Source organism: Streptomyces sp. NPDC005863 (assembly GCF_042871345.1).
Classification (GTDB): Bacteria; Actinomycetota; Actinomycetes; order Streptomycetales; family Streptomycetaceae; genus Streptomyces.
Genome location: NZ_JBIAII010000001.1, coordinates 558,657 through 616,327 on the forward strand (window position 1 = coordinate 558,657; position 57,671 = coordinate 616,327).

24 protein-coding genes and 1 pseudogene (2 of these 25 cut by a window edge) are annotated in these 57,671 nt (G+C 71.1%); 8 read left to right on the forward strand and 17 right to left on the reverse strand.

What is annotated here, in order from left to right:
* A protein-coding gene (locus ACFYO9_RS02435) for an aminoglycoside phosphotransferase family protein (RefSeq protein ID WP_358776858.1) crosses the window boundary here: on the reverse strand, positions 1-599 show its 5' portion. It extends 313 nt beyond the left edge of the window; 599 of the gene's 912 nt are visible here — the first part of the coding sequence; it begins with the start codon at positions 597-599; the stop codon falls past the left edge of the window.
* A gap of 82 nt (positions 600-681) precedes the next feature.
* Entirely contained in the window at positions 682-1,434 is a 753-nt protein-coding gene (locus ACFYO9_RS02440) for a hypothetical protein (protein WP_358776872.1), read from the reverse strand.
* Positions 1,435-1,658: 224 nt separating this feature from the next.
* Between ACFYO9_RS02440 and ACFYO9_RS02445 the strand changes: the two genes are divergently transcribed.
* From ACFYO9_RS02445 to ACFYO9_RS02470, 6 genes are all read left to right on the forward strand, one after another.
* A complete protein-coding gene (locus tag ACFYO9_RS02445) occupies positions 1,659-3,014 on the forward strand; it encodes a tetratricopeptide repeat protein (protein WP_358776859.1) in 1,356 nt (451 codons plus the stop codon).
* Positions 3,015-3,049: 35 nt separating this feature from the next.
* Complete coding sequence (locus ACFYO9_RS02450; RefSeq protein WP_358776860.1) at positions 3,050-3,550, forward strand: NUDIX domain-containing protein; 501 nt, start codon at positions 3,050-3,052, stop codon at positions 3,548-3,550.
* A 434-nt stretch (positions 3,551-3,984) separates the two neighbouring features.
* Positions 3,985-6,315: a tetratricopeptide repeat protein gene (locus ACFYO9_RS02455; RefSeq protein WP_358776861.1), complete on the forward strand. Its 2,331-nt coding sequence runs from the start codon at positions 3,985-3,987 to the stop codon at positions 6,313-6,315.
* Between the two features lie 341 nt (positions 6,316-6,656).
* Positions 6,657-7,031: a hypothetical protein gene (locus ACFYO9_RS02460; RefSeq protein ID WP_358776862.1), complete on the forward strand. Its 375-nt coding sequence runs from the start codon at positions 6,657-6,659 to the stop codon at positions 7,029-7,031.
* A complete protein-coding gene (locus ACFYO9_RS02465) occupies positions 7,028-10,816 on the forward strand; it encodes a tetratricopeptide repeat protein (RefSeq protein WP_358776863.1) in 3,789 nt (1,262 codons plus the stop codon). The genes ACFYO9_RS02460 and ACFYO9_RS02465 overlap by 4 nt, the downstream gene beginning before the upstream one ends.
* Before the next feature lie 475 nt (positions 10,817-11,291).
* On the forward strand, positions 11,292-13,340 hold the full coding sequence (locus ACFYO9_RS02470) for a translation factor GTPase family protein (protein WP_358776873.1): 2,049 nt from the start codon (positions 11,292-11,294) through the stop codon (positions 13,338-13,340).
* A gap of 39 nt (positions 13,341-13,379) precedes the next feature.
* Here ACFYO9_RS02470 and ACFYO9_RS02475 read toward each other — a convergent pair whose 3' ends face one another.
* From ACFYO9_RS02475 to ACFYO9_RS02525, 11 genes and pseudogenes are all read right to left on the reverse strand, one after another.
* The gene (locus ACFYO9_RS02475; RefSeq protein ID WP_358776864.1) at positions 13,380-14,324 is read right to left on the reverse strand and encodes a sigma-70 family RNA polymerase sigma factor; all 945 of its coding nucleotides are present in this window, start codon (positions 14,322-14,324) and stop codon (positions 13,380-13,382) included.
* A 76-nt stretch (positions 14,325-14,400) separates the two neighbouring features.
* Positions 14,401-15,840, reverse strand: coding sequence for an MFS transporter (locus ACFYO9_RS02480; protein ID WP_355802898.1), 1,440 nt, complete (start codon positions 15,838-15,840; stop codon positions 14,401-14,403).
* The gene (locus ACFYO9_RS02485) at positions 15,824-16,933 is read right to left on the reverse strand and encodes an alpha/beta fold hydrolase (RefSeq protein ID WP_355802900.1); all 1,110 of its coding nucleotides are present in this window, start codon (positions 16,931-16,933) and stop codon (positions 15,824-15,826) included. The genes ACFYO9_RS02480 and ACFYO9_RS02485 overlap by 17 nt, the downstream gene beginning before the upstream one ends.
* Positions 16,930-19,791 carry a thioester reductase domain-containing protein gene (locus ACFYO9_RS02490; RefSeq protein WP_358776865.1) on the reverse strand — a complete coding sequence of 954 codons (2,862 nt, stop codon included), beginning with the start codon at positions 19,789-19,791 and terminating at the stop codon, positions 16,930-16,932. Before ACFYO9_RS02490 ends, ACFYO9_RS02485 begins: the two co-directional genes overlap by 4 nt.
* Positions 19,784-27,988 (reverse strand): annotated as a pseudogene (locus ACFYO9_RS02495) (HAD-IIIC family phosphatase); the annotation flags it as partial. The gene ACFYO9_RS02490 and the pseudogene ACFYO9_RS02495, both read right to left, overlap by 8 nt.
* Positions 27,989-28,097: 109 nt before the next feature.
* Positions 28,098-48,377, reverse strand: coding sequence for an SDR family NAD(P)-dependent oxidoreductase (locus tag ACFYO9_RS02500; RefSeq protein ID WP_388665919.1), 20,280 nt, complete (start codon positions 48,375-48,377; stop codon positions 28,098-28,100).
* A 191-nt stretch (positions 48,378-48,568) separates the two neighbouring features.
* A complete protein-coding gene (locus ACFYO9_RS02505; RefSeq protein ID WP_358778411.1) occupies positions 48,569-49,036 on the reverse strand; it encodes a response regulator transcription factor in 468 nt (155 codons plus the stop codon).
* Between the two features lie 377 nt (positions 49,037-49,413).
* On the reverse strand, positions 49,414-49,632 hold the full coding sequence (locus tag ACFYO9_RS02510; protein WP_355802910.1) for a ferredoxin: 219 nt from the start codon (positions 49,630-49,632) through the stop codon (positions 49,414-49,416).
* Between the two features lie 4 nt (positions 49,633-49,636).
* Positions 49,637-50,863 carry a cytochrome P450 gene (locus tag ACFYO9_RS02515; RefSeq protein ID WP_358778410.1) on the reverse strand — a complete coding sequence of 409 codons (1,227 nt, stop codon included), beginning with the start codon at positions 50,861-50,863 and terminating at the stop codon, positions 49,637-49,639.
* 145 nt (positions 50,864-51,008) lie between these two features.
* Entirely contained in the window at positions 51,009-51,776 is a 768-nt protein-coding gene (locus tag ACFYO9_RS02520) for an alpha/beta fold hydrolase (protein ID WP_358778409.1), read from the reverse strand.
* 139 nt (positions 51,777-51,915) lie between these two features.
* Entirely contained in the window at positions 51,916-52,854 is a 939-nt protein-coding gene (locus ACFYO9_RS02525) for an oxidoreductase (RefSeq protein ID WP_358778408.1), read from the reverse strand.
* A 105-nt stretch (positions 52,855-52,959) separates the two neighbouring features.
* Here ACFYO9_RS02525 and ACFYO9_RS02530 point away from each other — a divergent pair, with 105 nt between their 5' ends.
* Complete coding sequence (locus ACFYO9_RS02530) at positions 52,960-53,595, forward strand: TetR family transcriptional regulator (RefSeq protein WP_355802918.1); 636 nt, start codon at positions 52,960-52,962, stop codon at positions 53,593-53,595.
* A 10-nt stretch (positions 53,596-53,605) separates the two neighbouring features.
* On the opposite strand, the gene ACFYO9_RS02535 is transcribed toward ACFYO9_RS02530, so the two are convergent.
* Positions 53,606-53,920 (reverse strand): HGxxPAAW family protein, encoded by a 315-nt coding sequence (locus tag ACFYO9_RS02535; RefSeq protein WP_358778407.1) that lies wholly within the window; start codon positions 53,918-53,920, stop codon positions 53,606-53,608.
* A 196-nt stretch (positions 53,921-54,116) separates the two neighbouring features.
* Between ACFYO9_RS02535 and ACFYO9_RS02540 the strand changes: the two genes are divergently transcribed.
* Entirely contained in the window at positions 54,117-54,590 is a 474-nt protein-coding gene (locus ACFYO9_RS02540) for a MarR family winged helix-turn-helix transcriptional regulator (RefSeq protein ID WP_388665997.1), read from the forward strand.
* Between the two features lie 521 nt (positions 54,591-55,111).
* Here the strand turns inward: ACFYO9_RS02540 and ACFYO9_RS02545 are convergent.
* The 3 genes from ACFYO9_RS02545 to ACFYO9_RS02555 all read right to left on the reverse strand — a co-directional run.
* Complete coding sequence (locus tag ACFYO9_RS02545; protein ID WP_358778405.1) at positions 55,112-55,741, reverse strand: HAD-IA family hydrolase; 630 nt, start codon at positions 55,739-55,741, stop codon at positions 55,112-55,114.
* 204 nt (positions 55,742-55,945) lie between these two features.
* Positions 55,946-56,773 (reverse strand): hypothetical protein, encoded by an 828-nt coding sequence (locus tag ACFYO9_RS02550; protein ID WP_358778404.1) that lies wholly within the window; start codon positions 56,771-56,773, stop codon positions 55,946-55,948.
* 554 nt (positions 56,774-57,327) lie between these two features.
* On the reverse strand, positions 57,328-57,671 hold the 3' portion of the coding sequence (locus ACFYO9_RS02555; protein ID WP_358778403.1) for a GNAT family N-acetyltransferase. 298 nt of this gene lie beyond the right edge of the window; 344 of the gene's 642 nt are visible here — the last part of the coding sequence; its start codon lies off the right edge, out of view — the gene reads right to left on this strand; it ends in the stop codon at positions 57,328-57,330.

Consider the following 57,671-nt stretch of genomic DNA (forward strand, 5'->3'; position numbering starts at 1 on the left):
TCCAGCAGCCGCCAGCCGTGTTGGCCGATGTGGAGGCTGGTGGGGTGGAACTCGGAGTGCACCCAGCCGAACGGGGCCACGGTCGTACCGGCCGAGCGCGCCCCGGCCGCCTGGGCGATCCGATCGAGCGCGTCCTCGACGTCGTCCGTCTCCTGCCAGCGCTCGGCCTTGCGGAGCAGCGCGAGGTGTTCCAGGGCCCGGTTCGGCAGCGTGCGGAGGCGGGCCTGATCGAGGATCGGCAAGGCGGGACCCGTCCGCGTACCGTGCAGGACCACGGCCGCGGCGGTGCCGTCGAGGTCGTCGGCGTCGCGGACGGCGGGGCCGAGGTCTTCCATGAGCATGCCGAGCCAACCGTCCAGGACGGCAGAGGCGTGGACCTGCGGGACGGGGACGCCGAGCGTGTGCGCTAGGCGTAGGGCCTGGTCCTCGCTGTCGAAGGGCCGTTTCGCGTACTTGAAGATCGCGGTGCTGGCGTCGGGGAAGGTCAGGCGCTCGACACCGGACATGGACCACACGCGCACCTCCTCGCGCACGGCGGTGGTCTGTCCGGCCAGGGTGAGCAGGTTGTCGAGGAGTTCGGCGCTGGGGTTCGCGGTCACGTGGGGGCTCCAGAGAGGTTGAAGGCGTCCGGGGCGGGCGAGAGGTGCCGGCCCGCCCCGGAGCCTGGTGTGCGGTGCGGTGCTACGCGGCAGGGCTCACGCGGTGGGCGTAGACCTGCTCGATCCAGCCGGACTTGAAGGCCGCAAGGTCGTCGCGGAAGGCGGTCATCGACGCACCGTAGGGCGCGACGACGCCACCGGACTGGTCCGGCACGGACTGGCAGCCGTGCACGAGTCGGCCGCTGAGGGCGGCATGGGCCTTGATGGACTCGATACGGCGGTGCTTGTTGAACCAGCTGCCGTGGTAGACCTCGTCGAGCGTCCCGCCCATCCCGTCGTCCAGGTCGAAGACGACGGAAGTGGCGGCGGGGAAGAACCAGCACGGGCCGACGTTGGAGATGTGCCCGTCCAGCTCGACCTTGTTGAGCGCCATCAGCGTGGCCGCCTCGCGCAGCATCCGCAGATGCTCAGCGGTGATCTGCGGCAGGCCGAGGCTGGCGAGATGCTCGTCGCGGAAGAGGTAGGCGTACACCTCGAACGCGGTGGACAGGACTCGGGCGGCGTCCGAGGTAGAGGCGGCGTGGGCCTTGATGAAGTCCAGCGCGAGCTGCTCGACCGCACTCTCGGTGGTCTCCTCCACGTCCAGGAGCTGGGACTTGACCAGCTCCCAATCGGCGACGAGCCAGGTGTTGGACTCAAAGCGGAAGAAGTACTCGGCCGGGTCGATGGTGATGCGCCGGCCGTCGACCTGGATGCCGGGCAAACGGCTCCAGCGCTCGTCGAACGCCTCAGGCAGTACGACCGTGATGGCGGCCTTGGTGTCGATGGTAGTCACCATGTCTCCGTCTCTGATCGGCCGGGTTCGGGCACAGGAATGCCCGACCCCGGTATAGGCGTACGGAACTTCGGGGGCCGCCCGGCCGATTGGGGAGCCTGGTCACGGTGTCGGACCGAGGCCGGGCGGCTGATGATTAGTGAACCCTCCGTCACGGACAGTGGGTACGGTGAGAGGCAGTTGAAGCGGTATACGCGGTTTACAGCTCCGGAGCGGAGGCGATCGTGGCAGCGCCGAGAGGCCCCAACTTCCGCCTGCGTGATGTCATCGAGGCGATCGGCTGCACGTACGAGGCACTGGCAAAGGACATCCGGCGCATCGCGGCCGAGAACGGCGAGGTCCTCCAGACCAACAAGTCGGCGGTCTCCCACTGGGTGAACGGCACACGCCAGCCGACCGGACGGACCGGCCAGTACCTCGCTGAAGCTCTGTCCCGCCGAGCAGGCCGCCCCGTGACTCTGGTCGAGATTGGCCTTCGAGCACCCGAAACTACGGTGGCGCAGGAGCCCGATCCTGTTCTGGCCGCCACCGATCTGGGCCGTGCCGACGTCGAACGCCGCCGCTTCCTCGCCGTCGCCGCCTTCACTACGGCTGGCGTGGCCATGCCGCTCCTCTACGACCACGAGGCCACCGCCCGCATGCTGCGGGCCCGCGTCGGCAGCTCTCTGGTCGGAATCGAGGACGTAGATGTCGTACGGCAGATCACCGCGGCCTTCAGCGCGGCCGACGAACGCCTCGGCGGCGGCCACGGCCTGACCACCGTCACCGCCTACCTTGCCGACACCGCCGCCCCCATGCTCCGCGGCCGTTTCCCGAACGATGGCTTACGGCAGGCCGCCTTCGGCGCTGTGGCGGAACTCGCCTACCTCGCCGGGTGGAAGCACCACGACCTCGGCCAAGAAGGCGCCGCCCAGCGCTACTACCAGGTCGGCTACCAGCTCGCCTGCGAAGCCGACCCACGCGGCCACGCCTCCTGGATGATGCGCGCCCTCGCCCATCAGGCACTGAGCCTCAAGCAGCCCCACCACTGCGTCGACCTTGTCGAAGGCGCCCTCACCCGCGGCCTGGGCCACGTCGACGGCCAGACCGAGGCGCTACTACACATCACCCACGCCCGCGCCTACGCCGCGGTCGGCGCGAAACCCGCAGCGGCCCGCGCCCTGCTCGCCGCCGAAGACGCCCTCCTGCGCGACGACGGGCCCCAGCCCAGCTACTCCCGCGTCAGCGGCCCGGCCGCCGGCACCGTCGCCAGCCACACCGCCCGCACTCTGACCGACCTCGCCGACCACGTCGGCACCGAACAACAACACCGCGATGCCCTGGTGCGCTGGGACCTCGAGAAGTACAAGCGCGTCCACGCCCTCACGTACGCGGACCTCGGCGACAGCCTCGCCGCCCAGGCCCGCGCCGACGAAGCCGTCGCCGCCTGGTCACAGGCCCTGACCCTGATGGAGGGCATGACGTCCGACCGCACCCGCAAAGCGATCACCTCGCTCCGCTCCACCCTCTCCATCTACCAGCGCCGCAAAGTGCCCGGAGCCGCCGAACTCGCCCGCCGCGCACGCCAAGCACTGGCCTAAGCTGCCACCATCCGGCCGACGAAGGGACACAAGCCGTGGCTCAGCGGACCACCGACGACCAGCCCAAAGCCCTGCCGCCCGCCCTCGAATCCATGACCCTGCTGGTCGCCGCCGTCATCGTCCACGACAAGGCCACCAACCGCGTCGTCCTCCTCCAACGCAGCCAGAACGCCAAGTTCGCCCAGGGCATGTGGGACCTCCCCGCCGGCAAGAGCGAGCCGGGCGAACCCATCACCGAAACTGCGGTGCGCGAGCTCTACGAGGAGACGGGCCTCACCGTGAAGCCCGAGTCCCTCAAAGTTGCGCACGTCATCCACGGTGCCTGGGGCGTCGAAGCTCCCAACGGCTTCCTCACCATCGTCTTCGCCGCCCACGAATGGACCGGTGAGCCCGAGAACCGCGAACCGCGCAAGCACGCCCAGGTCCGATGGGTCGGCGCTGGGGCAATCCCAGAGAACTTCGTGGGCACCACCTCAAGCGCCCTTCACCGGTATCTCGCGGGAGGCCCGGAGGTCTCCCTCGACGGCTGGCAATAGAGCCGTCACCGCGACTCAAACGGGTACCGCGGCGGGCCTTCACCAGTCGTACTCGGCAACCGGGATCGGTCGCATGATGACCTTGTCAATCGCCGCTCGACCGTCGCCAGGCTCCTGCAAAATATCGCTCCAGATAGCCCGACGTCCCTAGAGTGGTCACAGGTGCGATTCTCTTGAGGAACACTGGGAGCATCGATGTACTTAGTAGTCGCCAAGCTAGAATCCTCAGTATTGGACGGTGCCGACGGAAGTTCACGCAAAGCTGTCATGATGAATTTCCAGCACCTTCCGGACCGCTCCGTCACCGACCCCGGGGCAAGGCTCAACAGGGCTATGTCCAGGTCCAGCTCCTTCCGACAGCCCCAGCAGGCGCCATGACCACAAACCCCCCCAGGCCCAATCGGAACGCAGCAACGCATAGTGTCATAGCATCGATGGGCCTCAACGCCCCGGGAGCTGATTTCCACGGCACCATTAACATCCACATAGGGCCAGAACTCGCCAATCCGCTCCCGTCCCCCCATAGACACTTCGCCCTGGGGTCAGTTGAAGCGCCTTACGGGAGGCTCCCGGAGACCGTGCTGGGCCGGGAGAGGGTTCTTACAGCTCTTACGCAGTACAACGCACCGGACCAGCCGTGTATTCAAGTCCTTTCTGGCATGGGCGGGGTGGGCAAGACGACGGTTGCCCTGATAGCAGCTGAGCAGGCCAAGAAAGCCGGAGTCGAGGTCTTCTGGATCCAGGGCGGATCCGCAGCGACGGTGGCCGCCGGCCTACGGCACGTGGCTCTTCTCGCGGGAGCCCCAGTTGAGCATGTCGCCCTTGCTTGGGAGGGGGGCGGACGGTCCGCAGCAGACCTGACCTGGTGGCACCTGGCATCCCTGGATCGCCCGTGGCTGCTCGTCTTCGATGATGCCGACGATCTCGACGCCCTATCCTGCCCAGGAGCTGCCTTAGCCGACGCCACGGGCTGGGTCAGACCCCCAGCCGGCAAGTCACGGGGCGTCCTGATCACCACACGCGACGGCAACGAACGGTCTTGGGGAAGCCGGATCACGCAGTTCCATCGGCTTGAGGTCCTGGAGCTCGGCATTGCAGGCCACCTTCTCCAGGAACTCGCTCCCGAGGCAGGCAGCGCAGACAGTGCCAGAGCTCTGGCCCATCGACTTGGCTGCCTGCCGCTCGCCCTACATCTGGCCGGTAATTACCTCGCTGCGGCACAGCATGACCCGCTAGCCGAAGCACAGACCTTCACCGAATACATCGACGCACTCGGCGACTCGCCACTGCTTCTCGACGAGGCTACCGAAGGCATACACGGAGATCTACGCGGCGTGGAGGAACGGGCACGTCGGACCATTTCTGGTACGTGGGATCTCTCCCTCTTGCTCCTCGAACAGCAGGGAATGATCCAGGCCCGATGCTTGTTGCAGTTGCTGTCCTGCTTCGCCTCGACCGCACCCCTACCCAGTTCCCTTCTCGACCCAGCCACGATTACGGCCCTGGGAATGTGGCCAACGGAGCCGTCACCTAGGGCGATCAAAAGGGCCTTTGATGGCCTGCATAGGTTTGGCCTTCTCAAGGTCGACATGCAGTCAGCGGAACCCTCGTACCAGATTCACCGACTAGTGGCCGAAGCGTCCTTTGCATCCCTTCTCGCGAGGCCGAGAAAACTCCAGGAGTTGTTGCACGGTGCCGCCGACCTAATAGTGGCGGCTTCTGCGCGACTAGGCCCACCTAACGATCCCGCTGCCTGGCCAGCCTGGCAGTGCCTCATCCCCCACTGGCTGGTCCTGATGTGGCGGTTACCAAGGTCGGAAGTCGCAGTTGAGGTCCGTCTCATCGTCACGTTCATCTGGTCCGTCGACGCCGTCTCCTATCTGTTCTTCCGTGGGGACTACGCTACGGCCTACGAATTGGCAGAGAATTCCTTGGAGACACTTGGCCAGCTACGCGAATCCACCGGCGAGGAGCAGAACTGGGCATGGGCTGCCCTTCCTGACATAATCAATGCCCGTAATAGTCTCGGTGTCGTACTGAAGGAATTCGGAAAACTCCAAGAAGCAGAGTCCGTCTACCGCGAAGCACTTAGGGATGCAGCCAGCAAGCACTTCGACAATCAACTCCCGACACTGACGCTACGCCACAACCTCGCAGTAGTACTGCGTATCCAGGGCAATCTCGATGAGGCGGAGAAAGAACAGTCAGCAGTTCTGGAGATCCAGAAGCGTAGGCTTGGGCCCGAGCATCCCGAGACGTTCGCCACACGGCTTTCCCTCGCCCGCATTCTGGATGACAGGGGAGCCACCGCCGAAGCCGAGACCGCATACCGTCAACTCCTTTCAGCATGCACCCGTGTCATGGGACGTGAGCATCGGCAGACTCTGTCTATCTGGGGCAACCTAGCCTTCCTACTTGGCAATCAAGGACGGTTCACCGAAGCGGAGGCCGAGTATCGCGATGCGCTGGAGGCATGCCAGAAGACGCTCGGGGACGATCACCCAGAAACTCTCACGATGAACCACAACCTGGCTATGACCCTAGGAAACCAAGGGAAACTGACAGAGGCCATCGCACGGTTCCACGACGTCGTAGAGCATCGGGCACGCACACTTGGACCTAGTCATTCGGAGACGCTGGCAGCGCGCAAGAATCTCAGCGAGGGCCTGAGCCGGGCGCGACAGGCACCATCAACAGCAGACCAGTTCAAGAATGTGACAGAAGGCTGGGAACATACTCGCGACGCAAACCGCGACTCAACCTGATAGGCACAACACCAACGCACCCAATTGCTGCAGGGAACTGGGCAGCCTCGCGAGGTGCGGGAATGAATCGAAACACCGCTAGACCGGTCCAGAAGACCCCCTGAATATGGATCCGCACATCACATCCGAGCAACAGGCACCCTGGGGGCCTTGCAAGCCGGCAACAGGACTTCCGGGCGTCAGAAGTTCCGTACACGACCTCAAACTGAAGTAGATCAAAGGCAGTTGGTACTGATTAACCTATGTCGGATCGCACAGTACTTCGCAAGACGCCACCCAGCATGACTCCACACCACTAGAGTGGCCTCCGACACGATAATGGACAACTCACGGGAGTGCAGATGGACTTAGCGTTCACCGAGCTGGCGCTTGCGGCACTTGGCGGTGCCAGCGGAAGCCTGAGCGACGCTGTCGTAACGGATCTCTGGCAGCGCCTTCGGAGCCGCTTCTCCAACGACACCCAAGCCGTTACCGTCCTGAGCACACGTAACAGCAACGATCAGGCTGCCGTCACCCTGCTCAGCGAGGCGCTGCGGCGCGAGGCCGCAGCTGACCCGGAGTTTCGCCGCGAGATGCAGGAGTGGCTGTCACTGCTCGCCCAGCCCACGGGTACCACCATCAATACCGTGCGGGACTCCCATGGACTAAATGCGCCTGGGGCGACATTCAACGGCGAGGTGAACATGTCCTTCGGCGAATCTGAGCAGGCACGATGAGCACGGGCCAGTCCGAGTCTCCTCGGGACGCCACCGCGAACAGCGTCATGGGCTCCACTGGCTTCAATGCTCCAGGGGGACATTTCCATGGTCCGGTCAATTTCGGTGTGGGGGCGGCGGGCCTTGCCGCCCCCACACCATCCCTCCAGGAACTACTCGCACTCGGCTCGGTAGAGGCTCCCTACGGCAGGCTGCCGGAGGCCGTGCTAGGCCGCGATAAAATCCTCACCACCCTCACGCAGACCATGGACGACCCACGTATCCAAGTTCTGTCCGGTATGGGCGGAGTGGGGAAGACCACGGTCGTCCTGAGCGCAGCTGAGCAAGCCAAGCAAGCTGGAGCCGAGGTCTTCTGGATCCAGGCCGGATCCGCAGCGGCCGTGACCGACGGGATGCGGCATGCCGCACTCCTCGCAGGAGCCCAGGCCGAGCACGTTGCCCACGCCTGGGAAAAGGGCGGACGGCCGGCGGCCGATCTGGTCTGGCGCCATTTGGCAAACATGGACCGTCCGTGGCTGCTCGTCTTCGACGACGCCGACGATCTCGACGTTCTGTCTTGCCCCGGTGCCGCCTTGGCTGACGCTACTGGCTGGGTCAGGCCCCCTCTCGGCAAGTCACACGGAGTTCTGGTCACGACGCGCGACGGAAGCAAGCAGTCTTGGGGCGACAGGATTTCGCGATTTCACCAACTTGATGTCTTGGAGACCAAATTTGCAGGCCAGGTCCTCCAGGAACTCGCTCCCAAGGCGGGGGATAAAGATTCCGCCCGGTCTCTGGCTGACCGGCTGGGCTCCCTACCACTCGCACTACATCTGGCTGGCACCTACCTGGCGATGGCTCACGGCGATCCATTGGCCGAGGCACAGACCTTCACCGAGTACGTCGATGTGCTCGGCGACTCCCCGTTGTTCCTCGATGACGCGACAGAAGGCGTTTATGGGGATCTACGCAGCGATGAGGAGCGAGCACGCCGGACCATTGCAGGCACATGGGAGCTATCCCTCGCCCTACTCGAACGACAGGGTACCGTCCACGCCCGCGGCCTGCTTCAATTGCTGTCTTGCTTCGCCCCAGCTGCCTCCCTGCCCAACGCCCTGCTCAACGCGTCCACGATTGCTGGCCTCGGAATGTGGCACAAGGATCTGACGCCGCGAACCATCAGAACGACCCTCCGTGGCCTGCGCAGGTTCGGGCTCATAGGCGTCGACATGCTTTCGACGGAACCTGTGCACCAGATCCATCGGTTGGTGGCTGAGGTATCGGTCGCCCCCCTTCTCTCGGAGCCCGGGGACTACCAAGAGGTGTGGGACTCGGCCGCGGACCTGCTGGTGGTAGCCACTCCCCACTCTGAGAATCCGCGCGATCCGGGTTCCTGGCCGGCCTGGCAGGGGCTTGTGCCGCACTGGCTGGTCTTCCTAGGTCGCTTGCCGCCGCGGTCCGATGCTCCTGCCGACGATCGCCTTACAGCCGTGTTGCTCTGCGCCGGGGTTGCCGTGTCGTATCTGCACTTCCGAGGCGATTACGGGACCGCCTGCAAACTCGCAGACGAAGGACTGGAGCGCTGCAATTCTTCGGCAGTCAATCCCTGGGCCAAAGTTAACCTCCGCAGGCACCGGGCCATTGCTGTAAAGGAGATGGGCGACCTCAAGGCAGCAGAGTCCGAACTGGAAAGCATTGTGGAGGAATGCATAGATAAATTGGGGGCATCTGACCCCACTGCGCTGTCCGTGCGCTACGAACTGGCCAGAGTGGCGTCGCAGCGAGGAAAGCTCGCAGAAGCTGAGCGCGAGTACGACGAAGTAATCCGCCACGAAACGCAACTGTTCGGCGCGACTTCAGCTCAGACCCTACGTTCGCGACATGCCCGTGCGATCTGCATCAGGAGTATGGGACGAATCGATGAGGCGGCCACGGAGGGAAGACTGGTGCTGGAGGGGCTACGAGCCGAGTTGGGAGAAAAGCACCCTGATGTCCTCGAAGCCCAGCACGAATTCGCAATCTCACTGCGCGACAAAGGGGAGAACAAGCGCGCCGAGGAGGTGTTCCGCCAAGTCCTCCAGTTAGAAGAGGAGGTTCTCGGGATCGAGCACCCATCAACGTTGATCACTCGTGCGAACTTGGCATCCACCCTGATGCTGCGCGAAGATCTAACATCGGCCGAAGCCGAGGTCAGGTCAGTGCTGGATGCGCGAACCCGAATCCTCGGGCCTGATCATCCCGAGACGCTCGACGCACGCCACACCTTGGCCATGCTGCACGTTAGACAAGGCGAACTCGACGCAAGGAGTGCAGCGGCGATCTTTGCGGAGTTGACCGCAGCGCAGAGGGAACAACTCATCGATGACCATCCCAATGTGCTCGTCGGTCGCAACAGCCATGCCGCGGCGCTGCGCTCACTTGGTGAGTTGAGCCAGTCTGAATCGGAGTACAAGGCGATCCTAGAAGTAGCGATCGCACGCCACGGTGAGCAACATCCGGTCACACTCAATGCCCGTTTCGAGTGGGCCAGGTCTCTGGGGCGCATTGCCCGAACAGACGATGCGGTATCTGAGATGCGCCACGTCCTGGATCTTCAGGAACGTACGCTCGGCGGCTCACACAGGAACGTCGCGCGTGCCCGTTCCTCGCTCGGTGTCCTCCTAATGCAGCAGGGGCACTTCGACGAGGCAGAGGAACAGTTGCACCGCGCGCTGAATGCTCTTCCCGAAGATGACCCCGGACGCTCCGATGTCCAGCACGATCTCGTGACCGTTCTCCATGCGCGTGGAAGATTGCGCGAGGCTATTGGCCAGCTGCGAGAAATTGCCGACGAGGAGCTTCAGCGGTCTGGTCCGGCACATACCGACACAATCACCGCCCGAAATAGCCTCGGGGTTGCGCTGAAGGACTTCGGAAAGTTCGAAGAAGCGGCGGCGGTCTACCGCGAGGCACTCAGGGGCGCTACCAAAAAGCACTTGGACGACCAGCCCCTCATACTGACGCTTCGCCACAACCTGGCTGTGGTACTGCGTATCCAGGGCAATCTCGACGAGGCAGAGAAAGAGCAGTCAGCAGTTCTGGAGATCCAGCAGCGTAGGCTCGGGTCCGAGCATCCCGAGACGTTCGCCACACGGCTTTCCCTCGCCCGTATCCTGGATGACAGGGGAGCCACCGCCGAAGCCGAGGCCGCGTACCGTGAACTCCTTTCAGCATGCACCCGTGTCATGGGACGCGACCATCGGCAGACCCTGTCCATCTGGGGCAACCTAGCCTTCCTACTCGGCCATCAGGGACGGTTCGCCGAAGCGGAGACGGAGTACCGCGAGGCACTGGCCGCATGCTGCACGGCCCTCGGAGACGACCATCCAGAAACTCTGACGATGAACCACAACTTGGCCATGGCGCTAGGGAACCAAGGACAGCTCACAGAGGCCATTGCACGGTTTCGCGACGTCGTGGAGCGTCGGGCCCGCACGCTTGGGCCTAATCACCCTGAAACGTTAACGGCACGCAAGAACCTCGGTGAGAGCCTGAGCAGAGCGGAGCAGCCAGCAGCGAGTGCTGAGCAGTTCGGGATTGTGGCTGAGGGCTGGGGCCACACACGAAGGGAGGACCACGACTCTGTCTGGGACCTCCGCTACCGGCGAGCCCAGTTGCTGTGGGAGGCCGGACACCCTCGCGCCGCGCAAGACGAACTCGAAGCATTGCTGGACCTAGCCCATAGAGCCGGTCGCGATGAGGATCCACGCATCGCCACCCTGGAGCGGGTGCTATTCGCCGTACGTGCCGACGATGGCGACTCCTAGCGGGAGGCACAGCGGTCAGTCCGCACCCAGTCCGCAAGACACCCGCTCAAGACCGTCGCACCCCATCGCCACCCATCACCAAAGGGCCAGGTCAGCGCCCTGCGCGAAACATCCCCGCAGGTCACCGACCCGGCCCATTACTAAGAGACCAAGAAGGCCTGACCCGCACCGGGTCGCCGGCCCGCGCATGCGCGGGTCACTCGCCTTTGTGACCGCACCCGGTCCGCACGTCGCCCTCGCCGTCATCGAGCGAAGGCGTCCGTGCCGGACCGGGTGCGGTTTTTTGCTGCGGTCGCGCCCCCTCGGTAAATCATTTGCCGCGCCCGACGCCCGGCTGCTGCACTGGTGCGCGTCGGCGAGGGTCCGGCGGAATCTGCGGAGGAGACGGAAATGCGGCGTTCGTGCATGTCCCACACGAAAGGAACTTCCACTTCCGCAAAGGACATGACGGTACGTGCATTCATCTGCCCCGCACATGCTGAACCTGGGTGTTCTGGCCCACATCGACGCCGGTAAGACGAGCCTGACCGAGCGGCTCCTGCACACCGCCGGTGTCATCGACGAGATCGGCCGCGTCGACGACGGCAACACCCGCACCGATTCGCTCGCCCTGGAGCGGCAACGCGGCATCACCATCAAATCCGCCGTCGTCTCCTTCGTCATCCCCACCACGGATGTCACGGTCAACCTCATCGACACCCCCGGCCACCCGGACTTCATCGCCGAGGTGGAGCGGGTCCTGAGCGTGCTCGACGGCGCCGTGCTCGTGGTCTCCGCCGTGGAGGGCGTCCAGGCGCAGACCCGCGTCCTGTTCCGGACGCTGCGTCGATTGCGCATCCCCACCCTGATCTTCGTCAACAAGACCGACCGGAGAGGCGCCCGGTACGAGGGCGTCCTCGACCACATCGCCGCGCGGCTCACCCCGGACATCGTCCCGATGGGCACGGTCGACGGCCTCGGCACGCGCGCGGCCCGCTGCACGGCGGCGCACGGCGACGTCGACTTCGTCGCCCGGCTGACCGAAGTGCTCGCCGGTCACGACGACGCGCTCCTCGCCGCGTACGTGGACGGCGCGGCGCCCCTCCCGTACGAGCGGCTGCGCACCGAACTGGCCCGTCAGACGCGCGACACCCTCGTGCACCCGGTCTTCTTCGGCTCGGCGGCGAACGGCTCCGGCGTGCCCGAACTCGTCGACGGCATCCGCGAGTTGCTGCCCGCCACCGCCGGGGACGCCGAAGGACCGGTCTCCGGGAGCGTCTTCAAGGTGGAGCGCGGCGCGGCCGGGGAGAAGATCGCGTACGTACGCATGTTCTCGGGCACGGTCGGCACGCGGGACAGCGTGCTGTACGGCGACGGTGCGGACGCCGGAGAGGGCGCGGGCAAGGTGACCGCCGTGCGCGTCTTCGATCGGGGCGAGGACGTGCGGGCCGCGGAGGTCCGTGCGGGGCAGATCGGCAGGCTCTGGGGGCTCGGCGACGTCCGCGTCGGGGACGTGATCGGCGTACCGCGTACGGGAGTTGACCCCTGCGGCCGCTTCTTCGCGCCGCCGACCCTGGAGACGGTCGTCACCCCGCTGCGCCCCGCCGACCGCGGCGCCCTGCACCTCGCGGTCACCCAGCTCGCCGAGCAGGACCCGCTGATCGGCCTGCGGCAGGACGCCATCCGCGGGGAGGTGTCGGTCTCGCTCTACGGCGAGGTGCAGAAGGAGGTCATCCAGGCGACGCTCGCCGCCGACTTCGGCCTCGACGTCTCCTTCCGCGAGACCACGACGATCTGCGTGGAGCGGGTCGTGGGCACGGGTTCGGCGTTCGAGATCATCGACAAGGAGCCGAACCCCTTCCTCGCCACGGTCGGCCTCAGGGTCGAGCCCGCACCGGTGGGCGCCGGTGTGACGTTCCGGCTCGGGGTCGAGCTCGGCTCGATGCCGTACGCGTTCTTCCGTGCCGTCGAGGAGACCGTCGGGGAGACGTTGCTGCAGGGCATCCACGGCTGGCGCGTCCCCGACTGCGCGGTCACGATGACGCACGCCGGGTACTGGCCGCGGCAGAGCCACGCCCACGGCACGTTCGACAAGAGCATGTCGAGCACCGCGGGCGACTTCCGCAACCTCACGCCCCTCGTCCTGATGGACGCGTTGCGTGCGGCGGGCACGACGGTGCACGAACCGATGCACCGCTTCCTGCTGGACGTGCCCGCCGACACGGTCGGGGCGGTCCTGCCCGCCCTCGCCCGGCTGCGGGCCGTCCCGCACACGCCCTCGGCCGACGGCGCCTCGTACCGCCTGGAAGGAGACGTGCCCGCCCGGCACGTGCACGCCCTGGAGCAGCTGCTGCCCGGACTGACGCGCGGCGAGGGCGAGTTGGAGACCGCCTTCGACCACTACGAGCCGGTACGGAGCGGCACGGTCCCGGCGCGCCGCCGCACGGACCACGACCCGCTCCACCGCAAGGACTACCTGCTGCGCGTGGTGCGGCGGACGCACGGCGGCGGACGCGAGGGGCGGGAGGGGGTAGAGGGACCGTGACGGGGCCGGGCCCGCCCTCGCCCGGCCGACGGGCCGACGTCAGGAATCGTGGGTCGGGATCTCCGGAAGGTCGAGACGCCGCAGCCGCTCGCGGTCCGCGAGGATGTTGATCTCCACGATCTTGCCGTCGACCACCGTGAACGACCCCAGCGAGACCGCCTGGCCGCCGGGCAGCCCGATGAGGCCCGGCATGCCGTTGATGAGCACCATGTACTGGCTCTCCGCGGCGTGCGGCGCGAACATCTTCGCCTGCCCGGCCACGGCCGAGATGCCCCGGACGACCTTCGACAGGCCCGAGGCGAGCTCGCCGGTGTCGGCGCGCAACACGACGTCGGGGTCGAGGAGTTCGAGCAGCGCGTCGAAGTCGCCGGAGCGGGTGGCGGCCATCCACGCCTCGACGACCTCGCGCTGCTTGGCGACGTCGGTCTCGGCGGCCGGCGTGGAACCCTGCACGCGGCGCCGCGCCCGGCTGGCCAGTTGCCGGGTCGTCGCCACCGAGCGCTCCACGACGGGTGCGATCTCGTCGAAGGGCACGGCGAACATGTCGTGCAGCACGAACGCGAGCCGCTCGGCGGGCGCCAGCGTCTCCAGTACGACGAGGAGCGCGAGGCCCACCGAGTCGGCGAGCAGCACCTCCTGCTCGGGGTCGACCACGTCCACGCGGGTCACGACCGGGTCGGGGATGTGCGTGTCCCCGAAGGTCTGCAGGGACGCGTCCAGGGAGTCCTCGCGCCGGGACTGCCGCGAGCGCAGCAGGTCCAGGCAGATGCGGCCGACGACCGTGGTGAGCCAGCCGCCGAGGTTCTGCACCTCACCCGCGTCCGGTCCCGCCTCGGTGCGGCTCAGCCGGAACCACGCCTCCTGCACCGCGTCCTCGGACTCGCTCAACGAGCCGAGCATGCGGTACGCGACCGCGTTCAGCCGGGGCCTGTGCTCCTCGAACCGTGCCGCGAGGGCGACTTGCGCCGATCCGTTCGCGTTCATCCGCCGCCTTCTTTCGTATGGGCCAACGGAACTGAACAGTAATGACTGCGTGGTCGGGAGTTCGACGCGGATACGGTCAACCGACGTGGTCGGCCGCCCTGGAGCCCTCGACCGGGGCGGCGGGGCCCGACCCGCGCATCAGGAGCACCGAGACGATCCCGAGCGCCGCCGCGCACAGCGTGGAGCCGATCGTGATGGCGGCGAAACCGCCGCGCGACGCGTCGTCGGCGTCGCCGGCGAAGCTGGCGAACAGTGAGCCGAAGAGCGACACCGCGATGGCCTCGCTGCCGAGCCTGACCGTGTTGATCCAGCCCGCCCCCATGCCCGCCTCGTCCGCCGGCACGTGCGCGAGCGCCTCACCGTCGACGAGGCCCGCCTGAAGCCCGAACCCGATGCCGACGGCCACCATCGGCAGCGCCATCCAGGCGAGGCCGGGAGCGGCGGCCGCCCCGGCCAGCACGAGGCCGACGACCAGCAGAGCGATGCTCCACGTGAAGACGGTGTGGACGGGGGTGCCGCGAGCGGTCATCCGGGCCGCGATCAGCGGCGCCACGAGGACGGGCAGGGTCAGGAACATCAGGTACGCGCCGCTGGCTCCCGCCGAGGCGCCGTACGCCCCCTGGAAGAAGACCGGCAGGTAGGCGACCGCGTTGGTGAAGGTGAACGACGCCACCGCGACCACCAGCGTGATGCCAGAGAAGCGCCTGCTGCGCAGTGTGCGCAGGCTCAGCAGCGGATTGGGCGCGGTCGACTCGCGCCAGGCGAAGAGCCCGTAACAGCCGATGCCGACGGCCGTGCAGAGCAGGAAGGGCGGCGAGGCCCACCCTGCGGCCGAGCCCAGGGCGAGGCCGCCGAGGGTGACGGAGGTCGCCGTGCAGAACAGCGCCGCGCCCGGCCAGTCGATCCGGGCCGCGCGCCGCTTCTCGTGGGCGGCGGCCCGGCGGATCAGCGGCATGCCCGCGCACGCGAGGACCAGGCAGGCCAGCTGGAAGCCGTAGACGAGGCGCCAGCCGGAGAGCTGGGTGAGCAGACCGCACAGGGAGGGACCGAACGCCAGCGAGAGCCCGGCGACCGAGCCGAGGAGCGCGAAGGCGCGGGTGCGCCGCTCGCCCTCGAAGTTCGACGACACGACGGCCGAGCCCACCGAGAAGACCGCCCCGGCCCCCGCCCCCGCCACCAGCCGGGCCCCGTCAAGGACCCAGTAGTTTCCGGCGACGAGGCTGAGCGCGGAACCCGCCCCGAACGTCAGGAGCCCGAAGAGCAGCGCCTGCCAGCGCCCGATGACGTCGGCGACGGAGCCCCAGACGAGGGTCGAGCAGGCGAAGGTCAGGTTGTAGCCGTTGAGGACCCACTGCTCGCCCACCGACGAGCCGCCCAGGTCGTCCGCGATGTCGCCGAGGGACACCGCGGTGCCCGACACCGACAGGGGCACCGTGAAGATGGCGAGCAGGATGACGGGCATGAGCAGGCGCGAGCCGGGCGCCGGGGCGCCCGGCCGCTCACGCGTGGAGCTCATCGGACACCGGGGCGCGGCACGCGTCGAGGAAGTCGACGATGTGGCCGAACACGTCCAGTGCGGCGTTGCGGCCGATGAACGCGTCGAGGTGGCCGTAGCCGGGCACCTCCACGTACCGGACATCCATGTCGGGGTAGCGGCGCTTCAGGACGTCGTGGCAGATCTCGTTCGAGTCGTACCAGAAGCGGTTGTCGCTGCCGGAGAGCAGCAGCAGCGGGGTGTCGAACGAGCCCGCCTCGTCGAGGGCGTTCTTCGGCAGGGCGTCGTAGCGGCCGTCGCCGTCGTTGTACCGCATCATCGTGTGGGCCAGTTCGATGCTGCGCAGATGCGGCAGGATCCACATCGGCACCGTGCCGTACAGGTCGGCCAGGCGGTCGTGCGTGACGTCGTGGAGATTGTCGTGCTGGAAGAGCGAACCGCCCACGCCCCACGAGTCATTGTGCAGGATCTGGCAGTTGGGGTCCTTGCACTCGGCGCCCAGCGACACCTCGGCGAAGATCAGGGAGTGCTTCGACCACATGCCGACCTTCTTGAAGTCGGTGGGGATGTTGACGAAGCGGGAGCGCAGCAGTTCCCCGCCGAAGTGCAGGCGCGCCCGCGTCTTCCAGGACATCTTCGGGGTGAGGAACACGCCCTGCGCGACGACCCCGGACAGGCCGGGCACGAGGCCGGCGGCCATGCTCAGCGACAGGCACATCGCGCCGATGCAGTGCGCCACGACGAGGAGTTCGCGTCCGCCGACGCGTTCCTTGATGAGGGAGACGGCCTCGGGGATGTCGTGGAGCGCCACGTCGTCGAAGGTGTACCGGACCCGGCCCTCGTTGTAGGGCAGCCGGCAGCTGCCGCGCCAGTCCAGGAGCCACGGCTCGTAGCCCGCGTCGAGCAGGACGTCCACGAGGTTGCGGGTCTCGGGGAGCGTGAACATGTCGGCCGAGGCGGTCAGTCCGTGCAGGATCAGGACGGCCGGGCGGTCGGTGGAGCCGTCCGCCGGTGCGACCCGGGTGAGGCCGAGCCGGACACCGTCGGACGTGGTGAAAGGGATGTCCTCGACCTGGTCACCGAGTGCGTGGTGGAGGGGCCTCAGCGTCGTCATCGGGTCTGCTCCCTTTTGATCATCAGCTTCCTGATCTTGCGTTGCAGCTTGTCCTGGTCGCGGTCGATGGCGTCCTTGCGCAGGTCGAGGAGTTCGGCGACGGCGCGCAGGGACGGCTCCGCGAGGCCCATGCCGACCTGGACGAAGAACCAGGAGAGCCAGGCGAGTTTGGCCAGCCGCCGCTCCTGCGGCGACAGCCGCGGATCGACCTCGATGCCGTCGATCTGGTCGGGCACGTAGCTCTTGCCGGGGACCTTGACGACGCCGGCGAGGCTCGCCGGCCCGTTCTCCCGGCCGAGGGTGACCTCGATGGTCCGGGTCTGCTTCCAGAAGTCCCGGCCGGCGCGGGCGGTCTTCCAGCCCTCCAGCCACCAGCGGCCGCCGTCGCGGTCCGCCAGGACGAGGCGGTAGCGCAGCAGCGGGTGGTCGCCGCCGTGCCGCAGCGGGACGCCCTCGTCGGGGCGGACCCAGATCTCGCCGGCCTCCACGGTCAGCGGCTCCGGGTGCAGGCGCTCACAGAGGACCTCGCCGCGGACGTCGATCTTCCGGTGGCGTACGACCTGGTACATGCTGGCGATGGACAGGGTGAGCGCCATCCGGCACTTGGTGTCGCGGTCCTCCCCGACCGGGCCCACCCGGCCCTTGGTGCGCTCGCGGAACGACAGGTAGGGCGGGTCCTCACGGCTGGGCAGCCGCGCGACACCGTCCTTCGCCATCCGCTCGAACGCCTTCAACTGCGCCTGCGCCCCGTACCGTTCGGCCTCGGGCAGCTTGTGCCGCGCGACGAAGCGGTCGGTGCGCTCCGAGCCCGCCTCGGGGCCGAACATCAGTGCCTCGAAGAGCTTCATGGCGGTGGGGCTGCGCAGGATGCGGATCAGGAAGTCGAGCTCCGGGACCGGGTCCGACGCGTGCCGTTCGATCATGTCGTCCCGCCATTCGCGCCAGTTGGCCACCCGCACGTTCATGCCGGCCAGCTTCATGTCCTTGACCAGCTGGGGCAGGGTCTCGGCGCGGCCGGTGACGTTGTAGTTCTGGCCCCACGCCGCGGGGTCGAACACCACCGCGGCCGTCACCTTGCTGATCCAGTCGACCGGGGCGAGGTTCATGAACTTGAAGGCCGGCACGGTCCGGTAGCGGGAGAACGCGCCGATCAGGCCGGTGCTGAGGTCGTGCGGGTTGTACACGCCGGTACGGGTGTGCCCGCCGATGGCGCCGGGCCGCAGGAACGTGACGGTCAGACCGTGTTCGCGGGCGCGCCGCAGCACCGCCTCCGCGGCCCACTTCGACTTGTCGTAGCCGGCGAAGAGCCGGTCGATGTGGGCGACCGGGTCGTCCTCGCCCATCTTTTCGATGCCGACCTCGTTGAAGACGGCGACCGAGGAGATGTGGTGCAGCGGCTTGGGGCGTCCCGTCATCGCCAGTTCGGCGAGGGCCAGCGGGCCGAGCACGTTGGTCTGGCGCAGCGAGGGGTAGCCCCGCAGGAAGTCGACGGCGGCGGCGACGTTGACGATCGAGTCGAGGTCGTGGGCGAGCTCCTCCCACACCTCCGGCGCGAGGCCGAGGCACGGCTGTCTGAGGTCGGCGGCGAGGACGGTGACCCTGCGCCGCACCTCCGCCGTCCAGGGCTGGTCGAAGCCGGCGAGGGCGTCGCCGAGACGCCGTTCGGCGGCGGCGTCGTCGGCGGCGCGCACCAGGCACACCACGTGGGCGTCGCCCTGCCGCAGCAGGTCGAGCAGGAGGTGGCTGCCCAGGTAGCCGGTGGCGCCGGTCAGCAGGATGCGGCGCGGCGGCACGGGGTCGGCCTGCCGGCTGAACGGCAGCCGGTCGGCGAGCGCGAGGTCGGCGAGGATCGCCTCCAGATCCTCATGGACGTCGTCCGCGGCGCGGACCACGACGGGGGCGATGGAGGAGGCGGGGGCGGGGGCGGGAGCCTGGGTGGGGGTGGCCATGGGGGTCACGGCGGTGGACGTTGCCGTCGGGGGCGCTGCCGTCGTGGGCAGACCCAGGGCCTTGGCCCAGCGTTGGGCGAGGCGGCGCGGACGGGCGTCGGCGAAGACGTCGTCCAGGGTCAGCTGTACGTCGAGTTCCCGGGCCATCAGCGCGACGAGCTCGACGGCGTCGACGGAGGACAGGCCGGCGTCGAACAGGTCCGTCTCGGCGTCGGGGGCGCCGCCGGGGAGGAACCGGGCGGCGCGGGCCGCGATGTCCGCGGCGACCTCCACCACGGACCGCGGTCCCCGCGTGGCGGCGGGCGCCGGGGCCTGCGCGGGTTCGGGGGCTTGCGCGGGTTCCGTGACCAGCGCGGGCGCCGGGGCCTGCGCGGATTCCCTGGCTGGCGCGGGCGCCGTGGCCTGCGCGGGTTCCGTGACCTGCGCGGGTTCCGTGACCTGCGCGGGCACCGTGACCTGCGCGGGCACCGTGACCTGCGCAGGTTCCGTGGCCTGCACGGGTTGCGCGGCCTGCGCGGGTTCCGGGGCCTGCGCGGGCGCCGTGGCCTGCGCGGGTTCCGTGGCTTGCGCGGAACCCACGGGGCTCGTGGTTCCTGCGGGGCTCGTGGCCCCCGCAGGCCCCGCGGACTTCGTCGCGCCCACGGAGAACTGCGCACCGGCGACGGGCCGCACGCCCGCCGAAGCCTCCCCACCCGCCAAGGGCCGCGCACCCGCCGAGGGCTGCGCCCCCGCCAAGGGCCGCGCCCCCGCCGGAGGCCGCGTCGCGGCGGATTCGGCCTGCGGCCTGCGGAAGTGCGCGAGGAGGTCGGCCGCCGCGCTCCGGCCGGGCCCGCGCCGCTCGATCGCCTCCTCCTCGGGACGCCGGTTGACACTGCGGTTGCGACTCGTGCCGCCGGCCGCCTCAGGCATTGCTGTCCTCCGCTGCATGATCGGATGCGGGATCCCAGGAACGGAACCCCCGAAGTCGTGCGAGCCCCACCGCCGTCTCCAGACGGGGCGCGTCCACGTCGCCCCCGCCGAGGCGGGAGACGAGGCGCCGGGCGGGGATGTTGCGGGGCGTGTTGTCGGCGACCAGCCGCACCGTGCGGCAGCCGAGGGCCTCGGCCCGGTCGGCGAGCCACCGCAGCAGCCGGTCCTCCACGCCCCTGCCGAGCACGCGGCAGCTCATCATCCAGGCGACGACCTCAAGGGCGTCGCCGTCGACGGTGACGGCCAGGACGCCGATCTGCCCGTACGCGCCGAAGCGGTCCCGTGCGGTCGCCGTCCACACCTCACCGCTCTGCCGCAGCCGTTCCAGCTCGGCGGCGTCCAGGGGCCGAGGGCGCAGGTTGAACTGGTTGGTGCGCCTGCTGAGTTGGATGGTGCGCTCGGCGCTCTCCCCGGTCACCGGCTCGATGTCGAGTTCGAGGCCGAGGTTCTCCAGGAACTCGGCGAAGCCGAGCTGGGCGCGGGCCTCGTCGCGTACCTGCTCCTGCCGGTAGAAGTCGGCCCTCGCGGAGTCCTCCGCCGTCGCGGCCCGCGGCACCGCGGGCCAGAGCCGGGCGATGAACCCGGCGAGCTCGTCGGCGCCGGGGCAGGTGAGGCAGAGCACCTCAGGGAGCTGGGCACGGACCCCGGCGATCTCGACGGGGTTGTCGTCGAGGAAGAGGAAACTGTCGAGGCCGAGCCGCAGTTCGTCGGCGATGGCGGCGATCCGGGTCCACTTGGGTTCCCAGGCGGCGGAGACCGCGGCGAAGTGCTCGCGCCGCAGCGGGCTGTCGGGGCGGTCGAGGATGCGGTGCACGGTCTCCTCGTCGTTGTTGGAGACCATGGCGAGCAGGACGCCGGCCTCCCGCCACTGGAGCAGCCGGGCGGCGAGCAGGGCGCGCGCGCCGGTGAAGTCGACGTTCTGCGGACCGACTTCACCCGCGATGCCGCCCCACAGCGTCTCGTCCCCGTCGACGACGATCACCTTGGGCGCCCGGCGCCGTACCTGCCGGAGCACGTCGGCGAGGCGCAGCGCCACCAGCGCCTGGAACTCGTCCTGGAACGGCAGATGGGCCATCGCGTCGGTGTGGGCGTCGAACACGTCCCGCGCCGGGTAGTCCTCGCCGGTCCACGCGTCGGAGGGCAGGACGGCGACGCCGGGTGCCTCGGCGAGCTGCCGGGTCACCCGGCGTTCCCAGTCCCGGAGCCGCGTGTCGTCGGCGCTCTCGGGCAGGAAGGCGACGACGAGCGGCTTGCGGGTGCGCTCGGCGAGGGCGCGCAGCGCGGCCGGGTACTCGTCCGCGAGCTGGTCGAGCAGGGCGTGCTCCTGTGCGCTGCCCGCCTCCGCGAACCGGGTCAGGTCCCCGGGCCGCAGCAGGACGAGGCCGACGGCGGTCGAGGCCTGGACGAACACGCTGCCCGGATCGTGCAGGCTCGCGAGGACCTGGTGGTACGGCGCCTCCGCCACGTCGAAGGGCCCGCCCTCGACACCGGCTTCACCGACGGCGAAGGACAGCATGGCCGGCAGGTTGCCGAGCGCGAAGGTCGCGGCGAGAGCGATCAGGGGGGCGGGAGCGGGCCCGGCGGCGAGAGGGTCCGGCGCGGAATCGGATACGGGGACAGCGGTGAAGGTGTCCGGCGCGGACGCGGCCCCGTCCGGTGTCCTGTCCGGTGTCCCGCCCGGGGCCCGTCGCGCCGGCGTCGTCGCGTCCGCCGCGAACTGTTCGGCGAGGCGCAGGAAGTCCCCGGCCAGGGCCGCGCAGGACGCGTCGTCGAGTACGTCGGTGTTGTACTCCAGGCCGACCTTGCCGAGGCCGGGCATCACCGTGACCATCAGGTCCAGGTCGGAGTAGCCGGTGCCCGCGGGGACGATGCTCAGGCCCTCCGCCGCTCCGGCCTGCGGCGGCATGTAGTTGAAGTAGACCTCGACGAGGGGCGCGTCCTTGCGGTACAGGCCCTCCTGGACGAGCGCGGACATCGCGTCGAAGAACGTGACGCCGCGCTCCAGGACCCGGCTGAGCCGGCTGTCGGTGCGCCGCAGCACGTCCTCCGCGGTGTCCGCGGCGTCGACCTGGGCGGCGTACGGGATCGGCAGCCCGAAGTATCCGACGGCGTCGAGGGCGGAGACGTGCATGCGGGTGTCGACGGGGACCGCGAGGACGAACCGGTCCCGGTCGCGCAGCCGCGCCAGGTGCGCGGTCAGCGCGCCCAGCCAGAACGCGGCGGGCGTGATGCCGAGCTCCCTGGCCCGGCGCTCCACCCGCTCCTGCACCTCCCGCGGAAGGTCCGCGAGGTGCATGGCCGAGCGGTACGACCGCTGCGCGGGTCGCGGCGCGGCCAGTTCCAGGTCGAGACGCCCGGCGCCCGCGAAGTCCGCACGCCAGTCGGTCCCGGTCCCGGCCCCGGTCGGCCCGTCGGCCCCGCTCTGGGCCCGCAGCAGCAGGTCGATGTCGCGGTTGGTGACCTCGGCGGGCGGCTCCGTCCCGGCGAGCCCGGCGCCCAGGCCGTGTGCCACGAGCATGAGCGAGGCCAGGTCGGAGACAGCGTGGTGCGCGCCGAACACGAGGACCTGCTCGCCGGACGGCCGGGCGAGCAGCTCGAACCGCCACAACGGGGCGGTGGCCAGGTCGAACGGCGGCTCCATCAGCGCGCACAGCCGCTCGTCCACATCGGTGTCCTCGGCGACGTCCGACCATCGCACCAGGTCGCCGTCGAGCGAGCGGCGTACCTCCAACTGCTGTACGCCGTCGTCGTCTTGGACGATCGCGGTGCGCAGCGCGGCGTGCCGGGCGGCGAGCGAGGTGACGACCTCGGCGATGCGCTCCGGGGTGGTCGGCGTGGCGAGCCGCACGGCGAGACCGATGTGGTGGGTCACGCCGGGCGTGCCGTGCTGCTCGGCGCGGAGGAGGCGTACGACGTCGCGGGTGGCCGGGTGGCGTACGACGTCGGCGACGGACTCGGCGACGGTCGCGCCGTCCGCCGTGTCCCCGGCCCCGCCCGCTTCCGTTCCCGCACCCGCGCCCGCGCCCGCGATCAGCTGGTCGGCGATGGAGTCCACGGTGGCGCCGTTGAACAGCGAGGCGATCGGCAGGGACTGGCCGAAGTCCGCCTCGATCAGACTGCGGATCTGCATGGCCATCACGGAGTCGAGGCCCTGGCCGACGAGCGCCGCGCCGGCGTCGAGCTCCGCGGTGTCGAAGCCCATCGTCGCGGCGAACCGGTACCGCAGCCGGTCCACGACCGCTTCCCGCGAGTCGAGCGAGAGCCGTCCGCCGGCCTGCGCCGACCGCTCCTGACGGGCCCCCGCGAGGCGGCGGCGCGGCGGGAACAGGCCGGCGAGGAGCGGGGGCAGCAGCGCCCGCTCGGTGGTGCGCAGGACGGGTTCGTCGAGGGCCGCCGCCAGGAGCAGCGCGTCGTCCGCGTCCCGGGTGAGCGCTGCGTCCAGGAGCGCGAGCCCCTGCTCGGTGGAGAGCGCGGCGATGCCCCCGCGGTTGATCCGCTTCAGGTCGGCGGCGCCGAGATGCCCGGTCATGCCGGTGGCCTCGGCCCACAGCCCCCAGGCCAGGGAGAGTCCGGGCAGTCCTGCCCGCCGGCGGCGCTGCATCAGCGCGTCGAGGAAGGCGTTGGCGGCCGCGTAACCGCCCTGGCCCGCGCCGCCGAGGACGCCGGCGAGGGAGGAGAAGGCCACGAAGGAGGTCAGCTCGGTGCCCGCGGTCAGCGTGTGCAGGTTCCAGACGGCGTCGGACTTCGGCCGCAGCACGGCGTCCAGGCCGTCCGCGTCGATGGACTCGACGACGGCGTCGCGGAGCACGCCCGCGGCGTGGACGACGGCGGTCAGCGGGAACTCCCGCGGCACGTCGCGCAGTACGCGGGCCAGCTGGTCGCGGTCGGCGGCGTCGCAGGCGACGACGGTGACCCGGGCTCCGGCCGCGGTGAGTTCATCGCTCAGGGCCGCCACGCCGTCGCCCGCGGGGCCGCGCCGGGAGAGCAGGAGGAGGTGCCGGGCGCCGAGCCGGGCCGCGTGCCGGGCCACCTGCGCGCCGAGCCCGCTCGTACCACCGGTGATCAGGACGGTGCCCGTGCCGAGAGCGGCGCCGGGGGCGGTGTCGGGGGCGGGGCGCACGTCCTGGGAGCGGAGGGCGGGGACGTACAACGTGCCGTTCCTGAGGGCCAGTTCGGGCGCCCGCGAGCGCAGGACGTCGGCCAGCGTGTCGGCGTCGATTACGTGGCCCGTGCCCGCGTCTAGCTCCGCGTCTGCGTCCGTATCTACGTCTACGAGGAGCACGCGGCCGGGGTTCTCCGCGCGGGCGGCTCTGGCCAGGCCCCATACGGCGGCGTGGGCGAGGTCGGGCGCGGCGTCGGGCGCCTCGGCCCCGGTGAGCACCGCGCGGCAGGTCAGCACGACCAGGCGCGCCGAGGCAGGCCGGTCCCGCGCCAGCCACTCCTGGACCCGGCGCAGGGTCTCCTGGAGGACGGCCCGGGTGCGGACGGCCTCGTCGTCGGTGGTGAGGGAGGCGGAGGTGGCCGCGGCGACGTCGAGCAGCGTGACGTCCGCGGCATCGGCGGCGTCCGGCGCGGCCGTCGCGCCGGCACTCTGTTCGTACGGCGACCAGTCGAGGGACAGCAGCGACTGCGTGCTGGTGTCCGGGCCGGCGAGATCGGCGGCTGCCACCGGCCGTACGAGCAGGGACTCGATCCGTGCGACGGGCGCGCCGGAGGGGTCGGCGGCCTCCACCGTGAACGTGTCGTCGCCGGTGGGGACGATGCGTACGCGCAGCTCGTTCGCGCCCTCACCGCGCAGGGTGACCGAGCCGAAGGAGAAGGGCAGTGGCGTGGCGCCGTCGAGTTGGCCCACGGCCGCGGCCTGGAGAGCGGCATCTAGGAGAGCGGGGTGCGCGCCGAAGCGCCGGGCCTCCTCCGCCTGCCGGCCGGGCAGGGCGACCTGCGCGAGGATCTCGCCGTCCAGCCGCCACACGTCGGTGAGCCCCTGGAACGCGGGACCGTACTCCAGGCCCGCGTCGGCCATCGTGTCGTAGTGCGCGGCGGTGTCCAGCCGTTCGGCACCCGCGGGCGGCCACGCGGCGCCGCACACCGGGACGTCGGCGGCGCCCTCCGTGTCGCCGACAGCCAGGACGGCGGACGCGTGCCGGGTCCACCGTGCGGAGCCGTCGGACCGGCGAGACCTTGCGTAGATGTCGAGGGGGCGCCCGGCGCCGCGCGCGCCGCCGATCTGCACCTGGACGTCGACCTCCCCCTGTTCGGGCAGGTGCAGCGGCGCGGTCAGCGTCAGGTCCCGCACCGTGTCGCAGCCGACCTCGCTCCCGGCGCGCAGGGCCATCTCGACGAAGGCGGTGCCGGGCAGGATGACCGTGCCGAAGACCGCGTGGTCCGCGAGCCAGGGCTGCGCGGCGCGGGAGAGGCGGCCGGTGAGGACGACGTCGTCGCTGTCGGCGAGCCGGACGGCGGCGCCGAGCAGCGGGTGCCGTACCGCTTCCAGGCCCGCGGAGCCGACGTCGGCGGAGGCGGCCGCGGCGGGCTGCCAGTACCGCCGGCGCTGGAAGGCGTACGTCGGCAGCTCGACCAGCTCACCACCGGCCAGCCACGGCGACCAGTCCACGTCGACGCCCGCGACGAACAACTCGGCGAGTCCGCGCAGCAGTTGGGTCTTCTCGTTCTCGTTGCGCCGGAGCGTGCCGACGGCGGTGACGCCCTTCGTACGAAGGTGGTCGGCGTACTGCGCGACGGCGCCGAGGAGCACGGGGTGCGGGCTGGACTCGACGAAGACGCGATGCCCGGCCTCCAGGAGGCGGTGCAGGGCCGCATCGAAGCGGACGGTCTGGCGCAGGTTGGTGAACCAGTACTCCGCGTCCATCGTCGCGGTGTCGATCACATCACCGGTGACCGTGGAGAACAACGGAACCTGCCCGCTCTTCGGCTCGATCTCCCCGAGCACATCCAGCAGTTCGTCACGCAGATCATCGACCTGCGGCGAATGCGACGCGTAATCCACCGCGATCCGCCGGACCTGGACCCCATCGGCCTCGCACCCGGCCACAAACACATCCAACTCACCAGGAGCACCCGACACCACGACCTGCTCGGGCCCATTGACCACAGCCACCTGCAACCCCGCAGACAACCGCCCCACAACATCGGCCTCAGGCGCCAGAACAGACACCATCCCGCCCTCGCCCGCAAGCCGCACAATCAACCGCGACCGCAACGCCACCACACGCGCCGCATCACCCAACGACAACCCACCCGCCACACACGCAGCGGCAATCTCGCCCTGCGAATGCCCCACCACAGCAGCAGGCCGAACGCCCAGGGAACGCCACAACTCCGCCAGCGACACCATCACCGCGAACAACACCGGCTGCACCACATCAACCCGCCGCAGCAACTCCTCGTCACCCTCCCGGACCACGTCCAAGAGAGACCAGCCATCCACGAACGGCTCCAACGCCGCACCACACTCAGCCATCCGCGACGCGAACACCGGCGAAAACTCCAGGAGTTCACGGGCCATACCCACCCACTGCGAACCCTGACCCGGGAACACGAACACCGCGCCCCCGGAACCGTTCGCCCCGGCACGACCGGACACGACACCCGAAACCTCACGACCAGCCGCCAACTCACCGAGTGCAGCAGTCAGTTCGGCAATGTCACTGCCGAGTGCGACCGCTCGGTGCTCCCACACCGCGCGCCCGACTGTCAGCGTGTGACCGACATCCCGCAGGCCCGGCACCCCGCCCTCGTCGAGCCGGGCCAGCAGCCTCTCCGCCTGCTCCGCCAGCGCCGCCGCACTCCGCGCCGACAACACCCACGGCACCACCGCAGCAGCACCGCCCGAAGGCTCCGACTCCCCTACTTGTGACGCGACTTGACCGGCCGGAACGGCCTCCAGGATCACGTGCGCGTTCGTCCCGCTGTAGCCGAAGGACGACACCCCGGCCCGGCGCGGGCGGTCGCCCTCGGGCCACGGGCGGTTCTCGGTGAGGAGTCTGACCTGGCCCTCGTTCCAGTCGACGTGACGGGAGGGCTCGTCCACATGCAGCGTGCCGGGCATGACGCCGTGCCGCATCGCCTGCACCATCTTGATGATGCCCGCGACACCGGCGGCCGCCTGCGTGTGCCCGATGTTCGACTTGACCGAGCCGAGCCACAACGGCCGCTCCACGTCGCGCCCTTGACCGTACGTGGCGAGCAGCGCCTGCGCCTCGATCGGATCGCCGAGGGTCGTGCCGGTGCCGTGGCCCTCGACGACGTCGACGTCCGCGGACGTCAGCCGGGCGGCGGCCAGGGCGTCCTGGATCACGCGCTGTTGGGCGGGGCCGTTGGGCGCCGTCTGGCCGTTGGACGCCCCGTCCTGGTTGACCGCGCTGCCCCGTACGACCGCGAGGACCCGGTGGCCGTTGCGTTCCGCGTCGGAAAGGCGTTCCAGGGCGAGCACGGCCACGCCCTCGCCCCAGCCGGTGCCGTCGGCGGCGGACGCGTAGGACTTGCAGCGGCCGTCGGCGGCGAGGCCGCGCTGGCGGGAGAACTCGATGAAGACACCGGGCGTCGACAGCACGGTCACGCCGCCCGCCAGAGCGAGCGTGCACTCGCCCTCGCGCAGCGACTGCACCGCCTGGTGCAGGGCCACGAGCGAGGAGGAGCAGGCCGTGTCGACGGTGACGGCGGGGCCCTGGAGGCCGAGCGCGTAGGAGACCCGTCCGGAGACGAGGCTGCCGACGCTGCCGCCGCCGGGGTCGTAGTCGTGGTGGAAGGACCCGGCGAAGACCCCGGTGGCGGTGCCCTTGAGGATCTGCGGGTCGATGCCGGCGCTCTCCAGGGCCTGCCACGACGCCTCCAGCATGAGGCGGTGCTGCGGGTCCATCCCGTGCGCCTCGCGGGGCGTGATGCCGAAGAAGGCCGGGTCGAAGTCCGCCGCGTCGTGCAGGAAGCCGCCGGAGCGGGTGTAGGTCTTGCCGGGGTTGCCGGGCTCCGGGTCGTAGAGGGCGTCGATGTCCCAGCCGCGGTCGGCCGGGAAGGCGCCGATCATGTCCTCGCCCTTGAGGACGACGTCCCACAGGTGGTCCGGCGAGGACACCCCGCCGGGCAGCCGGCAGCTCATCCCGACGATCGCCACGGGCTCGCTGCGACGGTCCTCCAGGGACTGCAACCGCCCACGCGTGGCGTGCAGTTCCTGCGATACCGCCTTGAGGTATTGGAGCAGTTCGTTCTCGGTGGGCATGAACTCACTCTCAACTCTGGTCGATGGCGGGCGTGGTGTCGCCGGTGATGGAGATGCCGAGGTTCTTGGTGACGAAGTCGAGGACCTCCGCGGCCGACGCGGCTCCCAGGTCTGCGGAGGCCTGCTCTTCGTCGGCCGGATCGGGGTGGCCCTGCGCCGGAGGTTCGGTCAGGCCGCGGACCGTCTCGGCGAGTGCGGCGCGCTGACCGCCGGTGAGCCGCAGCCCGTTCAGCCTGGCGCCGATCCTGGCGAGGTCGGCCATGACCCCTTCGTAGCCCGGCTGTTCGGGTGCGGTCGCCGCCGGCGCGGATGCCGGTGCGGTCGCCTGTCCGGCGGCCGGGGCCGGGGTGAGCCGGGTGGCGAGGTGGTCGACCAGAGCGCGCGGGCTCGGGTGGTCGAACACCGCGGTCGCGCTGAGCTTCACTCCGATCCGGCCGCTGATCCTGTTGCGGAGCTCCACCGCGGTCAGCGAGTCGAACCCGAGGTCGCGGAAGGCCCCGTCGACGGAGACGCTCCGTGCGTCACCGTGTCCGAGCACCTGGGCCACGTCCGCCAGGACGAGGTCGAGCAGGAGCGCGGTGCGCTGCTCGGCCGGGAGCCCGCGCAGCTTGCTCTCCAGCGTCTCGGCGGGTGCCGTCGGCGCACTCGACGCGGTCCTGCGCCGCCGCGCGGGCGCCAGGTCGCGCAGCAGCGGCGGCACGGTGTCGCCGGTCCGCAGCGCGGCGGTGTCCACACGCACCGGGACCAGGCACGGGACGGCCGAGGTGAGCGCCAGGTCGAAGGCGGCGAGGCCCTCCTCGGTGGTGGTGGGCAGCAGTCCGGTGCGGGCGATCCGGCCGAGGTCGGCGGCGCCGAGTCCGGCCGTCATCGAGCTGGACTCGCTCCACATGCCCCAGGCGACGGAGACCGCCGGGGCTCCCGCCGCGCGCCTGCCGGCGGCGTACGCGTCCAGATAGGCGTTCGCGGCGGCGTAGTTGGCCTGTCCCGCCGAGCCGAGCACTCCCGCGACCGACGAGAACACCACGAAGGCGGCGAGGTCCGCGTCGGCGGTCGTGTCGTGCAGGGCCCGGACGGCGTCCGCCTTCGGGCGCAGCACCGTGGCGAGGCGCTCCGGCGTGAGGGACGCGAGGACCCCGTCGTCCAGGACGCCCGCGGTGTGCACCACGGCGGTCAGCGGATGCTCCGCGGGGATGCCCGCGAGAGCCGCGGCGAGCTGCTCGCGGTCGGCGACGTCGCAGGCCACGGAACGGATCCGCAGTTGGTCGTCCGCGACGGCCGGGCCGTCAGGGCCGTCCGAGCCATCACGGCCGTCCGGGCCGTCCAGGAGGTCGCGAGGTGCTTCGGCGCCGCTGCGGCTGAGCAACAGGACGTTGCGTACGCCGTGTTCGGCGACCAGGTGGCGCAGCACCAGCCGGCCGAGGGTGCCGCTCGCGCCGGTGACGACGACCGTGCCGTCGGGATCGATGGGGCGGGGGACGGTCAGGACGGTCCGCCCGGAGAGACCGCGATCCGCCGCCTCCGCGCGCAGGGCACGGAACGCCCCGGGGGCCGACCGTATGTCGTGGGCGGTGAACGGCAGCGCGCGCAGTGCCCCGGAGTCGAACAGGCCGGTGAGTTCGGCGAGGATCGCCTGCCGTCGGCCGGCGTCCGCAACGGTGGCCGCGGCGCGCGCGTCGGCGGTCCGGTACCGGCCGTCGGCGGTGAGCAGCAGGGCAGCCGCCACCTCGGCGCCGGTGCTGCGGTGCGGGTCGAGTACGAGGTCGAGGCCCCCCGGTACCCGCTGTGCGATGTCGCCGGGCTCGGGCCCGGTGACGTGGGCGCCGTCGAGGCCGAGGTCGCGCAGGGCCGGGTGGGCGGTCGGCGGCGCGGCGGCGTACACCTCGGCGCCCAGGTGCCGGGCGATCCGGACGGCGGCGAGGCCGACGGGGCCCTCGGCGCCGTGCACCAGCACCCGCTGCCCCGCCCCGAGTCCGCCCTCGTCCACCAGGGCGTGCCAGGCGGTGAGGTACGGGGTCGCCGCGGCCGCCGCCTCCGCGAACGTCAGGGACTTCGGCAGGGGGGCGAGGGAGCGGTGGTCGGTGACCGCGGTCCCGGCGAGCGTGCCGCCCTCGGGGAAGACGCCCCAGACACGGTCGCCCACGGCCGGTGCCGTGACCTCCGCGCCGACCTCGGTGACGACTCCGGCGCCTTCGATGCCGGGGGCGCGGTCCGTGTCGGTCAGGTCGTCGGGGGCGATGCTCGCGGCCCGTATCGCGACCCGGACCTCCCGCCGCCCGAGAGGAGCCTCGGGAGCGGGGACGAGGGCGAGCTCGCCGACGTCCGCCGGGTCCTCGCCCGGGCCCGCCGCCGCGAGGCGCCACGCGGATGTGCCGTCCGGCAGCGGGAGCAGGTCGGGTGCGGTACGGCTGAGGCGCGGTACGTACGCCTGCCCGTCGCGCCAGGCGATCTCGGGTTCGCCGGTGGCTACGGCCACCGCGACGGCGTCGGCGACAGCGGTGGCGGCATCGGCAGCGGTGTCGGTGTCGACGAGCAGCAGGCGTCCTGGGTGTTCGGCCCGGGCCGCCCGCATCAGGCCCCACACGGCGGCGGTGACCGGGTCGGGGCGGTCCGTCATGCCGCCCCGGGTGACCACGACGAGCCGTTCGTCGCCGCCGTGCGCGGCGCTGACGTCATCCCCGCCACTCGTCCCAGCCGTCGCAGCCGTCGCAGCCGTCTCAGCCGTCTCATCCTCATCGGACGCAGCGGTCGCATCGGATGCATCGGACGCCTCGGCCGTCCCCGCGAGGAAGCGCTGCACGCGGGCGAGTACTTCGGCCAGCCGGGCCTTCACGTCGCCTCCGGGCCCGACCTCCGCGACGGTGACCCCGGGCACGGGCACCCCGGAGGTCTCCGGCACGGGCACCGGGCGCCAGCGCAGGTGGAGTCCACCGTCCCCGCCGCCGTGCGCCGTCGCCGCGGACATCGGCCGCAGCAGCAGCGCGTCCACGGTGACGACGGGCTGTCCGGCGGTGTCGACGGCGGTCAGGGAGACGGCGCCGTCGGCGGTGGCGGTGAGCCGGACCCGTACCGCACCGGCCCCGGAGGCGTGCAGGGTGACGCCCGTCCAGGAGAACGGGAGCAGCGGCCGCGGCCCTTCGGTGCCGGGCAGGGACGGTACGCCGAGCGTGACGGCGTGCAGGGCGGCGTCGAGGAGCGCCGGATGGATGCCGAACGCGCCGGGCTGCGCGGTGAGTTCCGCCTCCGCGTAGAGCGCGTCGGCCGTACGGCAGGCGGTGCGCAGGCCCTGGAAGAGGGGCCCGTAGCCGTAGCCGCGCTCGGCCAGGTCGGCGTAGAGGCCGTCGACCGGTATCCACTCGGCGTCGGCTCCCGCGGGCGGCAGGCTCCCCGCTTCGCCGGGCTGCGCCGGCGTGTCGGCCAGGGTGCCCGTCGCGTGCTGGATCTGCGGCTCGCCGCCGGAGGCCGGGGCGGCCGAGGAGTGGACGGCGACCGTACGGCGGCCCGTCGCGTCCGGGGCGCCGACGACCACCTGGAGGTAGACCGCGGTGCCGGCGGGCAGCAACAGCGGTTCCTGCAGGGTCAGTTCCTCGACGAACGGGCAGCCCGTCTCGGCGCCGGCGTGCAGGGCCAGGTCGAGGAAGGCGGTGCCGGGCAGCAGCACCGTGCCGCCGATCGCGTGGTCGGCGAGCCAGGGGTGAGCGCCGGGCAGGACGCGGCCGGTCAGCACCGTCTGCCCGTCGGGCAGGTGGACGGCGGCGCCGAGGAAGGGGTGGCGGGTGCCGGTGAGGCCTGCGGCCCGGACGCCGGCCGTCGACGCCGCGGCGTCCTGCCAGTAGCGCTGCCCCGCGAAGGGGTAACCGGGCAGTTCGACGGGGCGCCCGCCGGTGAGCAGCCGGTCCCACCGCACCGGCGTGCCGGCCACGAAGGTCTCGGCGAGGGCCCGGTGCAGCGCGAAGGCCTCGTCCTGGCCCGACTTGAGGGTGGCCACGGCGACGTACGCGTCGTCCCCGAGGCACTCGTCGAGCGTGGCGTGCGCCATCGAGGTCACGGCGGCGTCGGGGCCGACCTCCAGGAACGCGCGGACACCCTGATCGGCGAGGGCCCGCACGCCGTCGGCGAAGCGGACGGCGCCGCGGACGTGCTCCACCCAGTACCGGGCGGTGCACAGGCGCCCGGCGTCGACCGGCCCACCCGTGACGTTCGAGATCACGGGGATCCGCGGCGGGTTGAACGCCAGCCCCGAGAGCGCGTCGGCGAACTCGTCGAGCATGGCGTCCATGCGGTGCGAGTGGAACGCGTGCGAGACGGCGAGGCGGCGCACCCGGTGCCCCGCCTGCCGGAAGTGGTCCGCGACCGCGAGGGCTGCGGCCTCGTCGCCGGAGACGACGACGGCCCGCGGGCCGTTGACAGCGGCGATCCCGACGGCGTCGGTGAGGCCCGCCGCCGCGATGTGCGCCCGGGTCTCCTCCTCGCCCGCCGCGACGGCCACCATCGCGCCGCCCTCCGGCAGGGCCTGCATCAGGCGTCCGCGGGCGGCGACGAGGGCGCACGCGTCGGACAGCGAGAAGACGCCCGCCGCGTACGCCGCGGTGATCTCGCCCAGGGAGTGGCCCATGACGTGCCCGGGGGTCACGCCCCGGTCCCGCAGCAGTTCGAGGAGGCCGACCTCCAGGGCGAACAACCCGGTCTGGGTGTACATGCTCTGCTGAAGCAGCGGCGCGAGCGGGGACCCCTCGGGCGCGAACACGACGTCGCGCAGCGGGTGTTCGGCGTATCCGTCGAGGTGTGCGTCGACCGCGGCGCACACGGCGTCGAAGGCCTCGGCGAAGATGGGGTGGCGGGCGTGGAGCTCCCGGCCCATGCCGGCCCGCTGGGAGCCCTGCCCGGAGAAGACGAGGGCGAGCCCGCCCGCCCCGACGGCCGGTACGGCGCCGGTGACGGCGGCGGGGGCGTCCTCGCCGCGGGCGACGGCGGCCAGCGCCTCGGTCAGGTCGTCGCGTCCGGTGCCCAGGACGACGGCCCTGTGGTCCATCAGGGCCCGGCCGGTGGCCAGGGTGTGGGCGACGTCGCGCGGGTCGGGGGCGGGGTCCCGGTGGGTGGTGTCCCGGTGGGCGGTGTCCCGGTCGGCGGGGTCGGGGCTGGTGTTGGTGGGGGCGCGGTTGATGTGGTCGAGCAGGCGTGCCGCCTGGCGGCGCAGCCCGTCGGCCGTCCTGGCCGACAGGGGCCAGGCGATCACCGGGGCTTCCGGTGCACGCGCCGTCGTCTGCTCGGACGGTGCTGCCTCACCGGGTCCCGCTGCACTCTCGGGCGGCGCGGTCCGGGCGGGCGGTGCTGTGTCCGCGGGCGGCACCGTGTCCGAGAGCGACACCGTGTCCTCGGGCGGCGCTGTCTCCGAGAGCGACACCGTGTCCGCGGGCGGCGCTTCGAGGATCACGTGGGCGTTCGTGCCGCTGATGCCGAAGGACGACACGGCGGAGCGGCGGGGCCGCTCCAGCTCCGGCCACTCCTGCTGCGCGGCCAGCACGCTCACCGCGCCGGACTCCCAGTCGACGTGACGCGACGGCGTGTCGGCGTGCAGGGTGCGCGGCATGACGCCGTGCCGCATCGCCTGCACCATCTTGATGATGCCCGCGACACCCGCCGCCGCCTGCGTGTGCCCGATGTTCGACTTGACGGAACCGAGCCACAACGGCCGCTTCGCATCCCGCCCTTGACCGTACGTGGCGAGCAGCGCCTGCGCCTCGATCGGGTCGCCCAACGACGTTCCGGTGCCGTGCGCCTCCACCACGTCCACATCCGCGGACGTCAGCCGCGCACTGGCCAGCGCGTCGCGGATGACGCGCTGCTGCGAGGGGCCGTTGGGGGCGGTCATGCCGTTGCTGCCGCCGTCCTGATTCACGGCGCTGCCCCGTACGACGGCGTAGACCTGGTGCCCGAGACGCCGCGCCTCGGAGAGCCGCTCGACGACCAACAGGCCCACACCCTCGGCCCATCCCGCGCCGTCCGCGTCGTCGGAGAACGCCTTGCAGCGCCCGTCCACCGACATGGCCCGTTGCCGCGAGAACTCCACGAACGTCGTCGGCGTCGACATGACCGTCACGCCACCCGCCAGAGCGAGGGTGCACTCACCATTGCGCAGCGCCTGCACCGCCAGGTGCAGGGCCACCAGGGACGACGAGCAGGCCGTGTCGATCGTCATCGCCGGGCCCTCAAGGCCCAGTTGGTACGAGATGCGGCCCGACGCCACGCTCGACGCGCTGCCCAGCATGCGAAACCCGTCCATGCCCTCGACGGGCTCGTGCAGCGGCGGACCGTACTCCATCGGCATCAGTCCGGTGAAGACGCCGGTCCTGCTGCCGCGCAGCGAGTCCGGGGCGATACCGGTCCGCTCCAAGGCCTCCCACGCGGTCTCCAGGAGGAGCCGCTGCTGCGGGTCCATCGCGGCGGCCTCGCGCGGGCTGATCCCGAAGAACTCGGGCTCGAACACGGCGGCGTCGTGCAGGAAGCCACCGCGCCGGGTGTACGTCTTGCCGGCCCGGTCGGGGTCCGGGTCGTAGAGGTCGGCGATGTCCCAGCCCCGGTCGTCGGGGAAGTCGGTGATCGCGTCGACCCCGTCGAGGGTCGCCTGCCACAGCTCCTGCGGCGACCTGATCCCACCGGGGAAACGGCACGCCATCCCCACGATGACGATCGGATCCTCGTCGGAGGAGTCACCCCCCGCCGTGCGGACCGGGGTCACCGGGGCCGCGTCCGCCCCGCCGACCTCCTCCTCCAGGTATCCGACCAACGCGGTCGGCGTCGGATAGTCGAAGACGAGGGTCGACGGCAGCCTCAGCCCCGTCACCGTCTGCAACCGCTGCCGCAGCTCCAGACCCGTCAGCGAATCGAAGCCCAGATCACGGAAGGCCCGGTCCGCCTCCACGGAGGACCCACCCGAACCGAGCCCGAGCACCAACGACACCTGCCCACGCACGAGTTCGAGCAGAGCTTCCTTCCGCTCCCCGCCTTCCAGCGCCGCCATCTCCGCCGCCCACGACGAACCCTCCGCCGCAGTGGCCGCGGCGGCCCGGCGCGCGGGTGCGCGGACCAGCGACTTGAACACGGCCGGCAGCCGCTCCTGCGCCGCCTGCTCGCGCAGCGCGGGCAGATCCAGACGGGCCGGGAACAAGGTGGCGCGGTCGGCGGCGAGAGCCGCGTCGAACAGGGCGAGGCCCTGCGCGGGAGACATCGGGGCGAGTCCGCCCCGGGTGAGCCGGGCGATGTCCGTGTCGTCGAGATGTGCGGTCATCGCACTGTCGCCGCCTGCCCACAGACCCCAGGCAAGCGAAGTCGCCGCGAGCCCTTCGGCCCGGCGGGAGAGGGCGAGCGCGTCCAAGTACGCGTTCGCGGCCGCGTAGTTGGCCTGGCCAGCCGTACCCATCACACCGGCGGCGGACGAGAACAGCACGAACGCGGCGAGGTCGGCGTCCCGCGTCAGCTCGTCCAGAAGGCGTGCCCCGTCGACCTTCGGGCGCATGACCGTGTCGATACGCTCGGGGGTCAGGGCCGTGACGACCCCGTCGTCGAGGACACCCGCCGCGTGGATCACGGCAGTGAGCGGGTGCTCGTCCGCGATACCGGCCAGAGCGGACGCCAGACCCTCCCGGTCGGCGACATCACACGCCGCGAACGCCACCGACGCGCCCGCTTCGGTCAGCTCGGCGGCCAGCTCCTCGGAGCCATCGGCGCCGCGACGGCTGACCAGGAGCAGGTGACGTACGCCGTACTCGGCCACGAGATGCCGGGCGAAGAGCCGCCCGAGCGAGCCACCGGCTCCGGTGATCAGAACCGTGCCGTGCGGATTCCACCGGGACGGGGCGGGGGTGGCCTCGGCGGTGGCTTCGTCTTCGGCGTCCGCGTCGGCGGCGACGGTGGCGGCGTCGGCGGCGGCGGCGGGGCGGACGGCCACGAGTCGCGGCGCCGTCAACTGCCCCTCATGCCAGGCGAGTTGGGGCTCTCCCGAAGCGAGTGCGGCGGCCAGCAGCTCCGACCGTGTATCGCTGTCCGCGGAAGCGCCCTTCGCGGGGGCATCGACGACGACGATGCGTCCGGGGTGTTCGGTCTGCGCGGAGCGCAGCAGGCCCCACGCGGCCGCGGTGGCAGGGTCGGGCAGGCCCGCGATGTCGGCGCGGGTGACGACGACGAGCCGTGAGTCCTCGCCGGGACCCCGATCCGAACCGCCGCCGTTGCCGTTGCCCTCGCCGTCACCTTCGCCTTCGCCTTCGCCTTCGCGGTCGCCGTCGCCGTCGCCGTCGGCTGATGCGGCCAGGAAGTCCTGGACCGTTTCCAGTACGCCGGCCACGCTCGCCCGGATGTCCTGGCCGGGTTCGACGTGGGCGACGACGACGTCGGACGGAAGCCCACCGCCGGTAGCACCGTCCGACGGAACCGATACCGGCACGTCGACCCACCGCACCTCGTACAACGGGTCAACGGCCGAGACAGCCGCACCCAACTGCTCCCGCGACATCTTCTGCAACCGCAACTCGTCCACCGACACCACCGGCAGACCCGCACCATCAAACGCGGCCAACCGCACCGCGCCATCCGCATCCCGCGACAACCTCACCCGCAGAGCCGACGCCCCCACCGAATGCAACCGCACCCCACTCCACGAGAACGGCACCCACAGGTCGCCGGAGGGCAACGGGTGCAGGGCCGCGTCGAGAAGGGCCGGGTGGATGCCGAACTCCTGCGGATCCACGGGCAGTGCGACCTCGGCGAACAGTGCGTCGCCGGCACGCCACAGCGCACGCAGCCCCTTGAAGACGGGTCCGTAGCCATAGCCGAGGTCGGCCAGCGTCTCGTAGGCGTCCGCGACGTCCACGCGCTCGGCACCGGCCGGCGGCCACTGCCCCTCCAAGCGCTCCGCCGACGGTACGGGCCCGGCGTCCGCGAGCACTCCGACGGCGTGCCGGACCCACTCCGCTCCCCCGGTCACGTCGGCGTCGGCGCTCTGCACCTGGGAGTGCACGGTGACGTTCCGGCGTCCGGCGGCGTCCGGCGCTCCCACGGACACCTGTACCGACACCTGGGCGTCCTCCGCCAGTACGAGCGGCCGCTCCAGCGTCAGCTCCTCGATGAAACCGCAGCCGACCTCGTCGCCGGCGCGGAGCGTCATCTCGATGAACGCGGTGCCCGGGAGGAGAGCGGTGCCGAAGACACCGTGATCGTCGAGCCACGGGTGAGTGGAACGGGACAGCCGCCCGGTGAGGACGACCTCGTCGCCACCGGCGATCCGGACCGCGGCGCCGAGCAGCGGGTGCCCGGCGGGCCGCAGCCCCAGCCCCGCGGCGTCGACCACGGACCGCCCCGCCGGCAACCAATGACGACGACGCTGGAACGCATACGTCGGCAACTCGACCAGCTCACCACCGGCCAGCCACGGCGACCAATCCACATCCACGCCCGCGACGAACACCTCGGCCAGACTCTGCGCCAGCCGAGCCGCTCCCCCCTCCTGGCGACGCAACGTCCCCACAGCCGTCACACCAGCGACGCCCTCACCTTCGGCGGCCTGAGTGACCGCCCCGACCAGGACCGGATGCGGGCTGGACTCGACGAAGACGCGATGCCCGGCCTCCAGGAGGCGGTGCAGGGCCGCGTCGAAGCGGACGGTCTGGCGCAGGTTGGTGAACCAGTACTCCGCATCCATCGTCGCGGTGTCGATCACATCACCGGTGACCGTGGAAAACAGCGGAACCTGCCCGCTCTTCGGCTCGATCTCCCCGAGAACATCCAGCAGTTCGTCGCGCAGATCATCGACCTGCGGTGAATGCGACGCGTAATCCACCGCGATCCGCCGGACCTGGACCCCATCGGCCTCACACCCGGCCACAAACACATCCAGCTCACCAGGAGCACCCGAGACCACGACCTGCTCGGGCCCGTTGACCACAGCCACCTGCAACCCCGCGGACAACCGCCCTGCAACATCGGCCTCAGGCGCCAGAACAGACACCATCCCGCCCTGGCCCGCAAGCCGCACAATCGCCCGCGACCGCAACGCCACCACACGCGCCGCATCACCCAACGACAACCCACCCGCCACACACGCAGCAGCAATCTCACCCTGCGAATGCCCCACCACAGCAGCAGGCCGCACCCCCAGCGAACGCCACAACTCCGCCAGCGACACCATCACCGCGAACAACACCGGCTGCACCACATCAACCCGCCGCAGCAACCCCTCCTCGCCCTCCCGGACCACGTCCAAGAGAGACCAGCCATCCACGAACGGCTCCAACGCCGCACCACACTCAGCCATCCGCGACGCAAACACCGGCGAAAACCCCAGGAGTTCACGGGCCATACCCACCCACTGCGAACCCTGACCCGGGAACACGAACACCGCACCACCGGAACCATTCGCCCCGGCACGACCGGACACGACCCCCGAAACCTCACGACCAGCCGCCAACTCACCCGTAGCGGTAGCCAGTTCGGCAATGTCGCCGCCGAGTACGACCGCCCGGTGCTCCCACACCGCGCGCCCGCCCACCAGCGTGTGACCGACATCCCGCACATCCAGAGGGGCACCCTCACCCAGCCGGGTCACCAACCGGCCCGCCTGCTCCGCCAGCGCCGCCGCACTCCGCGCCGACAACACCCACGGCACCACCGGGGTGGCCACGACGGCCGGCGTCTCGGGCCATGCGGAGGACTCGGCCGGCGCTGTCGCCTCGGTCGCCTCGGTCGGTCCCGTCGCGTCGTCCGGCGCCGCCTCCAGGATCACGTGCGCGTTCGTTCCGCCGATGCCGAAGGACGACACACCGGAGCGGCGTGGACGGTCGAGCTCCGGCCACTCCTGGTTCTCGGTGAGGAGCCGGACCTGCCCGGACTCCCAGTCGACGTGGTGGGACGGCGTGTCGGCGTGCAGGGTGCGCGGCATGACGCCGTGCCGCATCGCCTGCACCATCTTGATGATGCCCGCGACACCGGCGGCCGCCTGCGTGTGCCCGATGTTCGACTTGACGGAACCGAGCCACAACGGCCGCTCCACATCCCGCCCCTGACCGTACGTCGCCAGCAACGCCTGCGCCTCGATCGGATCGCCGAGGGCGGTGCCGGTGCCGTGCGCCTCGACGGCGTCGACATCGGCCGTGGTCAGCCGCGCGCCGGCCAGCGCGTCGCGGATGACACGCTGCTGCGAAGGGCCGTTCGGCGCGGTCAGGCCATTGCTGCCGCCGTCCTGATTGACCGCGCTCCCCCGCACCACCGCCAGCACCTGGTGCCCATGACGCCGCGCCTCCGAAAGCCGCTCGACGACCAACAGGCCCACACCCTCGGCCCACCCCGCGCCGTCCGCGTCGTCGGAGAACGCCTTGCACCGCCCGTCCACCGACATCGCCCGCTGCCGCGAGAACTCCACGAACGTCGTCGGCGTCGACATGACCGTCACACCACCCGCCAGAGCGAGGGTGCACTCACCATTGCGCAGCGCCTGCACCGCCAGATGCAGCGCCACCAAGGACGACGAGCAGGCCGTGTCGACCGTCATCGCCGGGCCCTCAAGGCCCAGTTGGTACGAGATGCGGCCCGACGCCACACCACCGCTGTTGCCGGTGATCATCAGGCCTTCGACGTCCTCGGTCGCCTCGCCGAGCCAGGTCCCGTAGTCGTGGTACATGAGCCCGGTGAAGACGCCGGTCCTGCTGCCGCGCAGCGAGTCCGGGGCGATGCCGGCCCGCTCCAGCGCCTCCCACGACGTCTCCAGAAGCAGCCGCTGCTGCGGGTCCATCGCCACGGCCTCGCGCGGACTGATCCCGAAGAATCCCGCGTCGAACTCCCCCGCCCCGGCGAGGAATCCGCCCCGGCGGGAGTAGCTCGTGCCGATGCGTGCCGGGTCCGGGTCGAAGAGGTTCGCCAGGTCCCAGTCGCGGTCGTCGGGGAAGTCGGTGATCGCGTCGACCCCGTCGAGGGTCGCCTGCCACAACTCCTGCGGCGACCTGATCCCGCCCGGGAAACGGCACGCCATCCCCACGATGACGATCGGGTCGTTGTCGTCAGCGGCTCCCCCGGATGTGAGGGCGGGCGCCGCCGGGGCCGCGTCCGTCCCGCCGATCTCCTCCTCCAGGTATCCGACCAGCGCGATCGGCGTCGGATAGTCGAAGACGAGGGTCGACGGCAGCTTCAGCCCCGTCACCGTCTGCAACCGCTGCCGCAGCTCCAGACCCGTCAGCGAATCGAAGCCCAGATCACGGAAGGCCCGGTCCGCCTCGACCGAGGACCCAGCCGAACCGAGGCCGAGCACCAACGACACCTGCCCACGCACGAGTTCAAGCAGCGCCTCACGCCGCTCCCCCTCCTCCAGCGCCGCCATTCCCGCCGCCCAGGACGAGGCTTCCGCCGCGGTGGGCGCGACGGCCCGCCGTACGGGTGCGCGGACCAGCGACTTGAACACGGCCGGCAGCCGGCCCTGCGCCGCCTGCCCACGCAGCGCGGGCAGGTCGAAGCGGGCCGGGATGATGGTCGCCCGGTCGGCCGCCAGCGCGGCGTCGAACAGAGCGAGGCCCTGTGACGTCGACATCGAACCCAGGCCGCTGCGTGAAAGCCGGGCTATGTCGGCCTCGTCGAGGTGCGCGGTCATCGCGCTGTCACTGGCCCACAGACCCCAGGCCAGTGAAGTCGCCGCGAGCCCTTCGGCCCGGCGGGAGAGGGCGAGCGCGTCCAAGTACGCGTTCGCGGCCGCATAGTTGGCCTGGCCCGCCGTGCCCATCACACCGGCGGCGGACGAGAACAGCACGAACGCGGCGAGGTCGGCGTCCCGCGTCAGCTCGTCCAGGTGGCGTGCTCCGTCGACCTTCGGGCGCATGACCGTGTCGATACGCTCGGGGGTCAGAGCGGTGACGACGCCGTCGTCCAGGACACCGGCGGCGTGGATCACGGCGGTGAGGGGGTGCTCGTCCGCGATACCGGCCAGAGCGGACGCCAGACCCTCCCGGTCGGCGACATCACACGCCGCGAACGCCACCGACGCGCCCGCTTCGGTCAGCTCGGCGGCCAACTCCTCGGAGCCATCGGCGCCGCGACGGCTGACCAGGAGCAGATGACGTACGCCGTACTCGGCCACGAGATGCCGGGCGAAGAGCCGCCCGAGCGAGCCACCGGCTCCGGTGATCAGAACGGTCCCGTCCGGGTCCCACGTCGGCGCGGCACCCTGCTCCGGCGAGGCGGTGACCACCCGGGGCGCCAAGGCCCTGCCGTCGACCAGAGTGAGCTGCGGCTCACCGCTGGACAGCGCCGACAGGACGACCGCCTCCGTGCGGGAATCCGTACCTGCGGCCGTACCCGTACCCGTACCCGTACCCGCGTCCGTATCCGCACCCATGTCCGCGTCCTCGGGCGCGTCGACCACCATGATCCGCCCGGGCTGCTCGGCCTGCGCCGAACGCAGCAGGCCCCACACGGCAGCCGTCGCCGGGTCCGGCACGTCCGTCATCCCGCCGCGCGTGACCACGACCAGCCGGGCTTCCTCCGCCGCCCCGCCGAGGAAGCGCTGAACCGTGCCCAGCACCTCCGCGACCCGCGACCCTGCGTCCCCGCCCGGCTCGACGTGGGCGACGACGACGTCGGACGGAAGCCCACCGCCGGAAGCACCGGCCGACGGCGCGGATACGGGCACGTCGACCCACCGCACCTCGTACAACGGGTCAGCGGCCGAGACGGCCGCGCCCAACTGCTCCCGCGACATCCTCTGCAACCGCAACTCGTCCACCGACACCACCGGCAGACCCGCACCATCAAACGCGGCCAACCGCACCGCGCCATCCGCATCCCGCGACAACCGCACCCGCAGAGCCGACGCGCCCACCGAATGCAACCGCACCCCACTCCACGAGAAGGGGACCACGATCTCCCCGGCGAGCAGCGGATGCAGCGCGGCGTCCAGCAGCGCGGGATGGACGCCGAACTCATCGACGTCGGAAGGGAGTTCCACGTCGGCGAACAGTTCGTCCCCCGCACGCCACAGCGCACGCAGCCCCTTGAAGACGGGTCCGTAGCCATAGCCGAGGTCGGCCAGCGTCTCGTAGGCGTCCGCGACGTCCACGCGCTCGGCACCGGCCGGCGGCCACTGCCCCTCCAACCGCTCCGTCCCGGCCGACGCGCCGTCGGCCAGCACGCCCACGGCATGCCGGACCCACTCGGCCCCCGCGCCCGGACCGGTGTCGGCATCGGTCTCCTGGACGCGCGAGTGCACGGAAATGGTCCGGCGCCCCGCCTCATCAGGGGCCCCCACCGACACCTGCGCGGACGTGGACACGCCCCGCGCCAGCACGAGCGGCCGCTCCAGCGTCAGCTCCTCGATGACACCGCAGCCGACCTCGCTCCCGGCGTGCAACGCCAGCTCGACGAAGGCGGTGCCGGGCAGGATGACGGTCCCATAGACGGCGTGGTCCTCGAGCCACGGGTACGTGGTGAGCGAAAGCTGCCCCGTGAGGACGAGTCCTTCCTGCGGCGCGAGGGCCACGGCGGCGCCGAGCAGCGGGTGCCCGGCGGGCCGCAGCCCCAGCCCCGCGGCGTCCACCACGGACCGCCCCGCCGGCAACCAATGACGACGACGCTGGAACGCATACGTCGGCAACTCGACCAGCTCACCACCGGCCAGCCACGGCGACCAATCCACATCCACACCCGCGACGAACACCTCGGCCAGACTCTGCGCCAGCCGAGCCGAACCCCCCTCCTGACGACGCAACGTCCCCACAGCCGTCACACCCGCAACGCCCTCACCCTCAGCAGCCTGGGACACGGCGCCCACCAGGACGGGATGCGGGCTGGACTCGACGAAGACGCGATGCCCGGCACCCAGCAGCCCCTTCAACGCGGCATCGAAACGGACGGTCTGACGCAGGTTGGTGAACCAGTACTCCGCGCCCATCGTCGCGGTGTCGATCACATCCCCGGTGACCGTCGAGAACAACGGAACCTGCCCGCTCCTCGGCTCAATCCCCCCGAGCACATCCAGCAGTTCCTCACGCAGATCATCGACCTGCGGCGAATGCGACGCATAATCCACCGCGATCCGCCGGACCTGGACCCCATCGGCCTCACACCCGGCCACAAACACATCCAACTCACCAGGAGCACCCGACACCACAACCTGCTCCGGCCCATTGACCACAGCCACCTGCAACCCCGCAGACAACCGCCCCACAACCTCAGCCTCAGGCGCCAGAACAGACACCATCCCGCCCTCGCCCGCAAGCCGCACAATCAACCGCGACCGCAACGCCACCACACGCGCCGCATCACCCAACGACAACCCACCCGCCACACACGCAGCAGCAATCTCACCCTGCGAATGCCCCACCACAGCAGCAGGCCGCACCCCCAGCGAACGCCACAACTCCGCCAGCGACACCATCACCGCGAACAACACCGGCTGCACCACATCAACCCGCCGCAGCAACTCCTCCTCGCCCTCCCGGACCACGTCCAAGAGAGACCAGCCATCCACAAACGGCTCCAACGCCGCACCACACTCAGCCATCCGCGACGCGAACACCGGCGAAAACTCCAGGAGTTCGCGGGCCATACCCACCCACTGCGAACCCTGACCCGGGAACACGAACACCGCACCACCATCAGCGGCACCCACACCCGCACGCCCCGACACCACACCGGTCGCCTCACGCCCGGCCGCCAACTCACCCAGCGCATTCGTCAGTTCATTCATGTCGCCGCCGAGTACGACCGCCCGGTGCTCCCACACCGCGCGCCCGACAGTCAGCGTGTGACCGACATCCCGCACATCCAGAGGGGCACCCTCACCCAGCCGGGTCACCAACCGGCCCGCCTGCTCCGCCAGCGCCGCCGCACTCCGCGCCGACAACACCCACGGCACCACCGCGGCATCGCCACCCGAAGGATCCGACTCCCCCGGTTCCCGCACCTCGTCGACCGGTGCCGCCTCCAGGATCACGTGCGCGTTCGTGCCGCTGATGCCGAAGGACGACACGGCGGAGCGGCGCGGCCGCTCCAGCTCCGGCCACTCCTGCTGCGCGGCCAGCACGCTCACCGCGCCGGACTCCCAGTCGACGTGACGCGACGGCGTGGAAACGTTCAGCGAGCGCGGCATCACGCCGTTGCGCATCGCCTGCACCATCTTGATGACACCGGCGACACCGGCGGCCGCCTGCGTGTGCCCGATGTTGGACTTGACCGAGCCAAGCCACAACGGCCGCTCCGAGTCGCGACCTTGGCCGTACGTGGCGAGCAGCGCCTGCGCCTCGATCGGGTCGCCCAATGCCGTACCCGTACCGTGCGCCTCCACCACGTCCACATCCGCGGACGTCAACCGCGCACTGGCCAGCGCGTCGCGGATGACGCGCTGCTGCGAAGGGCCGTTCGGCGCGGTCAGGCCGTTGCTGCCGCCGTCCTGATTGACCGCGCTGCCCCGCACCACCGCCAGCACCTGGTGCCCGTGACGGCGCGCCTCCGAGAGCCGCTCGACGACCAGCAGGCCCACACCCTCGGCCCAGCCGGTGCCGTCCGCGTCGTCGGAGAACGGCTTGCAGCGGCCGTCGGCGGCGAGGCCGCGCTGGCGGGAGAACTCGACGAACATGCCCGGCGTCGACAGCACCGTCACCCCGCCCGCCAGCGCCATGGAGCACTCGCCGTTGCGCACCGACTGCACCGCGAGGTGCAGGGCCACCAGGGACGACGAGCAGGCCGTGTCGACCGTCATCGCCGGGCCCTCCAGGCCCAGTTGGTACGAGATCCGGCCCGACGCCACGCTCGACGTGTTGCCGGTGAGCCGGAAGCCCTCGGTGCCGTCGGCCGGGGCGTCGAGGTGCGGACCGTACTCCATGTTGGTGGCGCCGACGAAGACACCGGTCCTGCTGCCGCGCAGCGAGTCCGGGGCGATGCCGGCCCGCTCCAGCGCCTCCCACGACGTCTCCAGAAGCAGCCGCTGCTGCGGGTCCATCGCCGCCGCCTCGCGCGGACTGATCCCGAAGAACCCCGCGTCGAACTCCCCGACACCGGACAGGAATCCGCCCCGCCGCGTGTACGTCGTGCCGGGGTTGGCCGGGTCCGGGTCGAAGAGGTTCGCCAGGTCCCAGCCGCGGTCCTCGGGGAAGTCGGACGTGGCGTCGACGCCGGCGGCGAGCGCCTCCCACAGCCGCTGCGGGGAGTCGATGCCGCCGGGCAGCCGGCAGGCCATGCCGACGATCGCGACGGGGTCGTCGTCGGCCGCCGCCACCGGCCCGGTGGCCGTCGGCGCGGCCGCCGGTGCGTCGAGCGCGCCGACGATCCGGTCGTGCAGGTGGTCGGCGAGGTCGCGGAGCGTCGGGTGGTCGAAGAGGATGCTCGCGGGCATCCGCAGCCCCGCCGCCGAGACGAGGCGGTTGCGCAGCTCGACGGAGAGGACGGAGTCCAGGCCGAGGTCACGGAACGTGGCGTCGGCGTCGACGGCCGCGGTGCCGGTGATGTGGGCCACGTGGTCGGCGAGCCAGCGGACCAGGAAGCCGTCGGGCTCGCTGCGGATGCTGTCGCGCAGGGCGAGCGTCGCGGAGCTGAGGTGCTCCTCGGCCTCGTCGGCCGCAGGTCGTTCGTCGAACCAGTGGCGGCGGCGCTGGAAGGCGTACGTGGGCAGGTCGACGGTCCGGGCCGCGCCGACGACGGCCGACCAGTCGACGGGGGCGCCCGCCGTCCAGGCCGTGGCGAGGCCGGTGAGCAGGGCCTGCGGCTCCGGCCGGTCGCGGTGCTGCAACGCCACCGCGATCTCCGTCTCGGTGGTCGCGACGAGCGGGGTGAGCACGTTGCCGGGGCCGAGTTCGACGAAGCGGGTCACGCCCTGCGCGCGGCACTCGGTGAGCGCGTCGTGGAAGCGGACGGTGGCGCTGAGGTGCCCGACCCAGTACTCCTCCGTGAGGGGCGCGCCGGTGCGTCCGGTGACGGTGGAGACGATGGGGACGGTGGGCTCGCAGACCGCGAGGCCGCGGATCCGGCCGGCGAACTCGTCGAGCATGGGGGCCATCAGCGGCGAGTGGGCGGCGTTCTTGACCCGGAGGCGGCTGGTGCGGTGACCGGCCGCGGCGAGCGCGTCGGCGATCCGCGTGACCGAGGCGTCGGCGCCGGAGAGCACCACGGCGCGGGGCCCGTTGATGACACCGACCGAGACGTCGTCGACGCCGTCGAGGGCGGCGAGCAGCTCCTCCTCGGTCGCCTCGACCGCGATCATGGCGCCGCCGGGCGGGAGTTGCTCCATGAGTTCGCCGCGGGCGGCGACGAGGGCGGCGGCGTGGGCGAGCGGCAGGGCGCCGGAGACGTGCGCGGCGACGATCTCGCCGAAGGAGTGGCCGACCAGCAGGTCGGGGGTGACGCCCCAGGAGACGATCAGGCGGTGGAGGGCGACCTGGAAGGCGAAGAGGGCGGGCTGCATGTACCGCATGCCGTCGAGCGCCTCGGCGGCCGTGTCGTCGTCGCCGAGCAGTACCGCGCGCAGGTCGAGGCCGGGGACGAAGTGGTCGAGCACCTCGTCGAGCGCCGCGGCGAACACGGGGTACGTCTCGTACAGTTCACGCCCCATGCCGACACGGTGGGAGCCGACGCCGGAGAACAGGAACGCGGTCCTGCCGGGCTGGGCGACGCCGCTCACGGCCTGTTCGTGCAGGCGCGCCAGGCCCGCCGTGAGGCCGTCCGCGTCCTTGCCGACGACGACGGCGCGGTGCTCGAACGTGGACCGCCCGGCGGCGAGCGACTTGGCGATGTCCAGAGTCCCGGCGCCGGAGTGGGTGCCGGTCTCGGGGTGGGTGTCCGCGTCCGCGTACGGGCGCTGCTCCACGTGGGCGAGCAGGCGGGCGGCCTGCGCGTCGAGGGCCTCGCCCGATCGGGCCGACAGAACCCAGGGCACCGGGCGCCCGGTCGCGGGGCGGCGTGTCCGGCCTTCGCGCCGCGCCGGTCCTTCCTGAGGCGTCGGCCGCTCGTGGCGCGCCGCCTCGGGGGCCTCGGTCAGCACGACATGGCAGTTGGTGCCGCCGATCCCGAACGAGCTGACGCCCGCCACGAGTTGCTCGTCGGGCGCGGGCCAGTCGGCCGGCTCGGTCTGCACCCGCAGGTTCAGCTCGTCCAGGGGGATCGCCGGGTTGGGGGCGCTGAAGTGCAGGCTGGGCGCCAGCCTGCGGTGGCGCAGGGACAGCGCGGTCTTCAGCAGACCGACGATGCCGGCGGCGGCCTCCAGGTGCCCGACGTTCGTCTTGACCGAGCCGACCCGCAGCGGTTCCCTGACCACCGCCCCGTCGCCGGCGCCTGCGCGCGCGACGACGTCGGCGACGGCCGCGGCCTCGACCGGGTCGCCGACCGGCGTTCCGGTGCCGTGGAGTTCGACGTACTGGACGGCGTCGGGGCTGATCCCGGCGTCGGCGTAGGCCCGGCGCAGGACGTCGCGCTGGCCCTCGGCGTCGGGGTCGGTGAGGCGTTCGCCGCCGCCGTCGTTGTTGACCGCGCTGCCCTCGATGACGCAGTAGACGCGGTCCCCGTCCGCCAGCGCCCGCTCCAGCGGCTTGAGCAGGACGACTCCGCCGCCCTCTCCCCGTACGAACCCGTCGGCGTTCTCGTCGAACGTGGCGCAGCGCCCCTTGGCGGACAGCGCGCCGAGACCCGCGGTGGCCCGCATGCTCTCCGGCGAGAGGATGAGGTTCACACCGGCCGCGAAGGCCAGGTCGGCGTCACCGCGACGCAGGCTCTCGCAGGCCAGGTGGACGGCGACCAGCGACGACGCCTGGGCGGCGTCGACGGCGAAGCTGGGGCCGCGCAGGCCCAGTTGCCAGGAGACCCGGTTGGCGATGACGGCGCGGTGCCGGCCCGTGACGTCGTGCGGCCCGTCGGGGCCCGGCGCCGCGCCGCGGGCGGCGAGGCCCGCGTAGTCGTCGGAGGAGACGCCGACGAAGACGCCGGTACGGGAGCCGCGCAGCACGTCGTCGCGGACACCGGCGTCCTCCATGGCCTCCCACACCAGTTCCAGCGCGAGGCGCTGCTGGGGGTCCATGGCGGCCGCCTCGTCGGGGCCGATGCCGAAGAAGGCGGCGTCGAAGGCGGCGACGTCGTCGAGGAAGCCGCCACGCCAGGACGGGCTGCCGGGACCGCGCTCCTGCGGCCAGGCGGAGACGGTGTCGGTTCCCTCCGCGAGGAGGCGCCACAGCTGCGCCGGAGTCGACGCCGAGGGCACTCGGCAGGAGGCCCCGATCACTGCGATGGCGGTCTCGCGGGCCTCGCCCGTCCTCTGCGCGTCTGACCTGGATGCCTTCATACGGTGAGTATCTGTTTCGGACCCGGGCACGGACTTCGGCCAGAGGACGGTGCTCGTCGGCCGGGCTTAGGTGCAGGTACGCGCCCGGGAACCTGGACTTTGGGCCAGGTCCGTACCCCGTACGAGGACGGGGGTGCCCGCACGGTCGAACCGTGCGGGCACCCCCGTCGTCGCACCTCGTGGCGCCGTGATCACATGGCCGGCGCCAGGGCGATCAGCTGAGCCCTGGACGCCACATGGGCCTTGGCGAGCACATTGGAGACGTGGAATTTGATCGTCTTCTCACTCAGGCCGAGGCGCCGGGCGATCTCCTTGTTCGCGAGCCCCCTGCGCACCAGTTGCAGCACCTCGGACTCGCGGGAGGTGAGCGGCGCATGCGTGGGCACCGCCGACAGATGGCGCGGGACCATGGCCCGGGTGAGCTTGAGCAGGGCCCCACTGAGGCCCGGCGAGACGTAGCCGGCGCCGTCGACCGCCTTGCGGACCGCCACGGCGAGGTCCTCCACGGGGTCGTAGCAGTGCACCAGCGCACCTACGTTCACCTGCGTGAGACTGATCCAGCGGGTTGCCGATTCCGTGTCCCCGACGACGACCAGGGCGGCGTCGACACCGGCGAGTTCCTGGGCGTGGCCGATGTGCAGTTGTCCATCGAGGACCACGGCATCCGGATCGTACAATTCCGCCACCGAAAGGAGCTCGGAGAGCTCGGCGACCTCGGCGACGACGGACAGAGTGGGATCCTTCTCCAGCGATCTTCGGATGCCGAGACGCGCATAAGGGTGCGGATCGCAAATAATGACTCGTGCCTGAATTCCCCGGTTCAACTGGAAGTCCCCCCGTCGGTCGGCACCCTCTTTTCAGCGCGGGATATTTCACCCGGCGAAAAGAAAACCGACCTATTTAGATTTCTCAAACGTGAGACGGCGCCCCCGCCCTCCGTGGAGCGGCGCCCGGTGCCCGCCGGACGGAATCCGACGGGCACCGGCCGCCCCGACGACGCGGGCTGCGGCCTCCGGCCCGGCGAGGGCGCAGGGCGTCATGAAGAGGCGGTCACCCGCTCCTCGATCTCGATCGCACCCACCGGACACATCTGCGCGGCCGTCTCGACCAGTTCGTACAGATCCTGGGGCGGCTCCGCGATCTGCAGCAGCACCAGCCCCTCCTTCTCGTCCTGGTCGAACACTTCCGAGACCGTCGCCACGCAGTTGCCCGCGCCCGCGCACAGCTTCCTGTCGACCTTGATCCGCATCGTCATCGCGTCACCACGTCACCGGCAGCTCGGCCACGCCGAACGTCACCGCCATGGGGCGCTGCGGGACATCGGCGAGGGAGAGTTCGGAGCGCAGCTTCGGGAAGCGGCGGGCCAGTTCGACGAGCGCCACGCGCAGCTCCGCGCGGGCCAGCGGCTGGCCGATGCACTGGTGGAGACCGAAGCCGAACGCCATGTGGCGGTGCGCCTCGCGCCGCTGCGGGTCGAACACGTCCGGGTCGGAGAAGACCGACGCGTCGCGGTTGGACATCGCGAGCATCGCGACGACGCCCTCACCGGCGCGGATCCGCTGTCCGCCGATCTCCGCGTCCTCCATGGCCAGGCGCGGCAGCCCGGTGCGTACGACGGTGAGGTAGCGCAGCAGCTCCTCGACCATGCCCGGCGCCAGGGCCGGGTCCTCGCGCAGGGTCTCCAGGTGCTCGGGGTGCTGCAGAAGCACCAGCGCCGAGAGGCCGATCATGTTCGCGGTGGTCTCGTGGCCTGCCACCAGCAGGAGCATGGCCAGGCTGACGAGTTCGTCCTTGCGCAGCTCGCCGGTGTCCACGCGCTCGATCGTGAGCCGGCTGAGGAGGTCCTCCCCGGGGTCCTTGCGCTTGGCGTCGACCAGGTCGCCGAGGAGGCCGGCCAGCGCGCCGAGGGCCGCCTCGACCTCCGCGGGGCCCGACTTCCTGTCCATGATCACGCCGCTGTGGTCCTGGAAGAAGTCGTGGTCGGCATAGGGAACGCCGAGCAGGTGACAGATCGTCATCGACGGCACGGGCAGCGCGAACTCCGCCATCAGGTCCACGGGCGCGCCGAGGTCCTTCATCCGGTCGAGCGCCTCGACGACCGTCTCCTCGATGAGCGGCTCGATCCGCCGAATGTTCTTGATCATGAACTCGGCGGTCAGCATCTTGCGGAACCGGCTGTGCGCGTCGCCGTCCATGAAGATGAACAGGCCCGACGCGTCGTCCTGCTTGGGCGGGATCGGGTTCAGCACCGGGAACCCGGGCTTGTACTGATCGGAGCTGAAGCCCGGGTGGCGCAGCAGCTGCCGCACGTCCTCGTGCCGGGAGACGAGCCACGCCCATCCCCCGAACGGAAGCCTCACCTTTCCGACGGGTCCTTCGAGCCGTTCCAGGTCCGACCCCGTGACCGGGATGAACGGATCGTCGTCCGGACCAATGAACGGATATGCCGGCAGGTCGGCAATGTCTATCTCGGCCACGTCCCCCATGTTTTCCCCCATCTCGCACGACTCGCATCCGAAAGACGAATTCAGCCTAACAAGATGGTTGGCTCAAACAAGGCGGTTTACCGGAATACATTTTTCCGTGATCAAGGTCACATCATAAACAGAATTCCGCAATAGCGCCGCTGGATCACGGCAATAGTCCCGCTAGAATCCGGCTGGAAACGGTGTCGACGACACTTGACAGGTGCTGGGTGAGGTAGAAGTGCCCGCCGGGGTGGCTCTCCATGCTGAAGCCGCCCTCCGTGTGGTCGGCCCAGGCACGCGCCTCGTCCGGGGTGACCCGGCCGTCCTCGGAGCCGACGATCACATGGATGGGCGCCGACAGCGGGGGCCGGGGGACGTACCGGTAGGTTTCGGCCGCCTTGTAGTCGCTGCGGAGCGCGGGCAGCGCCCTGCGCAGCAGCCCCTCGTCCTCGAAGACCCGGACGTCGGTGCCGCTGAGCGCCCGCAACTCCTCGATCAGGCCGCGGTCGTCGCGCAGGTGGATGGGCGCGGGGTTGTCGCGCGGCCGGGACGGTGCGCGCCTCGCGGAGGCGAACACGGCCAGGGGCGGCGACCCCGCGCCCTGCAGACGTACGGCCAGTTCGTACCCGACCATCGCACCCATGCTGTGCCCGAAGAGCGCCAACGGCCGGTCGGCCCACGGCAGTACCTCGTCGACCAGCGCGTCGGCGAGACCGGTGACGGAGTCCACGCACGGCTCGCGCCAGCGGTCCTGCCGCCCCGGGTACTGCACCGTCAGCACGTCGATCTCGGGCCCGAACGCGCGGGCGAACCGAAGGTAGAACGAAGCGGAGCCGCCGGCGTGCGGCAGGCACAGGAGCCTCGCGCGCGCCTGCTCGGCCGGCCGGTACCGGCGGATCCAGGCGCTGCTCCCGGCGGTCGTCGCGGTCATCCTCGGCCACCCTTCGCGGTCATCCGCTTTCGCCTACCGCGGGTCATCCGCCCTCGCCCTCCGCAGGTCATCCGCCCTTGTCCGCCACGGGCCATCCGCCCTTGCCCTCCGCAGGCCATCCGCCCTTGTCCGCCGCGGGTCAGGCGGCGGCCGGGAACGCGAAGCGCACGGAGGTCAGCTCCTCCGACAGATCCCACAGCCTGCGGCCGCTCTCCGCGTCCGAGGCCCGGGGCGCCAGCTCCACCGTCTTCGGCGCGCCGCGCAGTTCGGCCATGCCGTCGGGGCCGATGAACTGACCGCCCGTCACGCTCGGGTCGGTCGCCGCGAAGAGCGTGGGCAGCGCGCCCTGGGCCGGGGTCTGGGCGAGCGGCAGCAGCAGGCGCCCGAACAGGAACTTCACCATGCCCGCGGGCGAGCTCGTCTGAAGGTTGGTCGAGGTGTAGCCGGGGTGCGCGAGCAGGCTGCGCACCGGGCTCCCGGCCGCCGTCAGCTTCTGGTGGAGCTGCCAGCCGAAGACGGCGTTCGCCAGCTTCGACTGGTTGTAGTAGCCCATGGGCGAGTACTTGCGCTCGCCGTTGATGTCGTCGAAGAAGAGGTCGCCCTGGCGGTGGTTGGGCGAGCTCACGGTCACCACACGCGGGTCGTCCCCGGCCTCCAGGAGGTCGAGCAGCAGCCCGGTGAGGGCGAAGTGGCCAAGGTGGTTGGCGGCGAACTGCACCTCATGGCCCTGCGGGCTGAGCAGGCGCTTCGGCGGCGCCATCAGGCCGGCGTTGTTGACGAGCACGTCCAGGCGCGCGTGATCGGCGTGCAGCCCCTCGGAGAACGCGCGAACGGAGTCCAGGTCCGCCAGGTCGACCCGTCGCACCTCGAGAGCGGCGCCCGGGATCTCGGCGGTGAGCCGCTCGACCGCGGCCCGCCCCTTGGCCTCGTCCCGCACCGCGAGGATCACGCGCGCGCCCTTGCGCGCCAAGGCCTGGGTGGTCGCGAACCCCAGGCCGCTGTTGGCCCCGGTGACGACGACGACGCGCTTGCTCTGGTCAGGGATCTGCTCGGCGGTCCAGCCACGCTGATTACTCATACGACACAAGCTGCCCCACGTGGCACTCGGTGTCAAGAAGTTCTCTGCATGCCTTTACCTTCTCGCAATGCCTACTGGTTCCCCTGATGCCATTAAGGGCACGAAATGTACACTGAGGCAGTGAGTACCCACCCGGAAGTGAGCCTGGCCCAACGCAAGCGCCAACTCGTCTCGGACGAGCTGACGTCGGCCGCGCTGCGGCTGCTGGCACGGAGGGGGTTCGACACGGTGACGGCCGACGAGATCGCGGCCGTGGCGGGGGTGTCCAAGCGGACCTTTTTCCGGTACTTCGCGTCCAAGGAGGACGTGGTCATCCACCTGCTGGCCGACGTGGGCACCGGCATGCGCGCGGAGCTGGCCTCGCGCCCGGCCGGTGAACCGCCGTCGGTGGCGCTGCGCCACACGGTCTGGGTCTCCGTGAACGCCTGCGCGGGACCAGGCCAACAGGCCCTGCGGGTCACCCAGTTGATACTCGAAAGCCCCGCCCTGCACGCCCGCTTCCTGGAGCGCCAGGCGCAGTGGGGCGACGAACTCGCCGAGGAACTCGCCCGGCGCCTCGGCCTGGATCCGCGGACCGATCTCTACCCCCAACTGGCGGCCCGCATCGCCCTGTCCGCCTTCGGAGCCGTGCTCCAGAGGTGGAGCGCGGGTGACGGGGCGGAGGACCCGGCCCTGCTGACGGACCGGGCCTTCACCGTGATCGCACCGGCGCTCGATGTGGTGCGCCGCACCACCATGTGACCCCGGGCCGTCAGGAGGCCTCGGCGCCCCGGACCGACCGGCCGGCCAGTCGGCACCCCACGCAGTTCACGTGCCCCGCACGCGCGGAGAGGTCCCGTGAGGAGAACACCCGCTGGTCGAGGCTGCGCGGCATCGGCGGCTTGCCCCATCCCGCCAGGTGCAGGACCCAGGCCACGAGCGCCGCAGCCACCAGTAGGGCCAGCCCCAGCCAGAGCCCCGGGCGCCAGCCGACGACGCCCGCACCGACGGACACGGTTCCGAGCATCGCGATGAGGGATCCCGCCCACCCCGCGACGGTATGACCCTCGTCGTGGAGTCCACTCATGTTCCTGCCTCCTTCTGACACACGCACGCACGCCGTAAGATGTCTTAGCGAGTAAGGAATTTATCTTAGGCATTAAGGGAGTTCAATGCGGGAGAGTCGGGAGGTACGGGAGGTACGGGTGGAGGCGCCGGGGGCACAGGAGGCGCGGGAGGCGCGGGAGGTGCGGGAGGTGCGGGAGGCACAGGAGGTACGGGAGGTGCCAGGGAAGCCGTCGCAGCCTCGCCCCGCCGCTTCCGCGGCGGACGCCATCGGTGCGCTCGACGATCTCGTGGCGACGAACCTGATCGGCCGTCAAGAACTGGCGCGCAACCTCGACTTGAGCGTGAAGGACCTGGTCTGCTTCGCATACGTCCTGGAGGCGGACGCACCGGTCACCGCCGGCGACCTGGCCGGCCGCGCCCACGTCACGACGGGCGCCGTGACCGGCATCCTCAACCGCCTGGAGCGCGGCGGATTCGTCGAACGCGGACCCGACCCCACCGACCGGCGCCGCGTCCTCGTCACGGCCGTCCCGTCCGCCGCCGAGCGGGTACAGGCCGTCTACGGCCCGTACGCGACACTGCTCACCGATCTTTGCGCGCGGTACTCGGCGGACGAGCTTGCGGTGATCACAGACTGGCTCACGGGCGCCGCGGCCATGGCCCGCACATACCTGGAGGACTCCTGCTGAGGGCCGGCCCCTCTCTGCCGAGGCCGGGCGAGGGGGGCGGCCGGGGTCGGAACGGTGGGGTTGGTTGGGGGTCGGAGCGGTGGGGTCGGCTGAGGTCGGAACGGCGGTCGGCTGAGGTCGGAACGGTGGGGTCGGAACGGTGAGATCGGCTGGGGCCGGAACGGTGGGATCGGCTGAGGTCAGAGCGGCAGGGGCGGCAGGGGGAAGCAGTGGGGCCTGCCGTGGTCGGACCACCCGGCGGCGAGCTGCGGTCGGAGCGGCGGGGCCAGCCGCAGTCAGACCAGCGAGGGCCGACCGCAGTCAGACCAGCCGGGGCGATCTGCGGCCGGAGCGGCGGGACCAGCCGCAGCCAGACCAGCGAGAGCCGGCCGCAGTCGGACCAGCGAGGGCCAGCCGCAGTCGGACCAGCCGAGGCAGGCTGCGGTCGGAGCGGAGGGGCCAACCGGGGCGGGGCGGGGCGGGGTGCGGTCAGACGAGCCCGGCCCGGCAGGCCGCAATCAGGCCAGCGGGGCGAGCCGTGGTCAGACCAACGGGGCGAGCACCTCGCGCAGGTCCGCCGGCTCACGGTAGAGCAGGCCGGTCATACCCAGCTCGACGGCAGCGTCGACGTTCTCCTGGCGGTCGTCCACGAAGAGGCAACGGTGGGCCTCGACCCCGGCCCGCTCCGCCGCCGTCTCGTACATCCGGCGGTCCGGCTTGGCGACGCCCAGGTCCGCGCTGCTGATCACGTCATCCAGGAGCCCCTCCGGCCCGGTCAGACCGAGCAAGGCGAGATCGTCGGCGAGCCACGGCGTCGCGTTCGTGACGAGCAGGACGGGCAGCCCGGCCGCGCGCACCTGCCGGAGCAGGCCCACCACCACCTCGTCGGCCCGGAACTTGGCCTCGGCCAGCGTCGTCCCGAGCTCGCGCCCGCACGCCCGCGGCACCCGGTCGGCGAGCCCGTCCGCGACGGACTCGATCCACCGCTCCTTGGTGATCTCCCCGCGCATCAACGGCATGTCCGTCTCGGGCCGGAAGGCCACCTCGGCCGTGCTGCCGAGCGGCAGACCGGCCGCGCGTTCCAGCTCCTCCAGCTCCGCCATGTCGTAGAAGCGGATCACGCCGTCGAGGTCAGTCAGTACGGCGTCGAACGCCCGGCCACGGCTCGTCATCCCCCGTGTCTATCACGCACCCCCGGAACGCCTGCGGCCTGCCCCCTCCACCCCCACGGGACGCCGGCCGCCCGCCTCCCCACCTGCGGAGCCCCATCCGTCCGACCCGCAGCCTCACGCCGCTCTCCTCCACCCGCATGGGGACGGCTGACACTTGCCACCCGGGCCCCACCTGCACGGAGCCCTGCCCACGGCCCCACGGCCTCACGCCGCGCCGAGCACCTCACGCACCTCGGCCCGCAACCGGTCCTGCCCCTTGCGCACGGCCTCATAACGGGATTTGTGACGGCGCAGGTCCTCCCGCTGCTTCTCGTTGCTGACCGCCCACCACACACCGGCGACGTTCAGCTTCCGGTTGCACTCGACGTCGGCAACGGCCGTCCCCAACTCCCTCTGCGTACGGCGCGTATTGCCGTCCTTGCGCCCCTCACGCCACGCCTTGTCGCCCGCCGCCCGCGCCGGACTCCCGTACCCCTTGAAGCCTTTGTCCTCGACACAACGCGACCAGTCACCGAACGCCTTGCGGACCCGCTCATCTCTGGCCACGACCTTGTCGATCTCTGCGGTGCGCAGGACGACGTAGCTGGATGGATCTTCCGCACCGCCGACCCCCGCCCCGAAGCGCCGCTTCGCCTCGGCGGAACAGCCGCCCTTCGGGACCTTCCGCCCGTGCACCACCGAGGGCCCACTCTCCCCCGCCCCGACCCCGTTCAGCACCGGCTCCTCCCGCTCGGTCACCTCCCGACCCTTCGGCATCAACTCCGCCTCCTCGGCCTTGGCACGCTCCGGGTCGAACCCGTACCCCCAACGTCGGGCCTGGTCGAGATCGAGCCTCCCGTACGGAGACTCCATCCACGCCCACGACGTAAAGGTCTCCGCCATCCGGAACTTGCCCCACGTATCGGGTTCGAGCGGGAAGTCGTCGAACCCGAAGTCCCGCATGCACCGCTGCTGCAACAGGTTCCGAGCCCGCTCCAGCCGTTCACCGTCCCTGGGGCTGAACTGGTATCGGTCGAGGGGAAGTTCAGGCAAGTCCCCCGCACTTCGCACGCGCGGCACCCCGGGCCCCCGCGCGTACGCGGGCAACGAGGCCTCGTCCGCTTCCGTACCGGACCCCACGCCGCACCCCGCCAACACCCCACCCGCCAGAGCGAGTACACCCCACCGTGCCCTCATCGAACCCCCCTCCCGAACGGTCACACCACCGATCCGAGGGACCCTACCGCCGCGCTCCGACACCACCCCGAACGAACGACACCCTTGAGCCAGCCGGAAGCCACCCGCTCCCCTCGCCGGACGAGACGCCCTCCCGGCCAGGCCCGTTACCGCAAACGTGACCACGCCCGGGATGTGCCTACGGCCGCGAAGGCGACCGTGGCTGGAAATGTGACCGCGACCGGGGGCGCTCGACACCACCCAGCCCGGGGCTCATACGGGGACGAACGCCCCGAGCATCTTGTGCCGGGGCCGGATCCGGGGCCGGGCCGCAGGCCATGGGGTGGCCCTTCGCTGCCCGTGACTCCAGGACATTCCGGTTCCGCCGACCAGGGGCCCGGGGCCCGGGCAGCCCAACGCCCCCGCCCCCCTCACGCCCGCGGCTCACGCCACATGGGCCACATGCGAGGGCCGTCGGGAAGGTCGAGCGTGGTCCCCATGAAGGTGAAGCCGAGGCGCGCGTACAGATCGCGGCTGCGCGAGTTACTCGCCTCCAAGTAGGCGTGCCGCCCTTCGCGGTCGCACCGTTCGAGCACACCGGCGACGAGTTCGGTGCCGAGCCCCTCCCCCTGCCGTTCCGGATGCACGGCGATGAGATGCAGATACTCGTGCGCCCGGTCCGTCGGGTGGATCGCGTCCGTCAATCGTCCGATCAGCTCCACGCGTTCGTTACCCGGATCGACGATCTGACGCAACATCGCCGGCCCGTCCTCCC

Excerpts from the sequence above, each read along its gene's own strand:
- ACFYO9_RS02470 (WP_358776873.1), top strand. The coding sequence starts at position 11,292 with ATGCTGAACCTGGGTGTTCTGGCCCACATCGACGCCGGTAAGACGAGC.
- ACFYO9_RS02510 (WP_355802910.1), bottom strand. The coding sequence starts at position 49,632 with ATGACGATGCGGATCAAGGTCGACAGGAAGCTGTGCGCGGGCGCGGGC.
- ACFYO9_RS02455 (WP_358776861.1), top strand. The coding sequence starts at position 3,985 with ATGGGCCTCAACGCCCCGGGAGCTGATTTCCACGGCACCATTAACATC.
- ACFYO9_RS02465 (WP_358776863.1), top strand. The coding sequence starts at position 7,028 with ATGAGCACGGGCCAGTCCGAGTCTCCTCGGGACGCCACCGCGAACAGC.
- ACFYO9_RS02490 (WP_358776865.1), bottom strand. The coding sequence starts at position 19,791 with ATGCCTGAGGCGGCCGGCGGCACGAGTCGCAACCGCAGTGTCAACCGG.
- ACFYO9_RS02545 (WP_358778405.1), bottom strand. The coding sequence starts at position 55,741 with ATGACGAGCCGTGGCCGGGCGTTCGACGCCGTACTGACTGACCTCGAC.
- ACFYO9_RS02480 (WP_355802898.1), bottom strand. The coding sequence starts at position 15,840 with ATGAGCTCCACGCGTGAGCGGCCGGGCGCCCCGGCGCCCGGCTCGCGC.
- ACFYO9_RS02485 (WP_355802900.1), bottom strand. The coding sequence starts at position 16,933 with ATGACGACGCTGAGGCCCCTCCACCACGCACTCGGTGACCAGGTCGAG.
- ACFYO9_RS02535 (WP_358778407.1), bottom strand. The coding sequence starts at position 53,920 with ATGAGTGGACTCCACGACGAGGGTCATACCGTCGCGGGGTGGGCGGGA.
- ACFYO9_RS02525 (WP_358778408.1), bottom strand. The coding sequence starts at position 52,854 with ATGAGTAATCAGCGTGGCTGGACCGCCGAGCAGATCCCTGACCAGAGC.
- ACFYO9_RS02475 (WP_358776864.1), bottom strand. The coding sequence starts at position 14,324 with ATGAACGCGAACGGATCGGCGCAAGTCGCCCTCGCGGCACGGTTCGAG.
- ACFYO9_RS02520 (WP_358778409.1), bottom strand. The coding sequence starts at position 51,776 with ATGACCGCGACGACCGCCGGGAGCAGCGCCTGGATCCGCCGGTACCGG.
- ACFYO9_RS02460 (WP_358776862.1), top strand. The coding sequence starts at position 6,657 with ATGGACTTAGCGTTCACCGAGCTGGCGCTTGCGGCACTTGGCGGTGCC.
- ACFYO9_RS02500 (WP_388665919.1), bottom strand. The coding sequence starts at position 48,377 with ATGAAGGCATCCAGGTCAGACGCGCAGAGGACGGGCGAGGCCCGCGAG.
- ACFYO9_RS02530 (WP_355802918.1), top strand. The coding sequence starts at position 52,960 with ATGTACACTGAGGCAGTGAGTACCCACCCGGAAGTGAGCCTGGCCCAA.
- ACFYO9_RS02515 (WP_358778410.1), bottom strand. The coding sequence starts at position 50,863 with ATGGGGGACGTGGCCGAGATAGACATTGCCGACCTGCCGGCATATCCG.